General features: G+C 66.4%; 59 protein-coding genes and 1 tRNA gene (2 of these 60 only partly in view). 26 read left to right on the forward strand and 34 right to left on the reverse strand.

Going from position 1 to position 55,003, the window contains the following annotated elements; genetic code table 11:
• The 5 genes from gltB to F813_RS14445 all read left to right on the forward strand — a co-directional run.
• A protein-coding gene (gene gltB / locus F813_RS0108155; RefSeq protein WP_017926177.1) for a glutamate synthase large subunit crosses the window boundary here: on the forward strand, window positions 1–2,535 show its 3' portion. 1,929 nt of this gene lie to the left of the window's left edge; the window shows 2,535 of its 4,464 coding nt (coding positions 1,930–4,464); the start codon falls outside the window, past its left edge; it ends in the stop codon at window positions 2,533–2,535.
• A 261-nt stretch (window positions 2,536–2,796) separates the two neighbouring features.
• The gene (gene dnaG, locus F813_RS0108165; protein ID WP_017926178.1) at window positions 2,797–4,581 is read left to right on the forward strand and encodes a DNA primase; all 1,785 of its coding nucleotides are present in this window, start codon (window positions 2,797–2,799) and stop codon (window positions 4,579–4,581) included.
• Between the two features lie 200 nt (window positions 4,582–4,781).
• Window positions 4,782–6,671 (forward strand): RNA polymerase sigma factor RpoD, encoded by a 1,890-nt coding sequence (gene rpoD / locus F813_RS0108170; protein WP_012981677.1) that lies wholly within the window; start codon window positions 4,782–4,784, stop codon window positions 6,669–6,671.
• A gap of 104 nt (window positions 6,672–6,775) precedes the next feature.
• A tRNA-Ile gene (locus F813_RS0108175) sits at window positions 6,776–6,852 on the forward strand.
• A gap of 330 nt (window positions 6,853–7,182) precedes the next feature.
• Window positions 7,183–7,503 (forward strand): hypothetical protein, encoded by a 321-nt coding sequence (locus F813_RS14445; RefSeq protein ID WP_017926179.1) that lies wholly within the window; start codon window positions 7,183–7,185, stop codon window positions 7,501–7,503.
• A 5-nt stretch (window positions 7,504–7,508) separates the two neighbouring features.
• Here the strand turns inward: F813_RS14445 and F813_RS0108185 are convergent, their stop codons facing one another.
• The 17 genes from F813_RS0108185 to F813_RS0108270 all read right to left on the reverse strand — a co-directional run bounded on the left by F813_RS0108185 (window position 7,509) and on the right by F813_RS0108270 (window position 17,844).
• Window positions 7,509–7,925: a PIN domain-containing protein gene (locus F813_RS0108185; protein ID WP_017926180.1), complete on the reverse strand. Its 417-nt coding sequence runs from the start codon at window positions 7,923–7,925 to the stop codon at window positions 7,509–7,511.
• Between the two features lie 3 nt (window positions 7,926–7,928).
• Window positions 7,929–8,270, reverse strand: coding sequence for a hypothetical protein (locus F813_RS13605; protein ID WP_155995122.1), 342 nt, complete (start codon window positions 8,268–8,270; stop codon window positions 7,929–7,931).
• Window positions 8,271–8,285: 15 nt separating this feature from the next.
• Window positions 8,286–9,041: a TIGR04255 family protein gene (locus F813_RS0108195; RefSeq protein ID WP_017926182.1), complete on the reverse strand. Its 756-nt coding sequence runs from the start codon at window positions 9,039–9,041 to the stop codon at window positions 8,286–8,288.
• 409 nt (window positions 9,042–9,450) lie between these two features.
• Entirely contained in the window at window positions 9,451–9,753 is a 303-nt protein-coding gene (locus F813_RS0108200; RefSeq protein WP_017926183.1) for a hypothetical protein, read from the reverse strand.
• Window positions 9,731–10,294: a hypothetical protein gene (locus F813_RS13805; RefSeq protein WP_017926184.1), complete on the reverse strand. Its 564-nt coding sequence runs from the start codon at window positions 10,292–10,294 to the stop codon at window positions 9,731–9,733. Before F813_RS13805 ends, F813_RS0108200 begins: the two co-directional genes overlap by 23 nt.
• A gap of 74 nt (window positions 10,295–10,368) precedes the next feature.
• Window positions 10,369–10,743 carry a hypothetical protein gene (locus tag F813_RS0108210; protein WP_017926185.1) on the reverse strand — a complete coding sequence of 125 codons (375 nt, stop codon included), beginning with the start codon at window positions 10,741–10,743 and terminating at the stop codon, window positions 10,369–10,371.
• A 54-nt stretch (window positions 10,744–10,797) separates the two neighbouring features.
• Complete coding sequence (locus tag F813_RS0108215) at window positions 10,798–11,337, reverse strand: hypothetical protein (RefSeq protein WP_017926186.1); 540 nt, start codon at window positions 11,335–11,337, stop codon at window positions 10,798–10,800.
• An 11-nt stretch (window positions 11,338–11,348) separates the two neighbouring features.
• Window positions 11,349–11,816, reverse strand: a complete 468-nt coding sequence (locus tag F813_RS0108220) for a hypothetical protein (protein ID WP_038060093.1) — start codon at window positions 11,814–11,816, stop codon at window positions 11,349–11,351.
• Between the two features lie 26 nt (window positions 11,817–11,842).
• Entirely contained in the window at window positions 11,843–12,394 is a 552-nt protein-coding gene (locus F813_RS0108225) for a hypothetical protein (RefSeq protein WP_017926188.1), read from the reverse strand.
• Between the two features lie 3 nt (window positions 12,395–12,397).
• Window positions 12,398–12,619, reverse strand: a complete 222-nt coding sequence (locus tag F813_RS0108230; RefSeq protein ID WP_017926189.1) for a hypothetical protein — start codon at window positions 12,617–12,619, stop codon at window positions 12,398–12,400.
• Window positions 12,620–12,815: 196 nt separating this feature from the next.
• Window positions 12,816–13,166 carry a hypothetical protein gene (locus F813_RS0108235; protein WP_017926190.1) on the reverse strand — a complete coding sequence of 117 codons (351 nt, stop codon included), beginning with the start codon at window positions 13,164–13,166 and terminating at the stop codon, window positions 12,816–12,818.
• Window positions 13,159–14,151 (reverse strand): helix-turn-helix domain-containing protein, encoded by a 993-nt coding sequence (locus F813_RS13810; RefSeq protein ID WP_017926191.1) that lies wholly within the window; start codon window positions 14,149–14,151, stop codon window positions 13,159–13,161. Before F813_RS13810 ends, F813_RS0108235 begins: the two co-directional genes overlap by 8 nt.
• Window positions 14,152–14,395: 244 nt before the next feature.
• The gene (locus F813_RS14595; protein WP_017926193.1) at window positions 14,396–14,530 is read right to left on the reverse strand and encodes a hypothetical protein; all 135 of its coding nucleotides are present in this window, start codon (window positions 14,528–14,530) and stop codon (window positions 14,396–14,398) included.
• Window positions 14,531–14,533: 3 nt separating this feature from the next.
• Complete coding sequence (locus tag F813_RS14065; RefSeq protein WP_081601302.1) at window positions 14,534–14,767, reverse strand: hypothetical protein; 234 nt, start codon at window positions 14,765–14,767, stop codon at window positions 14,534–14,536.
• Window positions 14,768–14,870: 103 nt separating this feature from the next.
• Window positions 14,871–15,515, reverse strand: coding sequence for a hypothetical protein (locus F813_RS0108260; RefSeq protein WP_017926195.1), 645 nt, complete (start codon window positions 15,513–15,515; stop codon window positions 14,871–14,873).
• Entirely contained in the window at window positions 15,512–16,843 is a 1,332-nt protein-coding gene (locus tag F813_RS14610; RefSeq protein ID WP_017926196.1) for a site-specific integrase, read from the reverse strand. Before F813_RS14610 ends, F813_RS0108260 begins: the two co-directional genes overlap by 4 nt.
• Window positions 16,844–17,415: 572 nt before the next feature.
• Entirely contained in the window at window positions 17,416–17,844 is a 429-nt protein-coding gene (locus tag F813_RS0108270) for a hypothetical protein (protein WP_017926197.1), read from the reverse strand.
• Between the two features lie 283 nt (window positions 17,845–18,127).
• Between F813_RS0108270 and ddaH the strand changes: the two genes are divergently transcribed.
• The gene (ddaH, locus tag F813_RS0108280; RefSeq protein WP_369759334.1) at window positions 18,128–18,940 is read left to right on the forward strand and encodes a dimethylargininase; all 813 of its coding nucleotides are present in this window, start codon (window positions 18,128–18,130) and stop codon (window positions 18,938–18,940) included.
• A gap of 21 nt (window positions 18,941–18,961) precedes the next feature.
• Here the strand turns inward: ddaH and F813_RS0108285 are convergent, their stop codons facing one another.
• From F813_RS0108285 to F813_RS0108310, 6 genes are all read right to left on the reverse strand, one after another.
• Complete coding sequence (locus tag F813_RS0108285) at window positions 18,962–19,660, reverse strand: hypothetical protein (RefSeq protein ID WP_017926200.1); 699 nt, start codon at window positions 19,658–19,660, stop codon at window positions 18,962–18,964.
• A gap of 19 nt (window positions 19,661–19,679) precedes the next feature.
• Window positions 19,680–22,949, reverse strand: a complete 3,270-nt coding sequence (locus F813_RS0108290) for an LAGLIDADG family homing endonuclease (protein WP_017926201.1) — start codon at window positions 22,947–22,949, stop codon at window positions 19,680–19,682.
• A gap of 101 nt (window positions 22,950–23,050) precedes the next feature.
• Window positions 23,051–23,770 (reverse strand): 2OG-Fe(II) oxygenase, encoded by a 720-nt coding sequence (locus tag F813_RS0108295; RefSeq protein WP_026148211.1) that lies wholly within the window; start codon window positions 23,768–23,770, stop codon window positions 23,051–23,053.
• A gap of 118 nt (window positions 23,771–23,888) precedes the next feature.
• A complete protein-coding gene (locus F813_RS0108300; protein WP_012981668.1) occupies window positions 23,889–24,671 on the reverse strand; it encodes a molybdopterin-binding protein in 783 nt (260 codons plus the stop codon).
• Between the two features lie 6 nt (window positions 24,672–24,677).
• Complete coding sequence (gene hemH, locus F813_RS0108305) at window positions 24,678–25,772, reverse strand: ferrochelatase (RefSeq protein WP_012981667.1); 1,095 nt, start codon at window positions 25,770–25,772, stop codon at window positions 24,678–24,680.
• 109 nt (window positions 25,773–25,881) lie between these two features.
• Complete coding sequence (locus tag F813_RS0108310) at window positions 25,882–26,463, reverse strand: HNH endonuclease (RefSeq protein WP_012981666.1); 582 nt, start codon at window positions 26,461–26,463, stop codon at window positions 25,882–25,884.
• 391 nt (window positions 26,464–26,854) lie between these two features.
• On the opposite strand from F813_RS0108310, the gene F813_RS0108315 reads away from it, so the two are divergent.
• The 8 genes from F813_RS0108315 to F813_RS0108350 all read left to right on the forward strand — a co-directional run bounded on the left by F813_RS0108315 (window position 26,855) and on the right by F813_RS0108350 (window position 39,885).
• Window positions 26,855–27,988 carry an NAD(P) transhydrogenase subunit alpha gene (locus tag F813_RS0108315; protein WP_012981665.1) on the forward strand — a complete coding sequence of 378 codons (1,134 nt, stop codon included), beginning with the start codon at window positions 26,855–26,857 and terminating at the stop codon, window positions 27,986–27,988.
• Window positions 27,985–28,296 (forward strand): NAD(P) transhydrogenase subunit alpha, encoded by a 312-nt coding sequence (locus F813_RS0108320; protein ID WP_017926204.1) that lies wholly within the window; start codon window positions 27,985–27,987, stop codon window positions 28,294–28,296. The genes F813_RS0108315 and F813_RS0108320 overlap by 4 nt, the downstream gene beginning before the upstream one ends.
• Complete coding sequence (locus F813_RS0108325) at window positions 28,293–29,681, forward strand: NAD(P)(+) transhydrogenase (Re/Si-specific) subunit beta (RefSeq protein WP_017926205.1); 1,389 nt, start codon at window positions 28,293–28,295, stop codon at window positions 29,679–29,681. The genes F813_RS0108320 and F813_RS0108325 overlap by 4 nt, the downstream gene beginning before the upstream one ends.
• A 376-nt stretch (window positions 29,682–30,057) precedes the next feature.
• Window positions 30,058–32,253, forward strand: coding sequence for a primosomal protein N' (locus tag F813_RS0108330; protein WP_017926206.1), 2,196 nt, complete (start codon window positions 30,058–30,060; stop codon window positions 32,251–32,253).
• 75 nt (window positions 32,254–32,328) lie between these two features.
• Entirely contained in the window at window positions 32,329–34,092 is a 1,764-nt protein-coding gene (argS, locus tag F813_RS0108335) for an arginine--tRNA ligase (RefSeq protein WP_017926207.1), read from the forward strand.
• 3 nt (window positions 34,093–34,095) lie between these two features.
• Window positions 34,096–34,680, forward strand: coding sequence for an SPOR domain-containing protein (locus F813_RS0108340; RefSeq protein WP_017926208.1), 585 nt, complete (start codon window positions 34,096–34,098; stop codon window positions 34,678–34,680).
• Window positions 34,680–38,603, forward strand: coding sequence for an ATP-dependent RNA helicase HrpA (gene hrpA / locus F813_RS0108345; RefSeq protein WP_017926209.1), 3,924 nt, complete (start codon window positions 34,680–34,682; stop codon window positions 38,601–38,603). Before F813_RS0108340 ends, hrpA begins: the two co-directional genes overlap by 1 nt.
• A gap of 25 nt (window positions 38,604–38,628) precedes the next feature.
• The gene (locus F813_RS0108350; protein ID WP_017926210.1) at window positions 38,629–39,885 is read left to right on the forward strand and encodes an FAD-dependent oxidoreductase; all 1,257 of its coding nucleotides are present in this window, start codon (window positions 38,629–38,631) and stop codon (window positions 39,883–39,885) included.
• A 117-nt stretch (window positions 39,886–40,002) separates the two neighbouring features.
• Here F813_RS0108350 and F813_RS0108355 read toward each other — a convergent pair whose 3' ends face one another.
• Genes F813_RS0108355 through F813_RS0108365 form a run of 3 tightly spaced genes read right to left on the reverse strand, consistent with a single transcriptional unit; the run spans window position 40,003 to window position 42,405 of the window.
• Window positions 40,003–41,325: a HAMP domain-containing sensor histidine kinase gene (locus tag F813_RS0108355; RefSeq protein ID WP_017926211.1), complete on the reverse strand. Its 1,323-nt coding sequence runs from the start codon at window positions 41,323–41,325 to the stop codon at window positions 40,003–40,005.
• A gap of 40 nt (window positions 41,326–41,365) precedes the next feature.
• A complete protein-coding gene (locus F813_RS0108360; protein WP_017926212.1) occupies window positions 41,366–42,082 on the reverse strand; it encodes a response regulator transcription factor in 717 nt (238 codons plus the stop codon).
• Entirely contained in the window at window positions 42,079–42,405 is a 327-nt protein-coding gene (locus F813_RS0108365; protein WP_017926213.1) for a PepSY domain-containing protein, read from the reverse strand. Before F813_RS0108365 ends, F813_RS0108360 begins: the two co-directional genes overlap by 4 nt.
• A gap of 96 nt (window positions 42,406–42,501) precedes the next feature.
• Between F813_RS0108365 and F813_RS0108370 the strand changes: the two genes are divergently transcribed.
• Both F813_RS0108370 and F813_RS0108375 read left to right on the forward strand, forming a co-directional pair.
• On the forward strand, window positions 42,502–42,816 hold the full coding sequence (locus tag F813_RS0108370; protein ID WP_012981654.1) for a DUF2288 domain-containing protein: 315 nt from the start codon (window positions 42,502–42,504) through the stop codon (window positions 42,814–42,816).
• A gap of 7 nt (window positions 42,817–42,823) precedes the next feature.
• Window positions 42,824–43,219, forward strand: a complete 396-nt coding sequence (locus F813_RS0108375) for a DUF3775 domain-containing protein (protein WP_012981653.1) — start codon at window positions 42,824–42,826, stop codon at window positions 43,217–43,219.
• A 33-nt stretch (window positions 43,220–43,252) separates the two neighbouring features.
• Here F813_RS0108375 and F813_RS0108380 read toward each other — a convergent pair whose 3' ends face one another.
• Entirely contained in the window at window positions 43,253–43,564 is a 312-nt protein-coding gene (locus F813_RS0108380; protein ID WP_012981652.1) for a PilZ domain-containing protein, read from the reverse strand.
• 228 nt (window positions 43,565–43,792) lie between these two features.
• Here F813_RS0108380 and F813_RS0108385 point away from each other — a divergent pair, with 228 nt between their 5' ends.
• Together F813_RS0108385 and F813_RS0108390 are read left to right on the forward strand one after the other, a co-directional pair.
• Complete coding sequence (locus F813_RS0108385; protein WP_012981651.1) at window positions 43,793–44,107, forward strand: c-type cytochrome; 315 nt, start codon at window positions 43,793–43,795, stop codon at window positions 44,105–44,107.
• Window positions 44,108–44,125: 18 nt separating this feature from the next.
• Complete coding sequence (locus tag F813_RS0108390; protein WP_012981650.1) at window positions 44,126–45,421, forward strand: NAD(P)/FAD-dependent oxidoreductase; 1,296 nt, start codon at window positions 44,126–44,128, stop codon at window positions 45,419–45,421.
• Window positions 45,422–45,506: 85 nt separating this feature from the next.
• Here F813_RS0108390 and F813_RS0108395 read toward each other — a convergent pair whose 3' ends face one another.
• Window positions 45,507–45,707, reverse strand: coding sequence for a YdcH family protein (locus F813_RS0108395; RefSeq protein ID WP_017926214.1), 201 nt, complete (start codon window positions 45,705–45,707; stop codon window positions 45,507–45,509).
• A 373-nt stretch (window positions 45,708–46,080) separates the two neighbouring features.
• On the opposite strand from F813_RS0108395, the gene F813_RS0108400 reads away from it, so the two are divergent.
• Window positions 46,081–46,851: a carboxylesterase gene (locus tag F813_RS0108400; protein WP_017926215.1), complete on the forward strand. Its 771-nt coding sequence runs from the start codon at window positions 46,081–46,083 to the stop codon at window positions 46,849–46,851.
• A 48-nt stretch (window positions 46,852–46,899) separates the two neighbouring features.
• On the opposite strand, the gene F813_RS0108405 is transcribed toward F813_RS0108400, so the two are convergent.
• Together F813_RS0108405 and F813_RS0108410 are read right to left on the reverse strand one after the other, a co-directional pair.
• Window positions 46,900–47,883: an IS110 family transposase gene (locus F813_RS0108405; RefSeq protein WP_017926216.1), complete on the reverse strand. Its 984-nt coding sequence runs from the start codon at window positions 47,881–47,883 to the stop codon at window positions 46,900–46,902.
• A 269-nt stretch (window positions 47,884–48,152) separates the two neighbouring features.
• Window positions 48,153–48,893, reverse strand: a complete 741-nt coding sequence (locus F813_RS0108410) for a ferredoxin--NADP reductase (RefSeq protein WP_017926217.1) — start codon at window positions 48,891–48,893, stop codon at window positions 48,153–48,155.
• A 149-nt stretch (window positions 48,894–49,042) separates the two neighbouring features.
• Between F813_RS0108410 and F813_RS0108415 the strand changes: the two genes are divergently transcribed.
• Together F813_RS0108415 and F813_RS0108420 are read left to right on the forward strand one after the other, a co-directional pair.
• On the forward strand, window positions 49,043–49,624 hold the full coding sequence (locus tag F813_RS0108415) for a thioredoxin family protein (RefSeq protein WP_017926218.1): 582 nt from the start codon (window positions 49,043–49,045) through the stop codon (window positions 49,622–49,624).
• Between the two features lie 109 nt (window positions 49,625–49,733).
• Window positions 49,734–50,261 carry a hypothetical protein gene (locus tag F813_RS0108420; RefSeq protein ID WP_017926219.1) on the forward strand — a complete coding sequence of 176 codons (528 nt, stop codon included), beginning with the start codon at window positions 49,734–49,736 and terminating at the stop codon, window positions 50,259–50,261.
• A 117-nt stretch (window positions 50,262–50,378) separates the two neighbouring features.
• On the opposite strand, the gene F813_RS0108425 is transcribed toward F813_RS0108420, so the two are convergent.
• Window positions 50,379–50,735: a hypothetical protein gene (locus F813_RS0108425; protein WP_017926220.1), complete on the reverse strand. Its 357-nt coding sequence runs from the start codon at window positions 50,733–50,735 to the stop codon at window positions 50,379–50,381.
• Between the two features lie 371 nt (window positions 50,736–51,106).
• On the opposite strand from F813_RS0108425, the gene F813_RS0108430 reads away from it, so the two are divergent.
• Complete coding sequence (locus tag F813_RS0108430) at window positions 51,107–51,313, forward strand: hypothetical protein (protein ID WP_017926221.1); 207 nt, start codon at window positions 51,107–51,109, stop codon at window positions 51,311–51,313.
• A gap of 159 nt (window positions 51,314–51,472) precedes the next feature.
• Here F813_RS0108430 and nadA read toward each other — a convergent pair whose 3' ends face one another.
• Window positions 51,473–52,555, reverse strand: coding sequence for a quinolinate synthase NadA (gene nadA, locus F813_RS0108435; protein WP_017926222.1), 1,083 nt, complete (start codon window positions 52,553–52,555; stop codon window positions 51,473–51,475).
• A 134-nt stretch (window positions 52,556–52,689) separates the two neighbouring features.
• Between nadA and F813_RS0108440 the strand changes: the two genes are divergently transcribed.
• Entirely contained in the window at window positions 52,690–53,121 is a 432-nt protein-coding gene (locus tag F813_RS0108440) for a hypothetical protein (RefSeq protein ID WP_017926223.1), read from the forward strand.
• The gene (locus tag F813_RS0108445) at window positions 53,118–53,657 is read left to right on the forward strand and encodes a protein disulfide oxidoreductase (RefSeq protein WP_017926224.1); all 540 of its coding nucleotides are present in this window, start codon (window positions 53,118–53,120) and stop codon (window positions 53,655–53,657) included. Before F813_RS0108440 ends, F813_RS0108445 begins: the two co-directional genes overlap by 4 nt.
• 58 nt (window positions 53,658–53,715) lie before the next feature.
• Here the strand turns inward: F813_RS0108445 and F813_RS0108450 are convergent, their stop codons facing one another.
• Window positions 53,716–54,015: a HigA family addiction module antitoxin gene (locus tag F813_RS0108450; RefSeq protein WP_017926225.1), complete on the reverse strand. Its 300-nt coding sequence runs from the start codon at window positions 54,013–54,015 to the stop codon at window positions 53,716–53,718.
• 24 nt (window positions 54,016–54,039) lie between these two features.
• On the reverse strand, window positions 54,040–54,318 hold the full coding sequence (locus F813_RS0108455; protein ID WP_081601303.1) for a type II toxin-antitoxin system RelE/ParE family toxin: 279 nt from the start codon (window positions 54,316–54,318) through the stop codon (window positions 54,040–54,042).
• A gap of 203 nt (window positions 54,319–54,521) precedes the next feature.
• On the opposite strand from F813_RS0108455, the gene F813_RS0108460 reads away from it, so the two are divergent.
• Together F813_RS0108460 and F813_RS0108465 are read left to right on the forward strand one after the other, a co-directional pair.
• Window positions 54,522–54,764, forward strand: a complete 243-nt coding sequence (locus F813_RS0108460; RefSeq protein ID WP_017926227.1) for a type II toxin-antitoxin system Phd/YefM family antitoxin — start codon at window positions 54,522–54,524, stop codon at window positions 54,762–54,764.
• On the forward strand, window positions 54,764–55,003 hold the 5' portion of the coding sequence (locus F813_RS0108465; RefSeq protein WP_017926228.1) for a type II toxin-antitoxin system VapC family toxin. Its footprint extends 159 nt past the window's final position; 240 of the gene's 399 nt are visible here — the first part of the coding sequence; its start codon is at window positions 54,764–54,766; the stop codon falls past the right edge of the window. Before F813_RS0108460 ends, F813_RS0108465 begins: the two co-directional genes overlap by 1 nt.

The raw sequence follows: 55,003 nt of genomic DNA on the forward strand, positions 1-55,003 counted from the left end.
CTGATCCGCGCCAAGCTGCGCACCGACGCCAACATCGTCGCCGAGACCGCCACCGTGCGCGACCCGCACCACTTCGCGGTGCTGCTCGGCTACGGCGCCACCGCGATCTACCCCTACCTGGCCTACTCCGCGCTGCACGGCATGTGCGAGTCCGGCGAGATCCCGAACGCGGACCCGCTGACCCTGGCGCAGAACTACCGCCGCGGTATCAACAAGGGCCTGTTCAAGATCCTGTCGAAGATGGGGATTTCTACCATCGCCAGCTACCGCGGCGCCCAGCTGTTCGAGATCGTCGGCCTGGCCGACGAGGTCGTGGACACCTGCTTCACCGGCACCACCAGCCGCATCAAGGGCACCCGCTTCGCCGACATCGAGGCGGACCTGGAGACGCTGTCGAAGCGCGCCTGGAACCCGCGCAAGAGCGCCGGCCAGGGCGGCCTGCTGAAGTACGTCCACGGTGGCGAGTACCACGCCTACAACCCGGACGTGATCCAGACCCTGCATCGCGCCGTGCAGTCCGGCGACTACGGCGTGTACCAGGAATACGCGGACCTGGTGAACGAGCGCCCGGTGACCGTGCTGCGCGACCTGCTGAAGGTCCGCGACGACATCGAGCCGATCGATCTGGACGAGGTCGAGCCCGAGGCCGAGATCCTGCCGCGCTTCGACTCCGCCGGCATGAGCCTGGGCGCGTTGTCGCCGGAGGCCCACGAGGCCCTGGCCACCGGGATGAACCGCCTCGGCGGGCGCTCCAACTCCGGCGAGGGCGGCGAGGCCGTCTCCCGCTACGGCACCGAGCGCATGTCCAAGATCAAGCAGGTGGCCTCCGGCCGCTTCGGCGTGACTCCGCACTACCTGGTCAACGCCGAGGTCCTGCAGATCAAGGTCGCCCAGGGGGCGAAACCGGGCGAAGGTGGCCAGCTGCCGGGGCACAAGGTCAACAAGATGATCGCCGAGCTGCGCTACTCGAATCCGGGCGTGGCCCTGATCTCGCCACCGCCGCACCACGACATCTACTCCATCGAGGACCTGGCGCAGCTGATCTTCGACCTCAAGCAGGTCAACCCGGATGCGCTGGTCTCGGTGAAGCTGGTCTCCGAGGCCGGGGTCGGCACCATCGCCGCCGGCGTGGCCAAGGCCTACGCCGACCTGATCACCATCTCCGGCTACGACGGCGGCACCGGCGCCAGTCCTCTGACCTCGGTGAAGTACGCCGGCACCCCGTGGGAGCTGGGCCTGACCGAGACCCACGCGACCCTGCGCGGCAATGACCTGCGCGACAAGGTGCGGCTGCAGACCGACGGCGGCCTGAAGACCGGCCTGGATGTCATCAAGGCCGCGATCCTAGGCGCCGAGAGCTTCGGCTTCGGCACCGGCCCGATGGTCGCGCTGGGCTGCAAGTACCTGCGGATCTGTCACCTGAACAACTGCGCAACGGGTGTGGCCACGCAGGACAAGGTGCTGCGCATGAACCACTTCATCGGCCTGCCCGAGATGGTCATGCACTACTTCCAGTTCGTCGCCCGCGAGACCCGCGAGTGGATGGCGAAGCTGGGCGTGCGCAGCCTGACGGACCTGATCGGCCGTACCGATCTGCTGGAGATCCTGCCGGGCGAGACGCCGAAGCAGCAGCACCTGGACCTGAACGGCCTGCTGGCCAGCGGCGATCTCGACGACAAGCCGCGCTTCTGCAAGGAGCCGAAGAACGAGCCGTTCGACAAGGGCGAGCTGGCCGAGAAGATGGTCGCGACGATGCTCGAGGCGATCGAAAACAAGGCCGGTGGCGAGTACCACTTCGACGTCGCCAACACCGACCGCTCGATCGGCGCGCGCCTGTCCGGCGAAATCGCCAAGCGCCACGGCAACCAGGGCATGTCCGACGCCCCGATCACCGTGCGCATGAAGGGCACGGCCGGGCAGAGCTTCGGCGTCTGGAACGCCGGCGGCCTGCACCTGTACCTGGAAGGCGATGCCAACGACTACGTCGGCAAGGGCATGACCGGCGGCAAGCTGGTGATCCGTCCGCCGGAGGGCTCGAGCTTCGCCAGCCAGGACACCACCATCATGGGCAACACCTGCCTGTATGGCGCGACCGGCGGCAAGCTGTTCGCCGCCGGCCAGTGCGGCGAGCGCTTCGGCGTGCGCAACTCCGGCGCGATCGCCGTGGTGGAAGGCATCGGCGACCACGGCTGCGAGTACATGACCGGTGGCGTGATGGTGGTGCTGGGCAATACCGGCATCAACTTCGGCGCGGGCATGACCGGCGGCTTCGCGTTCGTGCTGGACCGGGAGAACGACTTCCCGGACCGCATCAACAACGAGCTGATCGACCTGCACCGCCTCGACACCGAGGACATGGAGGCGCACCGCAACTACCTGGAGGAACTCATCACCGAGTTCGTGCACGAGACCGACAGCGCCTGGGGTCGCGAAATCCTCGAGCAGTTCGACCACTACCAGGGCTCGTTCTGGCTGGTGAAGCCCAAGGCCTCCGAACTCCGGGGCCTGCTGGCCAACCTGCGCCAGGCCGCCTGACCCGCCCTTCGGCGGAACCTTGAAACGGGCCCCTCACGGGGCCCGTTTTATTTGCAGCCCCGAAAAACCCGTCATCGCGAGGAGCGACGCGACGTGGCGATCTCCACGGGCAACCCCGGCATCCGCCCCGGAGACCACCGGGACTCGCCCGTCGCTCGCCGCGGCGGGCGCAACACCCAGCCATGACGTGTTGCGGCCCAACGCTGGGCTATCATGCGAACCTGACGACGAGCACACCCCCGAGGAATAGCCGGCGACACCATGGCAGGTCTCATCCCCCAGGCATTCATCGACGAGCTGCTTGAGCGCAGCGACATCGTCGAGGTGATCCAGCGCCGCGTGAGCCTGAAGAAGGCCGGGCGCGAGTTCGCCGCCTGCTGTCCGTTCCACGGCGAGAAGACGCCGTCGTTCTATGTCTCCCCGCAAAAGCAGTTCTACCACTGCTTCGGCTGCGGGGCGCACGGCACCGCCATCAGCTTCCTGATGGAGTACGAGAACCTGAGCTTCCCCGAGGCAGTCGAGCAGCTGGCCGAGCAGGCCGGACTCGAGGTCCCGCGCGAGGCCGGAGGGGACGACAAACGCGAGGCTCACGCGCCGCTGTACGAGGCCCTGAACGCGGCGGCCGAATACTACGTGCAGCAGCTGCGCCAGACGCCGAAGGCCGTCGAGTACCTGAAGAACCGTGGTATTGACGGCAACACCGCCCGCGACTACCAGATCGGCTGGGCCCCGCCCTCGGGCCTGATCGAGGCACTCCAGCCACGCTTCAGCCCGCAGCAGCTGGTGGATGCCGGCCTGGCCGCACGGCGCGACGACGGCGGCATCCGCGAACGCTTTCGCGCGCGCATCATGTTCCCGATCCGCGACCGGCGCGGGCGCATCACCGGCTTCGGCGGGCGCCTGATCGACGACGGCGAGCCGAAGTACCTGAACAGCCCGGAGAGCGAGGTATTCCACAAGGGACAGACCATCTACGGCCTGTTCGAGGCGCGAAAGGCCGGCACCCGGCTGGATGACATCGTCGTGGTCGAGGGCTACATGGACGTGGTCGGGCTGGCGCGCGCCGGTTTTCGGCGCGCGGTGGCCTGCATGGGCACCGCCCTGACCCGCGCCCACCTGGACAGCCTGTTCCGCCAGGTCTCGCGCATCACCCTGTGTTTCGATGGCGACGCCGCCGGGCGCCGGGCGGCCTGGCGCTCGCTGGCCGAGGCCCTGCCCGCGATCCAGGGCCTGCGCGAGGTGCGCGTACTGTTCCTGCCCGAGGGCGACGACCCCGACAGCCTGGTCCTCCGCGATGGCCTCGCCGGCTGGGAGGAACGGCTAGCCGGTGCCCTGCCCCTGTCCGAGACGCTTGTCCGGCTACTGCGCGAGGAACACCCGACCGACACCGCCGAAGGCCGCACCCGCTTCGCGCATGCCGCGATGAAGCTGGTCGCCACCACCCGTGACCCGCTGTTCCGCGACCAGCTGGTCGAGCGTGTCGCCCAGGAGACCCACCTGAGCCCGGAGCGGCTGGGCGAGCAACTGCGCGAGGCCGAGGACGGGAACGTCCGTGCGACGGGCCCGGCCTCCGCACCCACGGACATTCCCGAGGCACCATCCGCCGAGCCGGCGGGCGCCGCGCGGGAGACACCCTCCGCCCTGTGGGGGGCGCTGCTTGCACGTATCCTGCAACACCCCGAGCTCGAGTGGTCCCAGTCCGAACTGGCCGACCTCACGGCCTTCCCCGGCACCGCCGCGCAAACGCTGGGCAAGCTGCTGGAGGCCCTGCAAGAGCGCCCCGGCTGCAGCAGCGCCCACCTGCTGGAACGCTTCCGTGATGATCGCCACTTCAACCGCCTGCAGGCCCTGGCCGCCCGGGAACTTGGCGATGGCGACCCGAAGGTGACCCAGCAGGTGGCCATGGACTGTGCCCGCCAGCTCCTGCTGCAGCAGGCACGCACGCGGATTCGTGAACTCACTCGCGCAGACGGCGGGCTCGCTACGGAACAACGCGAGGAACTCGCGCGTCTTACTGCATTACTGCAGAAGACAAACACCGGTTAGGCTCCCCCGAAGCGCGCCCATCGAAGGCCGTAACTCATTGAAATCGAAAAACCTGCCCCCAGATCTCTTGTCGGGATTTCCGCGACCCGGCAGAGGGTTTGGCGGTCGAATCCCGGCAATATAAGAATCTTCTGCTACAATGTAGGATTGATTTTTCTACGACCCATTCAGCGACCCAGGCACCTCGGAGTACGACGTCCATGAACCGTGAAGAGCAACAATCCCAGCTCAAGGAACTGATTGCCAAGGGCAAGGAGCAGGGATACCTCACGTATACCGAGGTCAACGACCACCTGCCCGACTCGATCATCGACTCCGACCAGGTCGAGGACATCATTGCGATGATCAACGACATGGGCATCGCGGTGCACGAGCAGGCCCCGGACGCCGACAGCCTGCTGTTGTCCGATGGCTCCGTCTCCGCCGACGAGGACGCCGAAGACGCCGTGGCCGCGCTCGCCTCGGCCGATTCCGATTTCGGTCGCACCACCGACCCCGTGCGCATGTACATGCGCGAGATGGGCACGGTCGAACTGCTGACCCGCGAAGGCGAGATCCGCATCGCCAAGCGTATCGAAGAGGGCCTGATGCAGGTCCTGTTCGCGCTCGCCCATCACCCGGGCGCGATCGAACACCTGATCCGCGAGTACGACCAGATCGTCGAGAACAACGGCCGTCTGACCGATCTCGTGGTCTCCTTCATCGACCCGAAGAACCCGCTGGATGGCGAAGCCGTCGCGCGCGGGCTGGTCTCCCCGGAAGACGCCCAGAAGGCCGAGGAAGCCCAGAAGGCCGCGGCCGCCGAGGCCTCGCCGGAGCTGGACGCGATCGTGGAAGAGGTCGAAGACGCCGAGGAAGAAGACGCCGAACCGGTGGACACCGGCCCCGACCCGGAAGAGGCGCGCGAGCGCTTCAACAAGCTGCGCAAGCTGCACGCCAAGGCGCACAAGGCCTTCGAAAAGGGCGACCGCAAGGCCTACGCCACCGCGCGCGAGGCCACCGCCAAGTACTTCATGGAGTTCAAGCTGGTGCCGCGCATGGTGGACCAGCTGACCACCAAGCTGCACGGCACCATCGACCGCATCCGCAGCCATGAGCGCCGCATCATGGAACTGGCCGTGAACCAGGCGCAGATGCCGCGCAAGTCGTTCATCGACAGCTTCCCGAAGAACGAGACCAACCTCGACTGGATCAAGCAGGCCTGCAAGGCCAAGGGCAAGTACACCACTGCCCTGGCCGAGCACGAGGACGAGATCGTGCGCCTGCAGAAGAAACTCGCCGAGATCGAACACGAGGCCAGCCTGAACATCTCCGAGATCAAGGAGATCAACCGCCGCATGTCCATCGGCGAGGCCAAGGCCCGCCGCGCGAAGAAGGAGATGGTCGAGGCCAACCTGCGCCTGGTGATCTCCATCGCCAAGAAGTACACCAACCGCGGCCTGCAGTTCCTCGACCTGATCCAGGAAGGCAACATCGGCCTGATGAAGGCCGTGGACAAGTTCGAATACCGTCGCGGCTACAAGTTCTCGACCTACGCCACCTGGTGGATTCGCCAGGCCATCACCCGCTCCATCGCGGACCAGGCCCGGACCATCCGCATCCCGGTGCACATGATCGAGACGATCAACAAGCTCAACCGCGTCTCCCGCCAGATGCTGCAGGAGATGGGCCGCGAGGCCACGCCGGAAGAGCTGGCCGAACGCATGGAGATGCCCGAGGACAAGATCCGCAAGGTGCTCAAGATCTCCAAGGAACCGATCTCCATGGAGACCCCGATCGGCGACGACGAAGACTCCCACCTGGGCGACTTCATCGAAGACGAGAAGGTCGCCTCGCCATCCGACTCCGCCGCGCGCGAGAGCCTGTCCGAGGCCACCCGCGAGATCCTGTCCACGCTGACCCCGCGCGAGGCCAAGGTCCTGCGCATGCGCTTCGGCATCGACATGAACACCGACCACACCCTCGAGGAAGTCGGCAAGCAGTTCGACGTCACCCGCGAGCGCATCCGCCAGATCGAGGCCAAGGCCCTGCGCAAGCTGCGTCACCCGACCCGCGCCGAACTGCTGCGCACCTACACCGACGCCGAATAACCGGCGTCCCGGCCGAACGGCCGGAACCTGCCCTGCCGATGCGGCGCCATCTCTCCCTTTCCGGGTAGAATGGCGCCGCAGTCGTTTGTACCCTCCCCGAATACGGGCCTGTAGCTCAGTTGGTTAGAGCAGGGGACTCATAATCCCTTGGTCCCAGGTTCGAGTCCTGGCGGGCCCACCATATAAAACAAAGACATATAGGGATTTAGTAAGCCGAGCAACAGCCGCCACGAAGTCCCGGGAAGCACATGGGAAGCGGCCTTCGACAAACGCAGCATCAAGACAAAAAGGGAGGGAGCCACCATGGCCGAACCGACCTGTCCGAAGTGTGCCGTCTCAGGCCTTCATCACATCGTTTCAGATTCCAGCCAGGAAATTTCAGAAGCCGGCGACCCGTGGTTTGAAGTTGCGTATTGCGATTCTTGCGGCCACGTGTATGGGGTCTTCACCAAGCACACCATTTCAAGCAGCCCGCGGCCTTCCACTCATAGCCCGGCCTCCAGGCAGGACGATGACTGAGGCCGAGGACCCAAAGACGCCCATCCGGGCCGATCATAAGCACTCCAAGTGGTGGCGGTTTCGGGTCGCCCTCCGCCGATGGTGGTACGGCGGGCAAGATAACGCGCAGTTGTTGCGCTGGAAGCTTGGCGTTTTTCGAGACGGCGAACGCTTCCTGCCGCCTGAGCACCCCGAATATCACTGGACAGTCGGAAGCACCAGGTGGATCGCCCGAAAAATTACTCGCTACGCTGGGGTGATTGCGATAGGGATGTTGATCGCGGTATTGAGCGGCCTTGTACTCGATTGGCTCCGCAACGGCGATGGACTGTAGGTCGATCAACCTTCATCATACAACGAGCGCACAGACACCTCTTTCACACGGCAAATCGGTTTAGTGGACTTCTCCGAGGTAACGACTTCTTCCACGCCAGCCGCCACCGCCGCACTCACATGCAAAGCATCCAATGCACCCAGTCCGTAGGCGCAAGCCAGGTTGAACGCCTCTTCCCGAATCGCGCTTGTAGACTCGACACGCTCTGAAGCGTCGAGAATTGCACGCATGAACTCCGTTTCCTCCGTCATTCTGTGGAAGACGGGCTTCGGGAGCACCTCCAAATCTACGTACTCAGACACAACCAAACAGACATTTGGGTCATCCAGAACCTCTAGTGCCCGGTTCGCCAGATCGCTCTCACCTCTGAATGCAGAAATAAGCACCCCGGTATCCAAGTAAAGCCGACGCGCCGAGGACATGCCTCAAATTTCCCCTCTCCGCTCCCGAACCTCATAGGCAATTCTGTCTGCGTCCCAGAGATCCATGCCTTCAGAAATCGCTTTCTGTCGCAGTTCCACCAATTTACGACCAAGCTCCGTACGTGGCCTGTAAAGTTCTACGTCCTCCGCCTGCTCGAACTCGACCAGACCGGAAAGGGTGCTGGATCCAGCGTGGGGGAAAACGTATCGGGATTCGGATTCAACTGGCTCAGCTTCGACAATTCCAGGCGCAGCAAGCATGGCCGCAAATACAGCCATCGAGGCAGCGCCACCATAGCCGCCAAACCATGTCCCGTTTCCACTGAAATAGGTATCCTGGCTCATGGTCGCTCCCTCCATTTAGTATTCAGGTCCAAGTCGTTCTCGCGTACTTGGAGAAAGTATTTCAAAAAAGAGCTTCTTTCCCTCATCATGGACGTGCTTAAGCCGACTTGGGAACTCAGTCCAGAAATCAGACGAACTTTTATCGTCGATCGTATCTATATCGACCAAAAGCCCGCTTTTGCTGACGCTCTTCTTTTCGCCCTTTTCCATCCGAACGTTAGCCGGATTGACAACTTGAACAATTTTGAGAAGATCCCGCTCGCGAATTTCGGTCCGAAGCTGAATTGGATTATTCGAAAGGGATCTGGCACCAAGCTTCAGGTCAAATCGAATCCAATCCAAGGAAGGACTTTCATCAAAGGAGATAAAGTCAACATACTTCAAGGAAAAGCGCTCGATCTTATCGAGTAACTGGGTTTCTTTTAGGGCATCGGCCAACTCTAAAATATGGAATTCAAACTGCTCCCATCCGCTATACGGAGCCGGGCAACTGAGTGAAACGACTTTATTGCCAACCTGGACAGAATATTTCGGCCCCACCAAGCGAACCTGAGGCGCGTAGCGCAACGAGGGGTCAGACTGAAGAACGGGGGCAGGCAACTGGGAGACTGGCAACTTCTCGATGCGAGAATACTGCCTCTTCAGATTCTGAAAAATCAGCCCGGGCAAGAGATCGGAGACAGACGGCGTCTCAGACGAAAAGCGAATCTCCCACAACGCTTCCACGATGGGGTCATGCTTGAGCCGCACTGGTACCCGATCAGGGTCCATTCTGTCCTCCCGCCTGCACATGCTGTGTTGACCCGAAGCCTAGCAAACTTTCAACCTCCCCCATAGCAGCTTAAGCGGAATTTCCGTTCACGTGGAGCTGTTGGCCGAAAAGGGCCATCCCGGCACAGGACCGGCCAGGGTGGCGACCGCCCGCCGCCAGCTGGAAGTCTGGCACGGCCGCCGGTGAAAGAATGGCCCGTCCGGGCGGTGCTGTCCACGCCACGGTGGCCAGGCAAAAAGAGACCCCCGGCCAGGTAGCAACCAGCCGGGGGCCAAAGGTCGGGGGCCGAAGCAACCAACTTTCCCCCGTGGTGTGGCTGGCAGTGAGAGGAAACCACCCCCGGAGAACGCCAGTTCAAAGGGGTGGTGCGGGGCACTGCCAGCCGTGAAACAACCCCCCGCCGCTGGGTTAGTTGGCCGCCGTCTTCCGGGCCGCTGTCTCAGTTTCCTGTATCGCGTCCAGCAGCCGCAGGCGGGCCGCCATTGGGTCCTCTTGAATCAGGGCCGCAAGTGCCGCCAGGTCTGCGTCGCTGGTTGCGCAGATGCTTGCCCGCAGGCTATCCAGGACGCGGTAGGCTTCCGGCGCCAGATCAGGCTGCGGGCTCAGCCCTCGGCGGAACGCGGCGGCAAGGTCGGCCATGTCCGTGTCCCATTCGTCCGCCGCCAGATTCAGACCCAGGCGGATCGGCTCACAGTTCAGGTTCGTCGTCATCGTCCAACACCTCGTCGTCTTCTCCGTTCCAGGGCGGTGACAGTTCCGCACCACCCTTCGCGGCGTGCATTGGTGCAGTTGCGACGGCCTCCAGCTGCCGGCGGACGTGTTCATCCAGAACCTGGTGCAGCTTCACCCCATCCACCCCCAACTCCGCGGCCATCTCGGCATAGACCCGGGCGGGCCACTGCGTCCAGGGTTTCGACTGCGCCATGGCAAGCTCCGCCGCCAGTCGCTTGGCCTTCGCCTTGTCCACCAGGCGCCCGGATTCTGCAGCCGTCTGTAACTCGATCCGCTCCCGCTGGGCTTTCGCCAGCAGGGCCCGTTCCCGGGCAAGCACCAGGTCGCCGTCGCTGTCATCGGCGCCGCCACCGTTGTAGATCAGGGGCAGCGCCTCCCGGCTGTCGTAGAAGATGCCGCCGCGTCCCCGGTCCTCCATGGGCTCCAGGTTCTCCAGGGCAGCACGGATGGTGCGAAAACCCTTGCCCGTCAATTCCGACAACTCCCGTAGATTCAGCGGGTTACCCGAGTTTTTCGCCATAAATCAACACCTTGTGTTGCCCATGTAATGTTCCAGAATTTTTAGCTAAATCGCGCCTCAACGCCCCGCAGGGCTTATCGGTCGCCCCAGGGTCCCCCGACACCATCGGGGCCGCGCTCCGTGGCCAGTCGGAACGCTTCGTCCTCGGCACGTTCACGGAATGCGGCCCGGTCCGCCGCGCGCCGTTGGTAGGTTCGGGTGGCCAGCGTTGCCAGGGCCTGTCCCTGGTCGGCTCCCGTGGCAATGGGTGCGCTTGGCTCTGTCGCTTCCACAGAAGCTCCGTGTGCCGCGTCACGGCGGGCCCGGTACGTCCGGGCGGCCAGCCCTTCAAAGCCGCCACCGGCATTGCTGGTGGAAGCCGTGGACGGGGTGCCGGTGGTGGTCTCCGGCTGGCGGGCCTTCAACGGCCGGCTGGGTATCATCCCGGCCCAATCGGTAGGTTTGTGCATGGTGGTTTCCTCCATCGGTGAAGGCGGGGCAGCCGGGGCCACCCCAACCGTGGGTCAGGCTTCCGTCGCCTCGGGCCACTCGGGCCGCAGGATCGCGTCCGGGGAAACATCGGGCCGGCGCTCGATATGCACCCCGGCGGCCTCGGCTTCCTCGATGGCGTCTTCCTCGGCCATCTCCAGCTTCAGGACCTGCCGGTCCAGTTCGGCCAGGCGTGCCGGGCGCTCGCGCATCGGCAGGGTGTCCGCGTCCACGTCCACCCCGGCCAGCAGTGCCTCACGCACTCGCTCCGGGAACAAAGCGCACAGCAGCGGCCCAACGTCCGTAGCCTTGGCTTCGCCCCGGGCGTAAACGGACAGCGGGTCCACCTCGGCCTCAACCCGACCGCCCGGACGCGCCAGCGCCTGGCCGGCTATGCTGAACCGGCGCCGTGCCTGTTCCGCTTTTCGCTCGATCCAAGCATCGGCCCGGGCCTGGACCTCGGCAGCCGGAAGGGGTGCAGTGGCCAGTCGGTCGCGTTCGCGTCGGGTGGCTTCAATCTGGCCCCGCAGTTCGTCAACCCGGGCGCGGTGGTCGGTCTTCTTGGTTGTCGCCATGGTGGCCTCCGTCAGTTCGTGTGATGGGCGTCAGCGGCACCAGGGGCGCGCCATCCCAGTTCGGTTTCGGCGTACTTGCGCAGCCGCTCCGCCAGTTGGCGCTCTGCTTTCAGTCGGCGGCCGCTGGTTTCCCATTGCTGGTCCAGATGATCCAGGCGGCGCTGGGCGTCCTCCAGGCGCTGGTGCAGCCTCTCAAGCTGGGCCTGGTCATCGTCGGCCGCCTCACCGGTCAGCGCACCGGCCCGGCCTTCCAGCCAGCCGACATGCCGTTCCAGGTCGCGCACGCTGTCCATCGCTTCGGCGCGTTGTTTATCGACAGCAGCATGGGCGCCTGCCAGCGCTTCCGCGCGGTCCAGGATGTCCAGCAGCCGCGATTCGTCGAACTCAACGCGGGCCGGCTCGGGCCGGGGTTCGCGCTGTACCGCCTTGCGCATTGCGTCCGGCGTTACGCGCCAGCCGTCAGGGATTCGCAATTTCATGGGGTCGCCTCCGTTGGGTGGTGTGCTCAGGTGCCAGTAAATCGCCCAGGCATGGACACGAAAACATGGGGTTCATGTCCACGGGCAGCAGCGGCCAGGCGGCTGAACTGTTTTGCGTTTCCGGGCAGCTCAAGGCCCGCCACTTCAGCGGCTCGGGCTGCCTGATACAGGGCCCGCTGTTGCGCGGTCGCGTTGCCGGGCGGCTCCGCTCTGGTGCGCCACCGAGGCCAGCGCCGGGCCATGAAGTCCCGTGCAGCCACCGCCACCGCTTCGGCGCGTTCCCACCGGGTCCGGCCCTCCGTCGCCTCCAGGGCGGCAACCAGCCAGGCGTTGCGGCGTTCGCGGGCCAGTATCCGGTGCGGTGATTCGCTTCCAGGCTCCAGTGCAAGCCCCAGCGCCTCCGCTGCATCCGTCCCGGTCTCGATTTTTCCCAGGGCCTGCACCAGCCAGCCCACCAGATCCGGCGGGATTGCCTCCCCGGACTCCAGCTTCTGCCGCACGGCCACCACCCGCCGCAGGGCCGCGACGGCGCCCTGGTCGGTCTCGTGGTGGTTCGCGTGCGCGGCCCGGGCGTCCATCGGTCAGCCTTCGCCGTCCCGGGTAGTGCCCTGGCTGTCCAGGAAGCGCAGATCCTCGGCTACCGCGTCCAGGTCGGCCCGGGCGTCGTAGGTCCCTACCAGGTCGGCCCGACCGGGCAGGGCGTGCAGGCGTCCCAGCCCATCCTGGACAACCACCACGCGCCCGGCAGTCACGGCCGTGGCGCGGATGGCGCGTGCGCGGCGTTTGGCGTCCGAAGGGGTCATGCGGCGCCCCCCGTGTCCTGGTCGCCCGGGTCCGCCAGCATGGCGCGTAGTTCTGCAAGGTGGCGGCGTGCCGTTTCCGGGTCAGCGGCCCCGGTCGGTGTGGACCGACGCCACGATTTGCGCGGGTCACGCGCTGGCCGTGGTTCGTCAGGCCGGTGACGGACGCCGGGCCCGCATTGCTCGGTCAGGTGGTCGGTCATTGGTTGGCCTCCGTGGTTGGTGAATCGGTGCCAGCGGCGTCGGCTTCGGCCATCCATAGATCGGCAACGGCCATGACGGCCTGGCCCTGGAACGCAGCGGTGTTCGCGGCTTCGGCGGCTTCGCGTAGGGCTGCCAGGCGCGCGGGCTTGCGTGCCCTTTCGGCCCCGGCCATAAACGCGGCCAGCAGCAATCGGCGGGTGGCGGCGTGTTCCATCTCGGCCAAGGCGGCGGCCCGGTCCACCGGGTCGCGTTCGTCCCAGGCGGCGTCGTACATCGTCGCCATCCACTGCTCGAAGGTCTCCACCGGAACGGGAAGGGTCTGGTGGTCTCGGTGGTGCTCAGCCATGGCCCGGGCCCTCCTGGTCGATCCCCTCCAACTCGTCATCGTCCTCAACGAACTGCGCCAAGATGCCGGCGCGCGTTTCCCCGTAGCTCTTCGCGCTGAGGCCGTGGTAGCTGCTGCTCTGCCCATGCGGCCCAGCCGGCCGTGGTGGCGTCCAGTCGTTCAGCCAGGCCTCGTTCTTGGGCCCGAAGAACGAAGCGCACTGCATGACGGTTTCCGTCCCCACCTTGGCCGTGGCCTCGCAGAACTTCCGGTACCGCAGGACCGCCGCGTGGGCTTCGTCCTCGGTCAGGCGGCCTTCCCGGATGCGGGCTTGCCATGCTTGGTAGGCCTTTGGCTTTGGATCATTGCCAGCACGGCGTGGCCGTTCCTCCCACAGCCGCTCGAAGGCGTCCGGGTATTGCTTACCCTTCGACGGCTTCGGGCGTGAGCCCGAAGGGGCCCCCGTCAGGGGTGCGCCCAGCAGGTCCTGGTCCTGGCCGCTGGCGGTCGGTTGCTCTGGTGGGGGGGAAGGGGGGTCCTGTTCTTTTCCCTGTTTACTTCCCTGTTCTATTCCCTGTTTGGGTGACAGCAGTGTCACCCCTGGCGTGTCATGGCTGTCACCCCTGGGGTGACTCTGGTGACATCCCTGGGGTGACCCCCCTGTCACGGGTGACACTGGTGTCACGGGTGCCGCCGCCGTCACCCGTTCGGCTGGAACGGTCAGCCGGTACTGGCTGGTGTTTCGGTGGTTGCCGCCGTCTGTGCGGTCCACGCTCACAAAGCCGGCCCGCTCAAGCCACGCCACTGCCCGGCGGGTGGATCGGACCGACAGCGCGGCGTCCTTGGCAAGCGTCCCGGCGGAAGGGTTCAGGCGGCCTGTGTCTCGGTTTTGACGCTTCGCCAGTGCTACGGCGATTCGCACAGCGGAATCAGGTGCGGCAGGCATAGCCACCAGGGCGGCCAACCAGTCCAGCCGTTCAACGGCGCCCATGCCTTTGTTGCTCATGGCGCGGCCCTCCCTCGGCAAAGCGGGAAGGACACGGCCCAGGCGTCCGCGTCCGCCACGGTCACCAGGACGGTGCCCTGGACAACGCGGTGCCGTGGTCCTCGGCCGGCCAGCAGCGCGTGGCCCAGGACTGCCCGGGGCACGCCATGGCGGCGGGCCACCTGGTCCAGGGTCAGCGGGCCGGCGGTGTGTTTGGTGTCTCCCTGCCCGGCGCTGGCCCCTCTGCCAGCGTTCCGGGCCGCCATCAGACTGCCCCCACCAGCTTGGCGACGGGGGCCAATACGTTGGTGCTGGCCCCGACATAGACCACGCTGCCGGCTTTCAGCAGGTGATACACGCCAGCCGTGCCCGGCAGCGCGGGGAAGGTAATCGGGTCCATGGCTCACCCCCGGCTAAGCATTTGTGCGGCGTGGGGCGGCCAAATCAGTCTGCCGTTCGGCAACTTGAGCGGCTTCACCCCGAAGTACGATCCGGTGCGGCACAAGCGAACCCGGATGGTGGACGGCTTCATGTTGATGGCGGCCGCGAACTGTTCCGTGGTCCAGCCGGGGGCGGCCGGGCTGGGGGTCCAGTCGTCGGCAGCAGCGTGGGTGGTGTGTGGTGCGGTTACGTTCATTGCCTGATCTCCGTGTTTGCGTTTGTTACACGGGTCAGGCTATGCCTGGGGTGCGGAAAGGTCAGGGACGAAAAAGCCGGCTTTTTTGTCCTTGAAGGGGGCGCTATCTGTGTAGCCGCTCCATTGATTTTTTCAGGTTATCGGCCGGTGACTGGCCCCAGTTATTGGGAACGTGCTCGGGGTGTTCGGTGACCGCTTCAAGGCAGGCAGCCTCCAGCGTCATGCCTGCTCGCTGGTATCGCTCAACCCACTGGACCAGTTCGTAAAGTCCAGGCGAAAGCGCGGTGCTACCCTTCGGCCGCCCCCGCTTCCTGGGCTGGTCCAATCGTCCTTCAAACAGGGCGGCGGTCACGGCTTGTTGTATGGCCGGGTGCCTGGCCAGCTCCGGGGCCCGTTCCGCCAGGTCCTGGAACGCAAGCTGGCCCGCCTCGATGGCTTGCAGGGCCTCGCGTGCAACCTTGTCCAGGTGCCAGCGGTGGAAGTCGGCCAGCAATTTGGCGGCGTCCGCCCCTTCCGCCTCGGTCATATTGTCCGACCACCAGTCGCACCAGCCTTCCGGCTCGAACCGCAAGCGGCCACGGCCCGGAATATTCACCAGGAATCCCGAGGGCCCAGCGGTCACGCTGTCGGCGGCCATGCCGTCACGCAGCCCGGCTTCCTCGCGTTGGGCTTCCGCCATGCAGACCTGGAACTTCACGGGCCCGAACCGAAGGCAAAGGGGCCGCGCCACAGCACGCCAGCGGTTCATGCTGGCGCCCTGCCATCCACCACCCGCAGGCTGGCGGGCTGCTCGTCTTCCGCCGGCTGGTCGATCCCGGCCTGGTCCAGTATCCAGGCTTCGATCTTCGTATGCCAAAGGCGCAGCAGGTCCAGCGGCCGGCGGCGGTAGTGCTTTTCAGCCAGGGCGGTGGGCTTGTGGCCCTGAATCTGCGCCACCACGCCCACCGGGCACTCCACCCACTCGGAGAGAGTGCCGAAGCTCCGGCGCAGGTCGTGCAGTGTCAGGTGGGGCAGACCGGCAGCGGCCAGAACTCGCGTGTGGGAGTGGTTGCCGTCCATAAGTCGGCCGGCCTTGGCGGTGGGGCTGGAAAAGATCCATTCATTCCGGCGCGGCAGGGCGGCCAGCAGGTGCGCCATGTACGGCGTTAGCGGAATGACGCGCTCGCCTTCCACCTTGTCCCGAATGGTCAGCGACCGCCACTGGAAGTCCACGTCCTCCCAACGCAGGCGCCCCATTTCCTCACGGCGGGCGCCGGTCAGTAGCAGGGCCTGCAGGTACGCGGACACCACCGAGTTGCCCATCATCCGCACCGCATCGAACCAGGGTGCCAACTGTTCCCGTTGGAGTACGTCGCCACGGGCGCGGGGCTTCGGAACGGCCCGGCGCACTTCCGTATTCGTCACAGCGTCAGCGGCCACCAGGCCCCGGTACTCGGGCCGGCCTTCTGCCCAGGTCAGGCAGGCCCGCAACAGCCGGTAGGCCCTGGCGGCCACGGTGGGCCGCTTGGCCTTTTCAAGATTTAGCCACTCGGCCAGGCGGTCCGCTGTCAGATCGGCCAGGCGTTCGTCCCGAAGGGGCCACAACGCGCCGGCGCCGGTTACCTTGTGTGACCGCTTGCGCGGCTGGCCGGGCGCCTGCATGGCCTTGTCGTGGTCGGCGGCGTGGTGCTCGGACCAGTCCGCCCGGCGCACCTTCACGTAGGCGTCCCAGGCATCCCCCAGCGTGACCACCCCGCGCTCCTTCTCCTGGCGGGCGGCCTCGGCGGCCTGTTCACGTTCGGCCTTTTCGTCTCGGGGGTCCACCCCGTTGTCCACCAAAACGCGAAGGCGGCGGGCTTCGGTGCGGGCTTCGTCAATGTCCCAGGCGGCGGGCTTCCCGATGGTCAGGCGCAGGGTGCGGCCGTGCAACCGGCCCTGGAAGACGTATTGCTTGCTTCCGCCTGCCCGCACCCGCAGGCCCAGGCCGGCGGATTCCGTGTCCCACAGGAACGCCTCGGACTGGCGGGCGGGGCACTCGAACCCCTCCACCCGGCCTTTGGTGAATCGCACCCGGTTGGTATTCTGTCGCGTAGCCATGGCAGCCCCCCTTCGGCTGTTGATGGTCAGGGCCCCGGCTGGTGTTGGCGCACCTTCGGGGCCTGTTTGTTTTCCATCTGCTTCCCAGTTTCCAGCGTCCCCAGGTTCCAGGGGACACCGATTCCCAGGTAGTCCCTTGGTCCCACGTTGGGGAATCGGGTCACGTCTGCCCCAGTCCCCAGGTGGTCCCTTGGTCGGCTGGGAAGCATATGGGAAGCAGATTCGGGAAATATACGCTAATTTATGGACGTTAGCCAATACGCACTGATTGCGATAAGTGTCTGCCTAGAAGGGGTTTTTGTAGCTTTGGCTAATGCGGGCAAACCCCGTTGGTGGAGGTCTCATAATCCCTTGGTCGTCGGTTCGAGTCCGACCGGGCCCACCATTCGCTCACGCTCCTGCTGGGCGGCTCGGACTATTCCAGGCGCGCGCCTGTCGGCGCACGCCGTTCCGGCCTCGCGAATACAGGCTTCGTGAATCCCGGGGTCAAACCTTGCCTTTTGTCCCTGAATCCCGGGGTCAAACCTTGCCTTTTGTCCCCGAAACAGTCTTTCAACGCCGGGCCGTGCCGCTCAGGCCGTCTCGGCGGTGATGAGGCCTCGCTGGAGGTCGACGGTGATCCGCTGGCCTTCGATGACCGTGGCGCAGGCCAGCAGGAAGATCTCCACGAACTCGTTGCGCTCCTCCTCCGGCATCTCCGAGGAGGTATTGGCGCCATTGAAAGTGCCGAACATGGTGTCGTGGGCGCCGGCCGAGTACAGGATCAGCCGCTGCATGGCGGCCTGGTCGTCCGGCGATGGCGCAGCGGTATCCAGGACCGGCTCGTCCAACTTCTGCTTGATCGTGGAATAGAGATGGAACAGGTATTCCGCCGCGCTCTGGCGGCCCCGCCGATCCTGCAGGGTGAAGTTGGCCGAAACCGCCTCGCCACTGCGAGCACGCAGGACGATGTGCTTCGGCTCGGGCTGATCGTCGGCGTACGGATTCAGTATATGGGCCACGAGGTCTCCCGCAGGGTGTGGACGAATGGCGGGCCAGAGTACGAGACGGCCTGCGAGATTTCCATGACGCCCCCGCCAGCCGTGCAGCTATCCACTGTAATGGATGCAGAGATTTGGGCAGACCTCTACGCCGCCGGCACCATTGCAACGCGGCCCGGAGCACCAGCTGTCGCCCACCCGCTCACGCACCTCGACGAAGGGACTTGAAGGGACGCATCCTTGCTGGCACGTTTCAAGTCAAAAGCGTGTTCGTACCGATCCCGGTCACTAGTGGAGCACCACGATGGCGAAATCCGTTTTGATGTGCCGACCGGAACACTTCGCCATCCACTATGAGATCAACCCCTGGATGGACCTTGAGCGCCCCGTGTGCCCGGACGCAGCGGCCCGGCAGTGGGAGGCGCTTTATCAGCTCTATACGCAGACCCTTGGCTGGGAGGTCCATCTGATTCCGCCCGTCGAGGGGTTTCCGGATATGGTCTTCACGGCTAACGGCGCGCTTGTCGTGGGTGACAAGGTGGCGCTGCCAACATTTAGGCATCCAGAGCGCCAGGGCGAGACCTGGTGGTTCGAAAGCTGGCTGCGCGAGCAGGGGTTCACGGTGCTCTACCAGCCCCGCCACGATTTCGAGGGCGAAGGGGATGCGCTGATCTGGAACGACACGCTCTTCGCCGGCTACCCCTGGCGCAGCGATCAGGCGGCGCACGCCGAGCTAGCGTCGTTTTTCGATCTGGAAGTGGTCAGCCTTCAGCTAACCGATGCCCGCTTCTACCACCTCGATACGGCTTTCACGGTGGTCGATCGCCAAACCGTTGCGCTCTATCCACCCGCCTTTACCCAAGAGAGTCTGGATGCAGTACGGCATCGTGTACCCAATGTGATCGAGGCGAACGAGGCCGATGCGCTGGCCTACGGCCTTAACGCGGTCAGTGATGGCGAGCGAATCGTCCTCAGCGACCGGGCCACGGGCCTCGCCGAACGCTATCGGCAGCACGGCATGGAGGTGCATCGGGTCGCGATCGACGAATTTCAGAAATCCGGTGGCGGCATGAAGTGCCTGACCCTCGACCTGAAAGGAAGGCTGCAGGGCCGATAATCAAGACTCCCGTTCCTCGCCCTAGCACTTCGAGTAGCCGCAGTCGCGACAGGTGGGGCAGCCGTCAATGAGCTCAAGCTGGCCATCGCACTGGGGGCAGGGGGTGGCGGCGGCCACCAGTTGCGGGGCCTCCAGGGTCGCGGAGGCTTTCGGGGTTCGGTCTCTGTCATGGTACGCGGCGACCAATTCGCGGAGCGGGCGGGGATGTCCGTCAAGGTCTAGGAAGCCGCGCCGCTGTAGGATCTGTTGCAGGGCGTGGGCGATGGCGGCGACCTCGGAGGGATGGTAGAGAGGCTTGCCATAGTCGTTGGTGCCGCTGCGGACCGGGCCGCGGTCCCAGGTGACCTTGCGCAAGTCGCGCAGGGCGCGGGCGGCGTAGCCCCCGCGGGCCGCCAGCGACAGGCTGCGCATGGTGGCGGAGATCCACTGGTAGGACTCGGAGTGCTGCCCGGTGGGCAGGAAGAACTCGATCGGGCGCTCGATGGTGACGCGCTCGCCGCTGACCGTGCCGGAGACGGCTACGAAGCTGACCACCAGATAGACCGTCTGCGGCCCGCCCTGGGTCCAGTAGCGCACCTTCTCGGTGACCGACTCGAGCTCGCCCTCGGGGCGCGACGGGATGCGCTTGCCCAGCGGGTGGTCGTCACCGCCGGACGCGCCCTCGCCCTGCGGGGCATCCGAGCGGCGAAAGGCGATGATGGGCTGGTCGATCCGGTGCATCGTGTCCTCCCCGACGGCCTCAGACGTCGTCGTAGTAGCCCTCGTCCAGCGCGGCGAAGAGATTCGCGGCGGTGTGGATCTGTCCTTCGTATTCCACCTCTTCGTCGCCGCGCAGGGTCAGCTCCCGGCCGTCCGCCAGGGTAAAGGTGTACCAGGTGCTGCGCAGGCGTTCCGGGTCCACCAGCACGCCCATCTGCGCCTGCGGATTCGGCCGGTAGGTGGTGCAACCCTTGAGCCCCGCGCGCCAGGCCTGCAGGTAGACCTCTTTAAACCCCTCGAACGGGATATCGCTCGGGACGTTGAGCGTCTTGGAGATGGCCGAGTCCACCCACGGTTGCGCGGCCGCCTGCATGCGGATATGGGCGTCCACGCCGACGCGTTCCGCGGTGATCGCGTTAGCGGGCAGATCCTCCGGGCCCGCCTCGGGATCCACCAGCGCCCGGTAGGCCAGCAGCTCGTACGAGTAGCAATCCACCGCCTCGCGGGTGCGCCGCCCCGGGCGACGGATGTTGCGCGTGGTGTGGTGGAGAAAGGTCGGCTCGATGCCGTTGCTCGCATTATTGGCGACCGAAAAGCTGATGGTGCCGGTGGGTGCGATGGAGGTGGCGTGGGTAAAGCGCGCGCCCTCCTCGGCCAGCGCCGCGACCAGCGCCGGGTCCTGCACGGCGACGTGCTGCATGTAGGGGCTGAAGCGGGCGTGCAGTTCGCGCCCCTTCAGCACGTCGCCCACCTGGTAGCCGGCCTCGGCGAGAGCCGGCTGCCGCCGCAGCATGTCCGCGGTCAGCGTGAAACCCTCGTCCATGATCGGCGCCGGGCCCTTCTCGCGCGCCAGCTCCAGGCCGGCCCGCCAGCTCGCCAGCGCCAGGCGGCGACAGACCTCCGCGGTGAAGCCAGCAGCCGACTCCGAACCGTAGGTCTCCCCCAGCATCGCCAGCGCCGAACCGAGCCCGAGGATGCCCATGCCGTGGCGGCGCTTGCGCAGCATCTCGGCGCGCTGCTCTGGCAGCGGCAACCCGGAGATGTCCGCAACATTGTCCAGCATGCGCGTGAACACGCGCACCACCCGCTCGAAGCGTTCCCAGTCGAAGGCGGTGTCGGCGCTGAACGGCGCGGACACGAATCGGGTCAGGTTCACCGAGCCCAGCAGGCAGGCCCCGTCCGGCGGCAGCGGCTGCTCGCCGCAGTTGTGCGCACACAAACCGTTAGCATCAAATGCGTGCACATCTGGAACAGACACATCAAAAACTTCTTCAATCCCGCCGGGTTCGATCTTCGTAACCCGTGCGACGAAACGCTCACGGTTCAGGCCGCGCTTGTATCGGGCCAGGGCTTGTTCCAGACGTCGTTTCTTGTCCGTGTCCGCGAAGCCGACTTGCTGGAGAAAGCGTTGGAGGTTCTCACCTCTGACGATCAGCTCGTGCTGCGCTTTGATCGCATACTCCTTAGCGCCGCCGTTACCGTCTGGCAGGTGGCGCATCCCGGCCGAACGGCGGTTCCTGTAGATTGATGACGCAATCCCCAGCCTCAGAAGCATCCGTTGTACGGCTTCCAAACGCGACATATCAGACTGTGAGAGGCGAACGCTGACACCCTTCTGCTGACCGCCCTGAACGGAACCATCAGCGTCGAACATCCCCCGGAGAAATCCTCGACAAAACTCGCTTGAAGCTTGCTCCATAGCCGGAGTAACCGACTTCGCGCCCGGCCCCATGCCAACTTCTTCTGCCAGAGACTTTAGGGCAGCCAGGCTAAGCCTGAATTCGTTCCGGCCAGCCACTTCCTGCCATCCTGAAAAATCACTGCGATGTGGCAAGGTCCGGGCAGACCTCATTACCTCTTCCATAATCCCTTCCACCCCCGCCGGGGAAACCGCATCGGGACTGGTGCCAACAACAGCGGCCAGCTTCCAAACCGATAGCACCGCCTTGTCGTTCTTGAGGGTGCCGTCACCGACCAACATACCCAGCAAGTAACCTTGCTCATGGGTGTATTCACCAGGCCACTCGGCGTGGGCGCGATGGTCGTTGAGCAACACCCGATCGCCTTCGCGCAGCCGCGCCGCCGCACACCATTCTGTTTCCGTGACATAACGTGTGTAGCGGGTAACGCGACGCAACCGGTGATCGGCCGTCAGTTTCAACTGATAACCCTCAGCAGTAGCCAATCGAACGACCTGCTTTGCCCCAGTCGGGACGAAACCTTGTTCGCCCGTTGTGTAGTCTCGGCCATCAACCCTCACGCGGAATTGCTGTCCCAACAGATCTCGCACCTGACGCGGCCCGATAGACGTGTGGATCCATGTGTCTGCCGTAATGCAGGGGTTAGTGGCGCGGATCACCTCGTCGAACCAGGCGTTGTTCTGGCGGTTGACCTGGTCGATCAGGATGACGCCGGGTTCGCCGACGTCATAGGTGCTTCGCATCAGCGTGTCCCACAGCTCGCGGGCGCGCACGCGGCGACAGACACGGCAGGCGACCCGGCCCTGGTCGTCGACGCGGTAGCCGTCCTCGACCACCGGCCAGTCGCGATAGACGAGATCGGATGCGGGCACCCCGTCCTGTTCCACGGGCAGCAGCGGGAAGGCCAGCGCCCATTCGTCGTCGCGCTCCACGGCCTCCAAAAAGGCATCGCGCACCAGCACGGACAGGTTGAACTGGGTCAGCCGCCCCTTGCGGCGCTTGGCAAGGATGAAGCGCTCGATATCCGGGTGGCCGATGTCCAGTGTCGCCATCTGCGCCCCGCGGCGGCCGCCGGCCGCGCCGATGGTGCGGCAGGTCTGGTCGAAGATCTGCATGAACGCGACCGGGCCGTTGGTCGGGGCCCCGGCGCCCGCGACCAGCGCACCCTTCGGGCGCAGGGTGCTGAAGTCGTAGCCGATCCCGGCCCCGGCCTTGAGCGTCAGCCCGGCGACGGTATTGGCATCCAGGATGGCCTGCAGCGAATCGCGAATCGTGCGCGAGACGGTGCAGTTGATCAGCGTGGTCTGCGGCTTGTGCGCCTCGGCCCCGGCATTGGCCAGGATCCGCCCGGCCGGGATGGCACCGTTGTCCAGCGCCCAGCGGAACTCGCGCTCGATCGGCGCGCGCTGGTCCGGCGCCTCGACGGCCGCCAGCGCACGCGCAACGCGGTCGAACATCGCCTCCATCGAGGCGTCCACCGGCTCGCCGTGCGCATCGCGCAATTGATAGCGCTCGGCCCAGATGGAATACGACGAGGGTTGCAGCGGCACGTCCGGAGAGGCGCCCTGAATAGATATCACATTGTCATGCGATTGCCAGCTGTCGCCCATGGTGGCCCGCCGCTCCGCGTTCGGTCCCGGGCTTCCGATAGCCCATTATCCGATCATGGGCGCCGGTGGCGAGTGCTGCAACACAGCCCCACCAGCCTCCGTCAAAAACGGTCGAGACTGGCGAGCGGACCTGACAGGTCGCGCACACGCATCCAGGAGGCGATGCTGGCGCGCCAGCGGCGGGTGGGCAGCACCGCGTGCGGCACGCTCTGGCTGAGAAACATCACCAGCGTGCCGGCCGTCGGCTGGATACGCTGGCATTCGCGGCCCGCATCGTCATAGATCGCGAGCTGGCCACCGTCCTGCTCTTGCCAGTCGCGGTTCAGGTAGAACACCAGCGACAGCCGGCGGCAGTTGCCGGCCTGAAAGGCATCCACATGCCGGGCGTAATGGGTGCCGGGCGGGTACAGGGCAAAGTGCGATTCGGTTTCGAACAGTCCCGGGATCAGGGTGCGGCCCACCTGCAGCCGGATCGCGTCCAGGCGCTCCATGAACGCCTGCTGCGCCGGGCTGGCACCGTCCAGCCAGTGGATCCAGTCGCCGCGGGTGGCCCGGTCATGGTGGCGCTCGCCCCCTCGGCCGATGCGCGCCTGCGCCAGCTGCGCGGCATCGCGCAGGGCGTAGACCTCGTCGCGCAGCGCATCGACGCTCTCCGCAGGCAGGAAGTCGGGCCAGACGCACCGCTGATCGTGCACCAATGCATCCAGCCAGCCCTCCGGCTCGCAGGCTTCGGGAACCCGGGATTCGACGCCGACTGGCGCGCGGGCCGGGGGCCTCTCGGCAGGGTCCGACCACTCGGGGCCGGGAACGGGCAGATTCACGTGCGGGGTCTTCCATTCGGACCGCCCAAGCGGCACACAGGCGGATGCCTGCAAGCCAGCAATATACCCCGCCCGGCTCGCCGCGCAAGCACTTTCGGCGGGGTCTGCCCAAACCGCGTCAGTGGCCCAGGAAACCGCCGGCGATCAGGTGCTGACGCAGCGCGGCCTGTCCCTCGGTGACACGGGCGCGGGGGCCGCGCAGGCCCAGTTCGACCTGCGGGGCCTGGCGGTCCATCCGCGGCAGGCAGGAGATGCGCAGATCGGGGAATGCCGCCTCCATGGCCTCAAGCACCGGGACCAGGCGGCTCTCGGTCACGTTCTCGAGCACCAGGACCTCCTCGACCGAGCCGGCGGCGGCATCGCGCCCGGGGAAACGCTGGTCCAGCACCCAGCGCACCATCGGTTCGGCCATGACCGGGAATCCGGGCACGCAGTGATGCCGCCCGCAGCTAAGCCCCGGGATGCCGTTGACCGGATTCGGGATCAGGCTGGCCCCTTCCGGCAGTTCGGCCATGCGCACGCGGTGCGGCCAGGCCTCTGCGCCAAAGCGTTCCTCGAGGATGGCCATGAAATCCGGGTGCGGCCGCAGGGGAAGACCAAGCGCCTTGGCCAGGCAGGCGCGGGTGCGATCGTCCGGTGTGGCGCCGATCCCGCCAAAGCTGAACACCTCCGCCCCGGTCGCCAGGGTCTCGCGAAAGGTCTGCGTCAGGCGGCCGGCGTGGTCCCCGACGATACGGATCCAGGCCAGCTCCAGCCCCTTCTCCGCCAGGGCCGCGGTGAGGTGTTCCTGGTGCCGATCCCGGCGCTTCCCGCTGAGCAGCTCGTCGCCGATGATCACGGCACCGATCTCGGTATCGCCGGGTGCCTCCTCGACTCGCCCAGGCGCGGTGGTCTCGTCCATCGCGGCCTACTGCTGCGCACCCAGGGCCAGCGCCCGCTCACGGGCGGAGGCGCGCGCCTCGAAGGCGTTGTCCGGGTCGTCCAGCCACGGGGCGATGTGCTGGCGGGCCAGTCCGGCCAGGAAGTCGAGGTGGTCGGCGCGGTCGTTCAGCGCCGGGATGTAATGGAAACGCTCGCCACCGGCCTTGAGGAAGATTTCGCGGTTCTCGTCGCCGATCTCCTCGATGGTCTCCAGGCAGTCGGCCGAGAAGCCGGGGCAGATCACGTCCACTGAACGCACGCCCTCCTTGGGCAGCGCCTTCATGGTCTTGTCGGTATAGGGCTTCAGCCATTCCTCGCGGCCGAAACGCGACTGGAAGGTGACCTGCCACTGATCGTCGTTCAGGCCCAGCCTGGCCGCCAGTTTCTGGCCGGTGGCATGGCACAGGCAGTGGTACGGGTCGCCCTTCAGCAGGTAGCGTTTCGGGATACCGTGGAACGACATCACCAGGCGGTCCGCCCGGCCGTGCGCATTCCAGTGCTCGCGCACGCTGCTGGCCAGAGCCTCGATGTAACCGGGCTCGGCGTCGTAGGAGGCGACGAACTGGAGATCCGGAACCCAGCGCCAGCCCTTCAGAACATCCGCCACCGCATCGAAGGTGGAGCCGCTGGTGCTCCCCGAGTACTGCGGATAAAGGGGCAGCACGATCACGCGGCGAACACCCTGGCGGCGCAGCTCGTCCAGACCCGCCTCGATGGAGGGATTGCCGTAGCGCATACCCAGCGCGACCGGGACCTCGTCGCCGACCTGTTCGGCCAGACGGTTGCGCACGCCCTCGACCTGACGCCGCGAGATGGCCAGCAGCGGCGAGCCGTCGTCGGTCCAGACGGTGGCGTACTTGGCGGCCGAGCGGCGCGGGCGGATGTTCAGGATGATGCCGTTGAGGATCAGCCACCACAGCGGGCGCGGGAACTCGACTACGCGCGGGTCCCAGAGGAATTCCTTCAGATAACGCTTGAGTGCCGGGGCGGTGGGCTCGTCCGGCGTCCCGAGGTTGGTCAGCAGTACACCCGCCTTGCGCGGCTGGCCATGGCGGTAGTCCGCTTCTCCGAAGTACTTCATGGTGCTCCCTGCGGCAATAGAGGATGGATGACTCCTGTCGGAGTCACGCCCGTTGCGTTGGTTCCCTGCCAAGGATAGCGCGAGCCGCGCACGGGGCGCGCGGGTGCGATCAGCCGAGGCGGCCGCGCAGGGGGCTGGTCCGGGGGAAGTGCGCCAGCAGGAACTCCATCTGGTCGGCCAGCACCCGCTTGCCTTTCAGGTAGATGTATTCCGCGTGGGTGGGCGTGAACGGGATCGCCAGAAGCTGCATGCCGGCCTGCTCGGGGGTGCGGCCGGCCTTGTGGTTATTGCAGCGCTTGCAGGCGGTCACCACGTTGTTCCAGGTATCGGCCCCGTTCTGGCTGATCGGGGTGACGTGGTCGCGCGAGAGATCGCGCTCGTAAAAGTGCTGGCCGCAGTACAGGCACAGATGCGCGTCGCGGCGAAACAGCGTGGTGTTGTTGAGCGGCGGGATATAGTGATTGAAGCGGGACTGGCGGGTGCCGAAGGTGGCGATGATCGAGTTGACCTCGACCCGGGACTGCAGCCCGGTGCGGGCGTTGATGCCGCCGCGCACGCGATACAGCAGACTCCCGCAGGCGTAGGCGACCTGCTCGGTGTAATAGAGGCGCACGGCCTGTTCCAGGCCGATCCATTCCAGTGGCATGCCCGCGGCGTCCGTACGCAGGACCTGATGCTCGGTCGGCAACATGACCTCGTCCCGTCTCCAAGGAAACACGGATTTGCTCACGCGGAACTTGAGCAGGCCCGACGCCGCCGGGCGTGAGCAAATCCATGTCCCCTTCGCCGAGTCGACCGCTGGCGCGGTGCGGGATCGCACGAAACTTGCTTGACAATAAACAGGCCGAGCCCGCAACGCAATTACAGCCGCATGAACACCGGTTGGGCGCGTGGATGCGGGCCCGGAGAACGCGCCCCATTAACGGGCTGTTTAAGCGCGAAGGCGATTCCGCTACACTTGCTGGCCGTTTTTTCCGCCGAATGGGCCACAAAAGCCTTGTTCGGCGTCCTTAATACCACCCGCGAGCGCGGCCGAACGTCCCGGAGGGATTGCGGGGACGCTTGGCCCGGGGAGAGAGCGCATGGCAATCAAATTATCCGTTCCCAAGGAGTCCGCCAGCGGCGAACGTCGCGTGGCCCTGGATCCGACGGTGGCGGCCAAGTTCAGCGATCTGGGCGTCACCGTGCAGCTGGAGAAGGGTGCCGGCTCCAATGCCCATTTCCCGGACACGGCCTACGAGAAGGCCACCGTGGTCGATACCGAGACGGCCTACGGTCAGTCGGACCTGATGGTCCGCGTGGCCCCACCGACGGTGGAAGAGGTCAACCAGCTGCCGGAGGGCTCCACCGTCGTCAGCCTGTTCCACGCCCACCGCAACCCGGACGTGGTCAAGGCGATGCAGGAACGCAAGATCCTGAGCTTCGCGATGGAGCTGATCCCGCGCATCTCGCGCGCCCAGAGCATGGACGTGTTGTCGTCGCAGGCGGCCGTGGTCGGCTACAAGGGCGCGATCATGGGGTCGGATCTCTCCTGCCGCTTCTTCCCGATGCTGACCACCGCGGCCGGCACCATCCGCCCGGCCAAGGTCATCGTGATCGGTGCCGGCGTGGCCGGGCTGCAGGCGATTGCCACGGCCAAGCGCCTGGGCGCGATGGTCGAGGCCTACGACGTGCGCTCCGCGACCAAGGAGCAGGTCGAGTCGCTGGGTGCGAAGTTCCTCGATCTGGGCGTCTCCGCCGAGGGCGAAGGCGGCTATGCCCGCGAACTGACCGCGGAAGAGAAGCAACAGCAGCAGGACGCGCTGAGCGAGTTCATCGCCAAGGCCGACGTGCTGATCACCACCGCCGCGATCCCGGGCCGCGAGTCCCCGAAGCTGATCCCGAAGGACATGGTCGAGGGCATGAAGCCGGGCGCGGTGATCGTGGATCTCGCGGCCGAGGGTGGTGGCAACTGCGAGCTGTCCAAGCCAGGCAAGACCAGCCGGCACAAGGGCGTGATCATCCACGCCCCGCTGAACGTGCCCTCGCAGGTCCCGCTGCATGCCTCCGAGATGTACGCCAAGAACCTGCTCAATTTCCTCACGCCGATGATCGCCGAGGGCGGCGAGTTCAAGCCGGACTGGGACGACGAGGTCATCGCCAAGAGCGTGCTGACCCGCGACGGCGAGATCGTGCACGAGGCCACCCGTGAGGCCCTGAAGGGAGCGCAATCATGATCATCGAAGGCTTTATCGCGCTGTACATCTTGATGCTCGCGGCCTTCACCGGCTACGAGATCATCTCCAAGGTGCCGGTCATCCTGCACACCCCGCTGATGTCCGGTTCCAACTTTGTCCACGGCATCGTGCTGGTCGGGACCATGGTCGCGCTGGGCCATGCCCAGACGCCGCTGGAACAGGCGATCGGCTTTGTCGCCGTAATCCTGGCCGCGGGCAACGCCGTGGGTGGCTATGTCGTCACCGAACGCATGCTGGAGATGTTCACGACCAGCAAGAAGGACGACAAGAAGGGAGATAAGGCATGAGTCTGATCATCAACCTCGCCTACTTCGCGGCGGCGGTGCTGTTCATCGTCGGCCTCAAGCAGATGTCCTCCCCGACCACCGCACGTCCGGGGATCATCTGGGCCGGCGTGGGCATGGTGATCGCCACGCTCGTGACCTTCGTGCACCCGGAGATCTCCGGCGGCGTGAACTACACCCTGATCATTCTGGGTATCGCCATCGGTGGCGCGCTGGCCTGGTGGAGCGGCAAGAAGGTCGCGATGACCGACATGCCGCAGATGATCGCGCTTTACAACGGCATGGGCGGCGGCGCCGCGGCCGGTATCGGTGCAATCTACCTGCTGCAGGCCACCCCGGAGACGGTCACCAACACCGGCCTGGCGATCGCGGTGACCGGCTCGCTGATCGGCTCGGTGGCCTTCTCCGGCTCGCTGGTGGCCTACGCCAAGCTTGAAGGCCTGATGAAGAAGACCTTTACCTTCGGCGGCCAGCAGATCGTGAACATCGCGATCTTCGCGATCACCGTGCTGCTGGGCTTCATGATGGCCACCAGTGGCGGCGAGATCGGGTCGTTCAGCCTGCTGCTGTTCTTCGTGCTGGCGCTGGCCTTCGGCATCCTGATGACCCTGCCGATCGGCGGCGCCGACATGCCGGTGGTTATCTCGCTGTACAACGCCCTGACCGGTCTCGCGGTCGGCCTGAAGGGGATCGTCCTCGACAACCCGGCCCTGATGATCGCCGGTATCGTGGTCGGTGCGGCCGGTACGCTGCTCACGCAGTTGATGGCCAAGGCGATGAACCGCCCGATCAAGAACATCCTGTTCAGCCAGTTCGGGGGTTCCAGCGGCGGCGCCGAAGAAGCGATCGAAGGCACCATGAAGGAGATCCAGGCCAACGACGCCGGGATCATGATGGCCTACGCCGAGAAGGTGATCATCGTGCCGGGCTACGGCATGGCCGTGGCGCAGGCGCAGCACAAGATCTGGGAATTCACCCAGTTGCTGCAAAAGCGCGGCGTGGACGTGAAGTTCGCGATCCACCCCGTGGCAGGCCGCATGCCCGGGCACATGAACGTGCTGCTGGCCGAGGCCGGCGTGCCCTACGACATCATCTTCGATCTCGACGAGATCAACGAGGAGTTCAAGACCGCGGATGTCGCGATGGTGATCGGCGCGAACGACGTCGTGAACCCGGTGGCCCGGACCAATCCGGAATCGCCGATCTACGGCATGCCGATCCTGAACGCCGACCAGGCGAAGAACGTCATCTGCGTGAAGCGCGGCAAGGGCGCGGGGTTCTCGGGCATCGAGAACCACCTGTTCTATGCCGAAAACAACCAGATGCTGTACGGCGACGGCCAGAAGGTAGCCGCCGAACTGGTGGCATCGGTCAAGGCCCTCGGCTAGACCGATGCCGGGCCTCGCGCCCGGTTTCCGCTTGCAAGCCCGGCCCCATTTTCGGTGGCCGGGCTTTTTTGTGCGCAGCCCTCCGAGAGGCCAATACCGGACCAATCCCTGTACACGACCTGTACAGGATACCCACAGGTGGATACAAACGATGGCAGTTAGGTGACACAACAGCCAACCGATATCATCAATGACACACAACTACTTGATAAAACGAAACAAAAACACTTTGGTCGCTTTTTAGCCATTCTGATACGAATCAAGCAGCAACAGGCGTTTAGCGGCTTTCACCCCATTTCCTCCACAGAGTTGTCCACAGGTTTTGTGGATAACGGTCACACTCTTGTGCGTATGCGGACTGGCGTAGACTAGCCACATGCCCGAGACCGGAATTGCCCAGGTCGCACTCGACCGACCGCTGGACCGCCTGTTCGACTACCGGATCCCCGAAGACACCGATCTGAGGCCCGGGCAACGAGTCCGTGTACCCTTCGGTCGTGGCGAGGCGATCGGCATCGTGGTCGCACTCGCGAATCAAAGCGACGTGCCCGAGAACAAGCTGCGCGAGGCACTGGGTTCACCCGATGCGCAGCCCATCCTGACGCCGATGGTGCTGGAACTCCTGCGTTTCGGGGCCCGCTACTACCACCACCCACTGGGCGAGGCCCTCCTGAGCGCGCTGCCCCCCGCCCTGCGGCGTGGCCACCCCTTGCCCATCCTGGCCCCCGAACCCCTCTGGCGGCTCACGGCGGCGGGCCACAGGGCACTCGCGGAAGGGCAGGTACGGGGCCGCCGCCAGCTCGCCATCCTGCGTGCCCTGCCCGCGCTCGGCGCCGCGCTGGACCGCACGACACTGTCCACCGCGGCCGCCCTGCAGATCACCGCGAAGGATCTGCGACAGCTGGAGGCACGCGGCTGGCTGGAACAGACGCGTGCCGATCCGCTTGCTCCAGCGCCCCCTACCGGCACCGGCTACACCCTGACCCCCGAGCAGGAGGCCGCCATCGCGGCGGTGTCGCCAGACGACCCCCGCCCGATGCTGCTGGAGGGCGTCACCGGAAGCGGCAAGACCGAGGTCTATCTGCGCATGGCCGCCGATGCGGTCGCGCGTGGCCGTCAGGTCCTGTTCCTGATCCCGGAAATCGCACTGACGCCCCAGCTTGCCGGGCGCATCCAGCAGCGCTTTCCGGGACAGGTTGCGCTGCTGCACTCCGGCCTGGCCGAGGGTGAGCGCCTGCGTGCCTGGGAGGCAGCCCGGCAGGGCGAACGCCGCATCGTGGTCGGGACCCGTTCCGCCCTGTTCGTCCCGCTGCCCGAGCCGGGCCTGATCATCGTCGACGAGGAACACGACAGCGCCTTCAAGCAGCAGGACGGCTTTCGCTACAGCGCGCGGGATCTGGCGATCAAGCGTGGCCAGCTCGAGCACACCCCGGTCGTTCTGGGCTCGGCGACACCCACCCTGGAGACCCTGCACGCCGCACGCCAGGGGCGCTACACCCATGTGCATCTGCGTACCCGGCCGGACGGCACGCAACCACCCGGTGTGGAGACCATCGACACCCGCGTGTACAGCCCGGACGAGGGCCTGACCGCACCGCTGCTGGATGCCATGCAACAGACCCTGGCCGCCGGAGCGCAGTGCTTTGTCCTGCTCAACCGGCGCGGCTTTGCGCGCGTGCTCGCCTGCGAGAGTTGTGGCTGGGTCGCCGACTGCCCGGATTGCGATTCTCACCTCACCGTGCATACCCAGGATCGTCGCGCGATCTGCCATTTGTGCGGACACCAGGAGCGCCGGGCGGAACGCTGCCCGGAATGCGGCGAGGCCCTGATCAATCGCGGGCTCGGTACCCAACGCCTGGAACAGGCCCTGGCCCGGCACTTCCCCCAGACGCCGATCATTCGCCTCGACCGCGACAGCGTGCGCCACAAAGGGGCCCTGGAGACCGCACTGGACCGCATCCGTCAGCTGGATGCCGCGATCGTGGTCGGCACCCAGATGCTGGCCAAGGGCCATGATTTCCCGCGTGTTGGACTGGTCGGCGTGATTGACGTCGACCAGGGGCTGTTCAGCGTGGACCTGCGCGCTACCGAACACACCCTGCAACTGATCGTGCAGGCCGCCGGTCGTGCGGGCCGGGGTGACGGTGGCGGGCGCGTCCTCCTGCAGACCGGCCACCCCGATCACCCCCTGATGCGGGGGCTGGATGCCGGTAACTATCCGGCGATGCTCGAGCCCCTGCTGGCCGAACGCGAGGCGGCCGGGCTGCCGCCGTACGGGCACCTGGCCCTGGTCCGCGTCGAGGCCGCCGAAGCCGCGGCGGCGCATCGCCACGCGGAGACCATCGCCGGACACCTGCTCGCGGCACGGCACGGAGACCTGCGCGTGCTGGGTCCGGCCCCCGCCCCGCGCCATCGCGTGAACCGGCGTTTCCGCGAGCAGATCCTGCTGCGCGCGGCCGAGCGTCAGGCCCTGCACCGGACGCTCACGCAGGCCCGACATGCGTGGCAGACGGAAGATCTGCCGCGTGGGGTTCGCATCGCGATTGACGTGGACCCGGTCTCCCTCGCCTGAACCCCGCATCCAGCGGGCACCCGGCCCGGATTCTGGTTAGAATGCGGGCCTTTTGAGACAACGGACCCGGTTCCTTTGAAAGACGCCCTTACCCAGGCCCTCGCGGCCGCCCTGGAGACCCTGGTGGCCGATGGCCGCATACCCCCCGATCATGGTGTCGAGGTACAAGTGACGCGTGCCCGCGACCGCGAACACGGCGACTTTGCCAGCAATCTGGCGATGCAACTCGCGCGCCCGGCGAAGACCAAGCCCCGCGACCTGGCCGAGGCCCTGTGCGCCGCGATGCCGGCCGTGCCCGGCCTGGCCGGCACCGAGATCGCTGGCCCCGGCTTCATCAACTTCCGCCTGGCCGCGGATGCCCGCACCCAGGTGCTGGGCCGCATCGCCGCCCAGGGCGCCGACTTTGGTCGCTCCAGCGTGGGCAACGGCCGCCCGGTGCAGGTGGAGTTCGTCTCCGCCAACCCCACCGGCCCGCTGCATGTCGGCCACGGCCGCGGCGCGGCCTTCGGCGCCACCGTCGCCGACCTGCTGGACTTCTGCGGTTTCGACGTCACCCGCGAGTACTACGTGAACGACGCCGGGCGGCAGATGAACATCCTCGCCGCCAGCGTCTGGCTGCGTTACCTGGAACAGCACGGCGTACAGGTCCCGTTCCCCGCCAACGGCTACCAGGGCGACTACATCTACCCGGTCGCCGAATCCCTGACCGCGCAGATCGGCGAACAGGCCGTGCACCCGGCCGCGGCCGTCACCCGCGACCTCCCGCCGGACGAGCCGGCCGGCGGCGACAAGGAGGTCTACATCGACGCGGTGATCGCCCGTGCCCGCGAACTGCTGGGCCCGGAGCTGTACCGCACGGTGTTCGACTGCGGCCTGAACGCGATCCTTGAAGACATCCGCGACGACCTGCGCGAGTTCGGGGTCGAATACCAGTGCTGGTTCTCCGAACGCAGCCTGGCCGACTCCGGTGCGATCGACGCCGCGGTGCAGGATCTCCAGGCACACGGCGCGCTGTACGAGAAGGACGGAGCCCTGTGGTTCCGCTCCACCGACTACGGCGACGACAAGGATCGCGTAGTGCGCCGCGAGAACGGCGACTACACCTACTTCGCCTCCGACATCGCCTACCACCGCGAAAAGTTCCAGCGCGGCTTCGAGCGCGTGATCAACATCTGGGGCGCCGACCACCACGGCTACGTCCCGCGCGTGCGCGCCGCCCTGCAGGCCCTGGGCCTGGAGGCCGACCGCCTGGACGTGCTGCTGGTGCAGTTCGCGATCCTCTATCGCGGGGGCGAACGCCTGCCGATGTCCACCCGTGCCGGGCAGTTCGTCACCCTGCGCGAGCTGCGCGACGAAGTCGGGTCGGATGCCGCACGCTTCTTCTATGTGCAGCGCCGCTGTGACCAGCACCTGGACTTCGACCTGGACCTGGCCAAGTCGCAGTCCAACGACAACCCGATGTACTACATCCAGTACGCTCACGCGCGTATCGCCAGCGTGCTGCGCACCGCCGCGGAGCGCGGCCATACCGCCAGCGCGCTGGACGACGCCAGGCTCTCCGAACGCCTGACCGAGCCGCAGGAAGACGACCTGCTGGACCGCCTCGACCGCTTCCCCGAGGTGATCGCGGCCGCCGCCGAGGCCTGCGAACCGCACCAAATCGCCCAGTACCTGCGCGAGCTGGCCGCCGGCTTCCATACCTACTACAACGCCGTGCCGTTCCTGAATGCAGAGGACGCCACCGTGATCGGTGCGCGCCTGGCGCTGCTGACCGGCATCAAGCAGGTGCTGCACAATGGGCTGCGCCTGCTCGGCGTCACCGCCCCCGAACGGATGTAGCCCATGGCCCAGGCCCGCCGCAAGCGCCGCAAGACGACCCCCGCCCGCTCTTCGCGACCGATCCCGGGCTGGGTCTGGATGTTCGCCGGCCTGCTGATCGGGCTCGGGATCGCCGCCGTGCTCTATCTCCAGGGGGCCGATCGTTCACCCGATATCGGCGCGCTGTTCGGCGAACCGGAGCCCCCGGCCGAGCGGGCGCCCGCGGCGGAGCCGGAGCGTTTGCCCACTGATGACGAGCCGCGGTTTCGCTACTACGAGCTGCTGCCCGAAGACGAGGTCCGCGTCCCTCGGGGCGAACGTGAAGTCCCGCAAGACCAGGTGATCCCGCCCCCGGCTTCCCCGGCCGAGGGCGATCCGGTGATCCTGCAAATCGGGTCGTTCCGGCGGTTCGAACAGGCCGACGAGATGAAGGCCCGCATCTCCCTGCTGGGCCTGAGCCCGCAGGTACACGAGGTCCAGGTCGAGGGCGAGACCTGGCACCGGGTCTTTGTCGGCCCCTTCACCCAGGAGGACGACGTCAACCGCGCCCTGGACCGCCTGCGCTCGGAGAACATCGAGGCCCTGCGCCTGCGTCACCGGGACGGTTGATGGCCGCGGCGGGCCCGGACCTGGACGCCCTGGCGAGGACCGTGGAGGCCCTGCCGCAGGGCAGCGAACGCCGCGAACTGGGCGAACTGCTGCGCCGGGCCCGCCAGCGGCACAAGCGCGGCCAGCCCTGTGACCGGCTCGTCTCCACCCTGACCCAACGCCTTGCACGCGCCGAGCAGGGCGGCGCCGAACGCCAACACCTGCGCCCGCAGCCCACTTACGCCGGCGACCTGCCGATCCACGCCGAGCGCGAGCGCATCGTCGCCGCCATCCGCGAGCATCCGGTGTTGGTGCTGTGCGGCGAGACCGGCTCCGGCAAAACCACCCAGCTACCCAAGCTGTGCCTGGAGGCCGGGCGCGGCGAGACGGGGCTGATCGGCCACACCCAGCCGCGCCGCATCGCCGCGCGTTCGGTGGCCAGCCGCATCGCCGAGGAGCTCGGCACCACGCTGGGGGGTGACAAGACCTCCACCGTCGGCTTCAAGGTGCGCTTCTCCGACCAGACCGGGCCGAACAACTGGGTCAAGCTGATGACCGACGGCATGCTGCTGGCGGAGCTGGCACATGACCCGGAGCTGCGCGCCTACGACACCCTCATCGTCGACGAGGCCCACGAGCGCAGCCTGAATATCGACTTCCTGATGGGCGTGCTCAAGCGCCTGTCAAAGAAGCGCCCGGAGCTGCGCATCATCATCACCTCCGCCACGCTGGACCCGGAGCGGCTGTCGGCATTCTTCGACGACGCCCCGATCCTGACCGTAGCCGGACGCACCTACCCGGTGGAGCTGCGCTACCGCCCGATCGAGCCCGAAGACGCCGACGAGGACGATTCCACAGAACGCGGCGAACGCGACCTGTTCGACGGCATCCGCGACGCGGTGGCGGAATGCGAACGCGCCGGGCCCGGCGACATCCTGGTGTTCCTGCCCGGCGAGCGCGAGATCCGCGACGCCCACAAGGCCCTGCGCGGCCAGGTGCGCGCCGACACCGAGATCCTCGCGCTGTACGCCCGCCTGTCCGCGCGCGAGCAGGCGCGGGTGTTCCAGTCGCACAGCGGGCGGCGCATCGTGCTGGCCACCAACGTCGCCGAGACCGCGCTGACCGTCCCCGGCATCCGCTTCGTGATCGACTCCGGGCTGGCCCGTATCTCGCGCTACTCCTGGCGCTCGCGCGTGCAGCGCCTGAGCCTGGAGCCGATCTCGCAGGCCGCCTGCGACCAGCGCGCCGGGCGCTGCGGCCGCCTGGGCCCCGGCATCTGCATCCGGCTTTTTTCCGAGGACGACTTCAACCTGCGCCCGCCGTTCACCGACCCGGAGATCCAGCGCTCCAACCTCGCCTCCGTCATCCTGCAGATGGCCGCGCTGAAGCTGGGCCAGCCACGCCAGTTCCCGTTCGTGGATCCACCCGATCCGCGCCTGGTCAAGGACGGCTACCGCCTGCTGGAGGAGCTGGGTGCAGTGGACACGCACGGGCGCATCACCCCGCGCGGCCGCCAGCTGGCGCGCATGCCCATCGACCCGCGCCACGGCGCGATGCTGCTGGCCGGGGCCGATCATGGCTGCGTCAGCGAGACCGCGACCATCGCCGCCTTCCTGTCGCTGCAGGACCCGCGCGAGCGCCCGGCCGAGGCGACCCAAGCGGCGGACCAGGCCCATCGCGAGTTTCAGGTCGAGGGCTCCGACTTCATGGGCATGTTGCGGCTATGGGAGGCCTGGCACAGCGCGCGCGAGGACCTCGGCTCGAATGCCCTCAAGCGCTGGTGCCGCGAGCACTTCCTCAACTTCCTGCGCATGCGCGAGTGGCAGGAGCTGCGCGTGCAGCTGCTGCGCCTGGCCCGCGAGATGGACCTGAAGCCAAACCACCAGCCCGCCGACGCCGAGCCCGTGCACCGCGCCCTGTTGACCGGGCTGGTCAGTCAGATCGGCCAGAAGACCGAGCGCGGCGACTACCTCGGCGCACGCAACCGCCGCTTCCAGATCCATCCCGGATCGGTCCTGGCGAAGAAGAAGCCCGCCTGGGTGATGAGCGCGGAGATCGCCGAGACCACCCGTGTCTACGCCCGCGACAACGCCCGCATCGAGCCCGACTGGATCCTGGCCGCGGCGCCGCACCTGCTCAAGCACCACATCTTCGAGCCGCACTTCCAGCGCCGTAGCGGGCGCGTCGGGGCCTTCGACCGTATCACCCTGTACGGCCTGGTCGTGGCCCCGAAAAAGCCGGTGGACTTCGCGAAACACGACCCGTCCGAGGCGCGGCGCATCCTGATCCGCGAGGGCCTGGTCGGCGGCGAGCTGCGCACCCGCTCGAAGGGGGTACAGGCCAACCGCGAGGCCGTGGCCGAGATCGCCGAGCAGGAGGCGCGCGGGCGCCGACGCGACCTGCTGGTGGAAGAGGATCGCCTGTTCGACTTCTATGATGCCCGCCTGCCGGCGGACATCACCGACGGCACAAGCTTCGAAACCTGGGCGCGCAAGGCCGAGAAGCAGGCCCCCGACGCCCTGCGGATCGACCGCGCGGAGCTTCTGAACGAGCCGGACGCCACGCTCCCGCAGGGGGCCTACCCGGATCATCTGGAGCTCGAGGGCCTGCGCCTGCCACTGGCCTATCGCTTCGAGCCGGGTCAGCCGGATGATGGCGTGACCGTCACCATCCCCATCGCCGCGCTTAACGCGGTGCCCGACTGGCTGGGCGACTGGCTGGTACCGGGGTTGCTGGAGGAACGCGTGACCGGCCTGTTGCGCAGCCTGCCCAAGGGCCTGCGCCGGCAGTTCGTACCCGCGCCGGATTTTGCAGCCGCCGCCCTGGCGCGGATCGAACACCGCCAGGGCCCGCTGATCCCGGCGCTGGCCGAGGCCCTGCGCGCGATGACCGGCACCGAGATCCCGCTGGATGCCTGGCGCCCGGAGACCCTGGAACCGCACTTGGTGATGCGCTTTCGCATCCTCGACCCGGAGGGCCAGGAGCAGGCCAGCGGCCGCAACCTGGCCGCGCTGAAGCGCCGGCTGGGCGGCAGCGCCGAGGCCCACTTCGACGCCAGCCGCCCGGACGAGATCACCCGCGAGGGCATCACCGAATGGGACTTCGGCGCGCTGCCGGAGAGTGTCGAGTTCGACCACCAGGGCGCACAGCTGCGCGCCTTCCCGATCCTGGTCGACCGCGGCGACGCCGTCTCGCTGGAGCTGGAGCCGGACCCCGCGAAGGCCGAACGCGCTCACCGGGGGGGGCTGCGCCGGCTGTTTCTGCTCGGCGCGCGCAAGACCGCCCGCGACCTGCGCCGCCAGCTCCCGGAGATCGAACGCGCCTGCCTGAACTACACGACACTTGGTAGCTGCGAGGCCCTGCGCGACCAGATCCTGGAGGCCGCGGCCGACCGCGTATTCCTGGCCGAGCCATGGCCGCGCGATGCCGAGGCCTTTCGAGAGCGCCTGGAGGCCCGCCTGCCCGAGTTCTCGCCCACGGTGATGGAGCTCTCGCGCCTGGCCGCCGAGATCCTGCGCCACTGGCACGACCTGCGCACCCGGCTGCAGGGGGATCTGCCGCTGTCCTGGATCGAGGCCGCACGCGACATGCGCGGGCAGCTCGAGGCGCTGGTCCCGGCCGATTGCCTGCTGCGCACCCCGCATGATGTGCTGCCCGAGCTGCCGCGCTACCTGCAGGCGATCGACAAGCGCCTGGAACGCCTGACCCAGGCCCCGGACAAGGACCGCGCCCGGCGCGTGGCGGTCGAGCCGCTGTGGCAGCAGGCACAGGAGCTGATCGCGCGGGCGCCGGACCACCCGGACGTGCTCGCCTTTCGCTACCGCATCGAGGAGTTTCGCGTCTCGCAGTTCGCCCAGGAACTGGGCACCCGCGAGAAGGTGTCGCCCAAGCGACTGGAACGCGAATACGCAGATGTGATCCAACGCCTGGCCAGTGGCACATGAGCGTTCTTGAAAGGGGAAGCAGCGGATGCGCGTAGTCGTGATCGGGGCCGGAGTCATCGGCGTGACCACCGCCTGGTACCTGCAGGAGGCCGGGGCCGAGGTCGTGCTGGTGGATGCCGCCCCCGCCCCCGCCACCGGCTCCAGCCAGGCCAACGGCGGCATGCTGCATGCCAGCCACGCCGAACCCTGGAACACCCCCGGCGTCGGGCTGGACCTGCTGCGCTTTCTCGGCCGCACCGAGTCACCGCTCCTGCTGCGCCCGCGCGCCCTGCCGGGGCTGGCCGGGTGGGGCCTGCGCTTCCTGTGGAACAGCCGCCGCTCACTGTTCGAGCAGCACACCCGCCTGAATGCCCAACTGGCCGCGTTCTCGCTCCGGGAGATCGACCGCCTGCAGCGAGAACTGGCGAGCGAGGGGCTGGACTTCGACTTTCGCCGCTGCGGCATCCTGAAGCTGTTTCAGGACCCGGCCAGCCAGGCGCACAACCGCAGCGCCAGCGAGGCGATGCGTGACGAGGACGTGCGCTTCGAGGACTGGGACGTAGAGCGGATCATCGCGGAGGAGCCGGCACTGGCCCCGGTGCGCGACCGCCTGTGCGGCGGGCTGTTCTTCCCCGGGGACGCGATCGGCGACGCGGCACGTTTTACCGAACAACTGCTCGCGATCGGCCAGCGCCGGGGCATCCGCTACTACCCGAACGTCACCGTCCGGCGCCTGCGCACCCACCGCGGCCGCATCGACGCGGTGGAGACCTCCGAAGGGCCGATCGCGGCGGATGCCTGCGTGGTCGCCAACGGCTACCACGCCCCGGACCTCCTGCGCCCGCTGGGGCTGCATCTGCCCGTCGCCCCGGTAAAGGGCTATTCGCTGACCCTGCCGATGAACGCCGACTGCCGGCTGAACCTGCCGCTGATCGATGACGCCAACAAGGTGGTGATGACCCCGCTGGGCAACCGCCTGCGCCTGGCCGGCACGGCCGAGTTCGCCGGCCGCGACCGTCACCTGAACATCGAGCGCGCAGCCAATGTCCTCGATCAATGCCGGCGCACCCTGACCGGCCTGCCCGCAACCTTCGACCCGCAGACGATGGCGCCCTGGACCGGGCTGCGCCCGATGAGTGCCCGTGGCACGCCCATCCTCGGCCCCACCACCATCGAGGGCCTGCACCTGAATACCGGGTCCGGACACCTGGGCTGGACCTTTGCCTGCGGGGCGGCGGCACTGGTGCGCGCGGGGGTGCTGGGCGAATCGCCGTCCTTCCCGATGGACGACCTGAGGCTCTGATCTCGGCCCGGGGCGATGCGTTTCGCGTTGTTCAACGCATCCCACGATAGGCAGGACGGGCTGCAGGATGTGTTGAGCGCAGCGAAACGCATCATGAGGCAATGCAGGCCATCCCGCTTACGACGTGGGGAACACCATCCGGATACGGGCCCCATGCAGCTCCGGTGCCTGCTCGATATGCAGCTCGCCACCGTGGTCCTGCACCAGGGCCTGGATGATGCTGAGCCCCAGGCCCTGACCGGCCTCGGCAGCGCCGCGTACGTCCGCGCGCTCTCCCCGCTCCAGTACCCGGGCACGATCCGCCGGCGCGATGCCGGGTCCGTCGTCGTCGATGGTCAGAGTGACGGCCTGCGGAGTGCACTGCGTCGAGATCCGCACCCGGCTGGTCGCGTGGCGGATCGCGTTGTCCAGGGTGTTACCCAACAGTTCGAAGATCGCACCCGGCTCCATGCGCAGGGCACAGCCCGGATCGAGCTCGCTGCCCAGGTCCACGCCCTGCTGGCTGGCCAGACGCCCGAGCGCCTGGCAGGTACGTTCGATAATGGGGGCTAGCGGCTCGGGCGCCTGGAACGGCGCCGGACCGAGGCGCTGTGCCTGGCTGAGCTGGTGCTGCACCATCGCCTGCAGCCGATCGACCTGGCGCCGCATGTCCTCGGGGTCGGGGTTCTGGCTCTCGAGGTTGAGACGCAGCGCGGAGATCGGGGTTTTCAGACTGTGCGCCAGGTCGGCCAGGGCATTCTGCTGGCGTTTCAGCCGCGCGCGCTCGAACTCGATCAGGTCGTTAATGCTCCCGGTCAGGGCCTGCACCTCGGTCGGGTACGGGCCCTCCAGCCGGCCGTGGTCCCCGTGCCGTAACGCCTCCAGGTCGCCCTGCACGCGCCGCAGCGGCCACAACCCCCAGAACCATAGCGCCAACCCCAGGGCGACGATCAGCGAGAACGTCATCGTCATCAGCCCCTGCCAGAGGCTGGTGCGATACTGCTCGACCTGTTCCTCGAAGGCCTCGCGGTCCTCCAGCATCTGGAAGGTCAGCCCGACCTGGCCACCGTCCAGCTCCCACTGCACGGGGAGGCTGAAGGCAAAGAAGTCGTCCTCCGACCAGCCACGCAGGGAGACCCCTACCGCGGAAGGAGAGCGCCAGAGCGTGCGACCGTCCGGCCCGAGAATACGGGCATAAAGACCGCTGGCGGGCAATTGCAGACGGCTCTCCGGCAGCATCTCGGGGACACGGACCTCGTTGCGCCCGACGACTTCAACCAGCCCCATCAACAGCAGGACCTGGGCCTCCAGACGGGTCTCGACGGCATCCGCCGCGTTGTCGCGAAACGCCGCCTCCAGCACCCAGGCCGTGAGCAGGGAAAACACCAGTACAGTAGCCCCCGCGACCAGCGCCAGGCGCAGGGTCAGGCTGCTGCGGATCTGGCGCAGGGGGTGTCTCATGAGATGGCGGACAAAGGGGCGATGCAGCCTGTATGCGGCGTCATGAGCCCGAGGTGGAATCCGACGGGGTCGCGGTATCCGCCTCGCGCACGAAGCGGTAGCCCCGACCGCGCAGGGTCTCGATCAGCCCCAGGCTGCCGTCCGGGTCCAGCTTGCGGCGCAGGCGGCCAATCAGCACCTCGATCACGTTGCTCTCGCGATCCTCGTCGTGCTCGTAGAGGTAGTCCGCCAGCACTTCCTTGCTCAGCACGCGCCCCGGCTGGCGCACCAGCGTCAGCAGCAGGCGGTACTCGAAGGTGGTCAGCGAGACCGGCTCGTCGTTCAGGCGGACATCGTCGGTGGCGGTGTCGATCACCAGCGGCCCGAACTGCAGTTGTTCGCGGCCGGCCTGCAGGCTGCGGCGCGCCAGGGCACGCAGGCGCGCCACCAGCTCCTGGATGTGAAACGGCTTGGTCAGGTAGTCGTCGGCCCCGGCCTCAAGCCCTTCGACCTTGTCCTGCCAGCGGTCACGGGCGGTGAGGATCAGGATGGGCAGCTGCGGTTTCACCTCGCGGGCCTTGCGAATGACGTCGAGCCCGTCCATGCCCGGCAGCCCCAGGTCCACCACCGCGATGTCGCAGTGGTATTCGGTCAGCAGGTACAGGCCGGTGTCGCCATCCGAGGCGGTATCCACGCGGCAGCCGTTGTTCTCCATCTCCTCGGCGATCTGGCTGCGCAGAGCCAGGTCGTCCTCGATCACTACCACGCGCAGATTCATGGGTCGAGCTCCGTCCCTTCCTCGATCTTGATCGTTCGTACCTGCTGGTTGTCGGTCAGGATACGCACGATGAACACGCGATTCCCGTACTCGGTCAAATCTTCGCGTGCGGAGAGGACCCGCCCCGGGTAGTGAGCCTCGACGCGCGAGACGGCCTCGTCCAGGGTCCAGACGGCCGCGCGCGGGTCTTCGGTGATGAACTGGGCCTGCGCCGCGAAGGGCGCCACGAGGATCGCCAGCAGAAGCCCGAGCACACCCGCCCCGCCGATGACTCGGCGTCTCCGGCCATCGCCTTTGGCAACGGTCTCCGGTCCGGGGCGCATAGCGGTAGTCTCCGTGACGGTGTGGGCGAACAAACTCTTGCAGCTACAAGGCTATAGGCCTAGCCTGAACGTTATCTGAAACCGGATGTTCCCGTCATGACCCAAGCCCCCGCCCCCTCCGAACCCGAGGTACCTCTGGAGGAAGAAGCCGGCCCCCTGCGCTGGGACGAACTGATGCCGCATTTTGCCCGTGGCGTGGTGATTCGTGTGGCGCCCGAACTGGACTTGATCGAAGTGGCCCGCGCGTTTCGCGACGACGCCACCCATCAGGTCAGCGAATGGCTGGCCAATAACCAGGTCGCCCGCGCCTCGGATGACGATGCACGCCGCTGGGCCGCGAACGACCCCGTGTTCACCGCGATCGTCGCCGCCCCCTGGGTGCTTGCCCAGGAACGCAGCACGGCCCACTGATACCGCCATGACCTTGCCACTGGGCATCGAGGACGACACGCTGGCCCGCCTGATCCAGGCGGCGCGGGAGTTCCACGCCAAGGAGGAGGTCGTGTTTCCGGACTCGAGCCCCGACACCTCGGACGATGACTGGGCCATGCAGGTCCTGGCGGATCACGCGGGCGATCTGACGCTGCGCGAGCTGGAGGACACCCTGAGCGGGCTCGGGCCGGAGTACCAGGCGGAGCTGCAGGCGCTCAGTGCGGTCGGCCGGGGCGACTACGCGGTGGAGGAATGGGAGGGCGCGCTGGAGGATGCCCGCGACGACTGGAGCCCGGACACGGCCCATCGCCTGATTGCCAACCCGATGATCGCGGACGAATGGGAGGCCGGGCTGGAGCAGATGCAGGCGGCCGACCGTTAAGGAAACGCTGCCCCAGGCCCGACCAGGGCCGAATCACGCCCCCAGCGCGGCAGAATCGAACTGTACGGCAACCCCGTCTTCCATCACCCGCACCACCTGCGCCTGCACCCGCGGCGGTTCGCCGCCGTCCCCGAGCAGGCCGAACACCTGCAGCATGAACTGATCGCCCGGACCCAAGCCCTTCAGGACATCAATTCCGGACTGGTCGCGATCCTCCCAGGCCAGGAAGGCCCCACCACCGGAGATATCGTTCGTGGTAAGCCGTACCTGGCTCCCGTCACTGCATTCCGCCACCACCTCGACGGTCATCGGGATGCGCGGATGGCGCCGACGTTCCCCTGTCATGGCCTTTCTCCTGCTGCAGATGCCTTCTCAATGCATCGAAAAGATGGATACGTTGTGCTATATCCCAGTTCAATGATCGTTCCATCACACGATCAGGCGCAACTCCGGGCGAACACACCCGGAAGTGCATACCGGCCCGGCAACCGCACCGGGCAGCAGAAGCAAGGCAGTACCGAGATAGCTGTCGCCATATAAAAAAGCCACTTCTAGACGGAGGAGTCCGTTCACATGAAGCAATCACGTTTGTTCGTGGCGGGGCTGGTGGCCTCGCTGGCGATGGCCGGTACTGCATCCCAGGCAATCGCCGACAATGACGAAATCACCCGTGGCCAGCTGATGGCCGCTTCCTGCAAGGCCTGCCACAACGCGGCGGGCGCCGAGAAGGGCGTCCCGGATCTGGGCCGCATCTCTGCGGATGTCATCCGCAGCCAGATGCGCGCATTCCGCGATGGGGACCGTGACGCGACCATCATGGATCGTCACGCCAAGGGCTACACGGACGAAGAGATCGAAGCGATGTCGGTCTACTTCTCGCGCTTCTGATCACGGGGGATAACCACAATGCACAATTTTACTCGACGCCACTTCCTGAAGGCCTTCGGGATCACCAGCGCGGCTGCGCTGACCGGTATTGGCTGCGCCCCGCGTGCCGCCCGTAACGGCGCCAAGGCCCATGTGGTCGTGGTCGGGGGCGGCTCCGGCGGTGCCACCGCGGCGCGCTACCTCAAGCAGTTCTCGCCGGACATGATGGTCACACTGATCGAACCCAACGCCACCTACGTCACCTGCTACGGCAGTAACTGGGTGATCGGCGGTTTCGAAAGCATGGATGCCATCACTCACGGTTACCAGAACCTGCGCGACCGCGACGGTATCGACGTGATCGAAGACAAGGTCGTTGGTGTGGATGCCGACAGCCGTACCGTGCGCCTCGAAAGCGGCGGCAGCCTGCAGTACGACAAGCTGGTCATGTCTCCGGGCATCGACTTCCGCTACGACGACATGCCCGGCATCGAAGAGGCCGACGCGGAGACGATCCCGCACGCGTGGAAGGCCGGCTCGCAAACCGAACTGCTGCGCTCGCAGCTGCTGGAGATGCCGAACGGCGGCGTGTTCGTCATGGTCGCCCCGCCGAACCCGTTCCGCTGCCCGCCGGGGCCGTACGAGCGCGTCTCGCTGATCGCGCATTACCTGAAGGAGCACAAGCCACGCTCCAAGATCATCGTGCTCGACTCCAAGGACAACTTCTCCAAGCAGGGCCTGTTCGAGGAAGGCTGGGCGATGCACTACGGCGACATGATCGAGTGGCGCGGCGCCTCCGACGGTGGCCTGGTCGAGGAGATCGACGTCGGCGGAATGACCGCCCGCTCCGACAGCGGCTTCGAGCGCGTCCGCGCAGATGTGATGAACTTCATCCCGGCGCAGCGGGCCGGCCAGATCGCCCACGATGTCGGCCTGACCAACGACGAAGGATGGGTCCCGGTCGACCAGCGCACCTTCAAGTCGGAGATGGACGACAACATCTACGTACTGGGGGATGCCAGCGTGGCGGGCGCCATGCCGAAGTCCGGTCACTCGGCCAACAATCAGGGCAAGATCGTCGCCGCGGCGATTGTGCGCGAGTTGATGGACCAGGAGCCGCTCGATCCCTCCTCGGCCAACACCTGCTACAGCCTGATCACCCCGGAGCACGGGATCAGCGTGGCGGCCGTGTACAAGTACCAGGATGGTGCCCAGGCGGGCGTCGAAGGCTCTGGCGGTGTGAGCCCCTCGGGCGAGACCTCAAGCTTCCGTCGTCGCGAGGCCGAATACACCCGCGCCTGGTACGCCGGGATCACCCACGATATTTGGGGCTAGACTCGTTCACAGCCGTTACAGCTGTGAACGATGGACAGAGACGGCGCCTGCGGGCGCCGTTTTCTTTTGGGTGCTTCGGTTCGTCTCAGGCATTCAGGTCGGGGATCAGGCGACTGCGCAGCCGCTGGATGGCGTCTTTCAGCTGCAGCTTGCGCTTTTTCAGCCGCTGAATCGCGAAGGCATCCGGTGCAGGCTGCTCGTGCATCACCGCGATCGCGGAATCCAGCGCCCGATGCTCGGACTCAAGCTCCGCCAGTCGTGCACGAATCTGACTCTCCGTCTCCAACAGCCCCTCCTTAAGGAAACACTGATTAATGTACGCGCTCGCGCTCGAGTCGCTTTTGCGTGCGAACAAGGCGCGGCGACTGCCGTGCAGTCATTCTGCACAAAGGAGCCGCAACGCCGTTCCCGCGCAAAAGCGGCCGAGCCCCTGCTTTCAATGGCTTGTGGGGTTGGCACCCCAGGTTCCCCGATCCGGCGTTGCGGCCCTTGCCGGTAGAACCACTACCGACTGCGCACCGCGCCTTGTCTCGGAAAACCTGGGGTACCAACGCGAGCGTGTAGATTAGTCAGTGTTTCCTTAATTGTCTGTGCGATCACGAGATACTTCCAGCTCGCGTATCATCGCAGACCCACCCCGCCCGAACCATCCCGAACCCATGGCCATCCGCAACACCAGCCTGCCTATCGACACCCCACGCGGCATCCGACTGAACGGCGTCCTGGTCGAACCGCATGACGGCCCACTGCTGGGCCAGGCCTGCATTGCACACTGCTTCGCCTGCTCCAAGGACTTCCCCGCGACCGTACGCCTGGCGCGTGCCCTGGCGGAGGAAGGCATCGCCACGCTGCGCTTCGACTTCGCCGGCCTGGGCGACTCCGAGGGCCGCTTTCGCGACAGCACGCTGGACACCTATTGCGAGGACCTGAACGCGGCCCTGGACGCATTGAAACAGGCGACCGGCGAGCCCACCGACCTGCTGATCGGCCACAGCTTCGGCGGGGCCATGGCCATCCATGTCGGCAGCCAGCGCGAGGAGCTGACCGGTATTGTCACCATCGCCGCGCCGAGCCGGCCCGGGCATGTCGCGCACCTGTTCGGCGACATCGCCGATACCATCCAGCGCGAAGGCTTCGCGCGCGTGAATATCGGCGGCCGCCCGGTCGAGATCGGACGGGCATTCCTGGATTCGATCGAAGCACCGACACTGGACAGCGCGCTGGAACGCATGTCGCAGCCGCTGCTGCTCCTGCACGCACCCGGCGATACGGTGGTCAGCGTCGATCACGCCCGCAAGATTTTCCAGCAGGCCCACCACCCCAAGAGCTTCGTCGCACTGCACCAGACCGACCACCTGCTCTCGCGCCCGGAACACACCCGCTATGTCGCCGGACTGATCCACGCCTGGGCCGCCAACCTGCTCGATTAGCCCCAGCGCACGCCACGATTTGTAGATACCGTGTCTCCGTCACTGGGTTCAACCGGTGCTGCAGCGAGGCTGGTACGGCTGCTGCGACTTCAGCACACCGAAGGCGATATGGAGCAACTTGCGCATTGCGGCGCCGATCGCGGCCATCTTCGCCTTGCCGCGCCGCAACAGCCGCTGGTACTGCGCCCGAACGTCGGCATTGTGGTGCGCGGCCGTGACCGCCGCCATGTAGAGTTTGCGCCGTAGCCGACTGGAGCCCGCCTTGGCCAGCCGCGGGCGCCGCTGGATGGAGGTACCCGACTCCTGCTGGACCGGCACCAGTCCGTGGAACGCCGCCGCCTGGCGGGCACTGCGGAACGCCCGGCTGCGCAACGTCGCGGTCATCGAGGCTGATAACACCCGGCCGATGCCGGGGATGCTCTCCAGCAGGGCCCGGTCCCGCTTCAGGTGGTCATGGGCGTCGAAGTGGTCGTCGATCTGCCGCTGCAGCCTCCGGTGTTCCTCGCGCAGGGCCTCCAGCACGTTGCCGATCGACTCCTGGGCCAGCGCATCCTCACTGAACTGCGCCTTCTCCAGCCGGTTCTCCTCGCGCCGGATGTCCTGCTCCAGCGCCTCTAGCCGTCCCAGAAGACGCTTGAGTTCCCGCACCTCCGGGGGTTCCGGCTGCCACGGCGCGGGCGCGCGTTCGATGCCGTAGCGCGCCAGCATCATGCTGTCTTTGCGGTCCGTCTTGTTGCGCACCCCCATGCCCTGGGCGTGGAAGCGCACCTGGGCCGGGTTCAGCACATGGACCCGTACGCCTTGCTCATGCAGCCAGTACGCCAGGGGTTCGTGGTAGATGCTGGTGGCCTCCAGATACACATGGAGTGCCTCGGGCGACTCACCCGTGTTGCGCTCGAGCCAGTGGAGCAGCTCCGGGTACTGGTCCCGGCGGTTCGGGAACACCTTGGGCTTGACCTTGCCCGCCTCCAGGTCCCGGACCCACATGCAATCGAGCTTGTTCTTGCTGACATCAATGCCAATATGAGCCATCTCGTCCTCTCGCCTTGTCCGTACAGCCTCACCCGTCCCTCACGGGGGGCTTGGATACCGTTCAAACTTCGAGATGAAAAAGGACTCGGGGACCGATCTACCAATCAGGCTCAAAGCCTCAGGAGGCCAACGGGTTGCCCCGAGCCCAGTGCCACAGATGGTAGCGAACCGTCTGCGACGACACACAAGGAGGCCAGCCCTCTGGCCGATGGGGTTTTCTCGGCGTCCGATCGGCCAGAGGGCTGGCCTCCTACACCATGACCCAGGGCCTACCAGTAATTCTCGGTGGTGATGTGTCCCGGCTTGCGGCGGCGGTTCTTCTCCAGGCCTCGCTCGCGGAGGATGGCGGACGTGTCCTTCACCATGGCCGGGTTGCCGCACAGCATCACCTGCGAGTGCTCCGGCGCGATCTTGAGCCCGGCGTGATGCTCCAGGCGCCCCTCGGCAATCGCTGCGGGGACACGACCCTCGAGCCCGCCCGGGCAGGGTTCGCGGCTGACGAACGGGATGTATTGAAACTGTTTCGGGGCGCGTTCCTGGAACTGCCGGATCGTATCCTGGTAGGTCAGTTCGTCCGCCTTGCGCACGGCGTGGATCAGCCGGATGTTCTCGAAGCGTTCCCAGGGGGTGTCGGTCTTCAGCATCGACAGGAAGGGTCCCAGCGCGGTGCCGGTAGACAACAGCCACAGGTCGCGACTGTCGGGCAGCTCGTCCAGCGTGAAGAACCCCGTGGCGCGCGGCATTAGTTCTACCGTGTCCCCGGGCTCCAGCTGCACCAGCCGGTTCGACAAGGGGCCCTCGGGGACCGTGATCAGGTAGAAATCCAGCGGGGTCTCGTCCGGTGCGTTCACATAGGAATAGGGGCGCGCGACCGGCTCGCCGTCAATCTCCAGGCGCAGCCGGTTGAACTGCCCGGCCTTGAACGGCTCCACATCCGCCTCTACCCGCAGCGAGAAGAGGCGGTCCGTCCACTGTTTGCACTCCTGCACGGTCCCCGTGACCCAGCCCATATTTCCGACTCCATGACTCAAGTATTATCCAGACTGGTGCCGCGCCCGGATGGTTTCAAGCTGTCCTTCAGACGATGCGGATTAATCCGCCCCGCCCCAATCCGTATAATCGGCGCCCGAATCCCCAATCAAAGCTTAACGGAGCAACCATGGCCCGCACCCCCTCGCAGATGATCGAACTGGGCACCGAGGCCCCGAACTTCTCCCTGCCGGACGTCGTCTCCGGCGACACCATCAGCCTCGACAGCTTTCCCGACGCAAAAGGCTACATGATCGCCTTCATCTGCAATCACTGCCCGTTCGTGCAACTGATCCGCCACGAGTTCGCGCGCTACGGCCGCGAGTACTCCAACAAGGGCATCGCGGTGATCGCGATCAACTCCAACGACATCCAGGCCGTGCCAGATGATGCCCCGGACAAGATGAAGGATGACGCCCGCCGCTTCGGCTACAACTTCCCCTATTGCCTGGACGAGGACCAGTCCGTGGCCAAGGCCTACCACGCGGCCTGCACCCCGGACCTTTACCTGTTCGATGCCGACCGCAAGCTGTTCTATCGCGGCCAGTTCGACGAGACCCGCCCCGGCTCTGACAGCCCGGTGACGGGGCGTGACCTGCGCGCCGCCAGCGATGCCCTGCTGGCCGGGCAGCCCGCCCCCGAACCGCAGCACCCGAGCCTTGGCTGCAACATCAAGTGGCGCCCGGGCAACGAACCGGGCTACTACGGCTGACGCACCTGCCGCAGCGGGTCAACCGAATCGACCAAGCGGGAGCGGGCTGGCCCGCGCGCCCGCCGCGCCCGCCGTATACTGGACGCACACCCTGAACCATGGCCACCGCATGCCGCCCAGCAACGTGATCGACGGCCCGCGGGTCGCCACCTGGCGCTGCCCCTCCTGCCAGGAGGCCGTCCCGCGCCTGCTGCCCAATGGCGAGAGCAACCGCATCCCGATCTCGCCCGCGCGCATGGCACTGCCGGACAATACCGTGCGCCAGGCCTGCGAACGTGTGCAGGGGCTGCGGGCGCCGGAGATCTGCTTTGCCTGCGGCCAGGCCTACCAGGAGTTGCTGGGCACGCTGGTACGCCCACCGGCCGAGATGGGCGATGCCCGTGGCGAGCCCGGGCTCAATGACACCGGCATCATCGGGGCCCTGCTGCCGATCGCCGACCAGGGCACACAGATCCTGATCTTCAACGTGGTCGACCAGGAGCTGCGCTGCACCGAGATCGAGCGCCTGGCCACCTTCAACCCCGACCGCCTGACTTACCCCGGTTCGCGCGGCGCCATCGCCCCGCGCATCTGGACCCTCTACGAAGACCACCTGGCCCAGCTGCACGCCCGGCCGCCCGTCCCGTACCACCCCTAATAGCACCCGTCATCGCGAGGCGCGCAGCGCCGCGGCGATCTCTTGGGACAACACCAACCGCAGGAGATCCCGGCTCTACGCTACGCTCCGGCCGGGATGGCGGGGTCAGGGCACCCGTCAGGCGTCGTCGTCAGCATCCACGCGCGCCAACATGCGCATACCGCCGACCATGCAGCGCAGCGCCTCCAGGGTCTGCAGATCGAAATCTGCCCCGGTCTCGCCGGGCAACTGCCAGTACTTTGGCCGGCAGGTCGCGGGGCGCTGTGACGGCATGGCGCGGGCCGCGGCCGTATCCAGCGCCACCAGCAGATCGGCCCAGGCCAGATCGGCGTCCGTCACCTCGGCCATCGCCTGCGCCGGGCGCACCTCTATCCAGTCCTCGAACTCGGCCGCCGCGGCCAGCTCCGCCACGCGCGCGGCGCGCCCGTCCGGGCGTTCCGCGGCCGCCAGCAGCCGCGCACGACGCTTATACATATCCGCCTCCAAGGGAAACACTGATTAATGTACACACTCGCGTTGGCACCCCAGGTTTTCCGAGACAAGGCGCGGTGCGCAGCCGGTAGTGGTTCTACCGGCCCGTTTTTGACTGATGCGGGCAGCAACGCAGGATCGGGGAACCTGGGGTACCAACCCCGAAGGGGCTCGGCCTCCTTTGCGTGGGAACGGCGTTACGGTTCCCTTGTGCAGAATGACTGCACGGCAGTCACCGCGCCTTGTTCGCACGCAAAAGCGACTCGAGCACGAGCGTGTACATTAATCAGTGTTTCCCTGGTAGGTGCTTTTGAATGACACCACCGACCGGCGGCAGGCTATAGCGCAATGGATGACAACGGAGAACGGACGGCATGGCCCACCTCGACTGGTCGCATTATCCGGTGAATGAACTCAAGCTCGTCTACAGCACGCTGCACGCGCAGCTTACGCTGGCGCCGGAGTTGATGGATTCGCAACTGATGGATGACCTGCAGACTCACCTGCAAAAGGCCGCGAAGGCCGACGGCGTGGACGTCTCCACCCACTCCCAGTGGGCCGCCTGGCTGAACGACCGCTAGCCCCAAGGGCATCACTGCGCACAAGTGCCCGATCGGCCAGAGGGCTGGCCTCCTACAGGGGGTGCCACCAACGGCGGCCACCTCCATCCGGAAACCCGCAGCTTGCGCCGCCCCCGAAGATCGCCTCGGCGCTGCGCGCCTCGCGATAGCGGGCAGCCCCTAGGCGTCGCCGGCGGTGGCCTTGCGGTGTTCGGCGGCGAAGTCGAGCATGCGCTGCGTGGCCACCAGGGCCTTCTGGCGCGCAGCCTCGTCGACGAAGATCTCGTTCTTCGCAGGTTCGGCGGTGTCTTCCAGCGTTTCGGCCAGCGAGACCAGGTCGTTCATCGCCATCCACGGGCAGTGGGCGCAGCTGGTACAGGTGGCGCTGTGGCCGCCGGTGGGGGCCTCGATCAACGTCTTGTCCGGAGCCGCCTGCTGCATCTTGTAAAAGATGCCCTTGTCCGTCGCAATGATGAATTCCTGCTCCGGTCGATCCTTCACCGCTGCGATCAACTGGCTAGTGGAACCCACCACATCGGCCAGATGGATCACCTCGCGTGGCGATTCCGGATGCACCAGCACGGCTGCGCCCGGATGGCGATCGCGCAGTTCCTCCAGCGCCCAGGATCGAAATTCGTCGTGCACCACACAGGAGCCATCCCACAGCACCATGCCGGCGCCCGTGGTACGGCGGATGTAGTCACCCAGGTGCTTGTCCGGCGCCCACAGCACCTTCTTGCCCTGGTCGCGCAAATGCTCGACCAACGGCACGGCGATGCTGGACGTGACGACATAGTCGGCCTGCGCCTTCACGTCCACCGAGGTGTTGGAGTACACGACCACCGTGTGATCCGGATACTGGGCGCGGAACTTCGCGAACTCGTCAGCCGGACAGCCCAGATCCAGCGAACACTCGGCCTCCAGCGTCGGCATCAGCACGCGCTTCTCCGGGCTCAGGATCTTGGCTGTCTCGCCCATGAAGCGCACTCCGGCGACCACCAGCGTCTCGGCCGGGTGTTCCTTGCCGAAGCGCGCCATCTCCAGCGAGTCGGCCACGCAGCCCCCGGTCTCGTCCGCCAGGCGCTGCAGGGATTCGTCCACGTAGTAATGGGCCACCAGCACTGCGTTGCGCTCGATCAATAGCCGCTTGATACGGCGCACCAACTCATCGCGCTGAGCATCGGTCAACGCGTGCAGCGACGCCGTTACGTGAGCCGTACGAGGCACTTGGAAGATCGGTTTTTCGGCCACCGGTGTGGTCATGGGTCCTCATTACCCCGGCATAGGGGCAAATTATCGTTAGCTAATAGTACGACAGGGCTCAGGGCGCTGTCGTTCCTACACATTTTGGGGTCGCCGCAACGAATCCCAACCGCCCCGCCTATAATGCATGCGCCATGACCGACCTGAAGCAACAATACAAGGCGATGACGTTCGAAGAGCGCATGGACCTGGCCCTGTCCGCGGACCTCGAGGACGGCTGGCGCCCCCTGCTGGTGCGGGACCAGCATGCGCAGGTAAAGGCCTACTTCTCCCGGCGTATGGACCTGACCCCGGAGGAAGTCGCGCTGCTCCTGGCCGACCCCAACCAGACCGTGCGCCTGAACTGCGCCAAGCGCCCGGACCTGAACCCGGACCAGGTCGAGGCCTGCGTGAACGATCGCGACCCCAACCTGCGCTACTTCGTCGCGCGTAACCCGCTGCTGACCGAGGCCCAGCGGGAACGCCTGATGGACGACGAGGACGAACTGGTGCGCATCGCCGTACGCAAGGGCCCGAAAAAACGCGGCACCCGCGCCCGCCCCGGACAAGCCGAGATGATCCGTTGACCGAGACCAAGCCCGAGAAGCCGAAACGCCCGAAGCCCTCCGGACGCCGCCGCGCGCTGTCCTGGGGTATTCAGATCGGCCTGGCGCTGGTGATCTTCCTGGCCGTACGCGCCTGGATGGCGCGCGACATGGTCGAGGGCCCGGCACCCGAGTTCGAGGCCCAGTTACTGGATGGTACGCCGGTAACGCTCGCCGACTACGCGGACGAACCCATGCTGCTGCACTTCTGGGCCACCTGGTGCCCGATCTGCCGCCTGGAAGAAGGCGAGATCGTGCGCCTGTCGCAAAGCCACCCGGTGCTGACGGTCGCCATGCAATCCGGCGTGGAAGAAGAAGTGCTGGAGCATTTGAACGAGCGCGAGCGGGAACTGGCCGTGATCAACGACCCGGACGGCGCCCTGGCCGCGCGCTACAACGTGCGCGGCGTCCCGGCCACCTTCATCATCAACCCCGACGGCGAGATCGTCTTCCGCAAGCAAGGCTACGCCCCGCCTCTGGAACTGCGCCTGCGCCTGTGGCTCGCCCGCTGGCTGTAAGCCACCCCAGCGCCCAACAGCGCGGCTCGCTGCGCTCAGCGACCCAACACAATCGTGGTCACGCAGCGCGAGGTTCGATCTCGCTGCGCACGCGGTCAGCGAGTTCGATCTGGGCGCGCCTCAGTTCGTATTCAACCTGCAGGTTCAGCCAGAAACGCTCGGAAGTACCGAAATAACGCGCCAGCCTCATGGCCGTGTCGGCAGAGACGCCCCGGCGCTCGCGCACAATGTCATTCATGCGCGTCGTCGGCACGTGCAACGCCCCGGCAAGCGCGTTCACACTGAGCCCTAGCGGAGCAAGAAACTCCTCGCGCAAGATTTCGCCTGGATGGATGGGCCGCATACCGTTTGTAGTCATGCTCTAACCTCCTTCGGGAACCCTTCAGTGGTAATCGACGATCTCCACGTCCTCAGCACCCTCGTCCGTCCACCGGAAACAGATACGCCATTGGGCGTTGATGCGAATGCTGTGCTGTCCCTCGCGATCTCCAGACAGGACCTCCAGCCGATTACCCGGCGGCGAACGCAAATCCTGCAGCGTCTCCGCCGCTTGAAGCTGGACCAACTTGCGCTCCGCAATCGCTCTGATACCGGACCAACGCCGACTCCTTCCGGTTTCGAACAGCGCCCGGGTTTCCCTACACCGAAAGCTTCTGATCATGGGTACAGGATATAACGCTTAACGGTAAGCAGCAAACCAATGGCGCAGCTCGCTTCGCTCAGTGCACCCTACACCCAGGAAGCCCCCCGTAGGATGCGGTTGAGCGCAGCGAAACGCATCAAAATGACCGTGGCCAGCAACCCAGCTTGTTGACTCCCAACGCGCACAAGTTACACTTTAAAGTGTAACTACGGGAGGCCGTCATGGAAGCCACCACCAAGGACATGCGCCTGCACAGCCGCGAACTGCTCGCCGCCGTGGACCGGGGCGAGGAGATCGAGATCACGTATCGAGGCCACTTGCGCGCCAGATTAGTCCCATACCGAAGCACCTCGGCCCCGCAAACGCGCGCCGACCATAACCCGCTGTTCGGGCTCTGGCGGGACCAGCAAGGCTCGGTTGACGAACACATCCGCCGGATCCGGCAGCCCAGGGAGTTTGATTGATGCTACTGGACACGGATGTCCTGATCTGGAATCTGCGCGGGAATCAGCGAGCCAGCGAATGGCTCGACAGCTCGCCGGGATTCACAGTGTCCGCAGTAACCTACATGGAACTCGTCCAGGGGCTGCGCGACCAGTCCGAATTCCGCGCGCTGCGCCAAGCCATGCAGTACTGGGACGCCCGTATCCAGCCGGTAAGCGAAGCCATCTCGAACAGGGCGACCTTTCTTGTCGAGACCTAC

Source organism: Thioalkalivibrio sp. HL-Eb18 (assembly GCF_000364985.1).
Taxonomy (GTDB): domain Bacteria; phylum Pseudomonadota; class Gammaproteobacteria; order Ectothiorhodospirales; family Ectothiorhodospiraceae; genus Thioalkalivibrio.

Coding starts and splice junctions, on each gene's coding strand:
- F813_RS13605 (WP_155995122.1), bottom strand. CDS start 8,270: ATGAGCCAGGATACCTATTTCAGTGGAAACGGGACATGGTTTGGCGGC.
- F813_RS0108195 (WP_017926182.1), bottom strand. CDS start 9,041: ATGGACCCTGATCGGGTACCAGTGCGGCTCAAGCATGACCCCATCGTG.
- F813_RS0108460 (WP_017926227.1), top strand. CDS start 54,522: ATGGAAGCCACCACCAAGGACATGCGCCTGCACAGCCGCGAACTGCTC.
- F813_RS0108370 (WP_012981654.1), top strand. CDS start 42,502: ATGACCCAAGCCCCCGCCCCCTCCGAACCCGAGGTACCTCTGGAGGAA.
- F813_RS0108390 (WP_012981650.1), top strand. CDS start 44,126: ATGCACAATTTTACTCGACGCCACTTCCTGAAGGCCTTCGGGATCACC.
- F813_RS0108405 (WP_017926216.1), bottom strand. CDS start 47,883: ATGGCTCATATTGGCATTGATGTCAGCAAGAACAAGCTCGATTGCATG.
- F813_RS0108365 (WP_017926213.1), bottom strand. CDS start 42,405: ATGCGCCCCGGACCGGAGACCGTTGCCAAAGGCGATGGCCGGAGACGC.
- F813_RS0108260 (WP_017926195.1), bottom strand. CDS start 15,515: ATGAACCGCTGGCGTGCTGTGGCGCGGCCCCTTTGCCTTCGGTTCGGG.
- F813_RS13810 (WP_017926191.1), bottom strand. CDS start 14,151: ATGAGCAACAAAGGCATGGGCGCCGTTGAACGGCTGGACTGGTTGGCC.
- F813_RS0108400 (WP_017926215.1), top strand. CDS start 46,081: ATGGCCATCCGCAACACCAGCCTGCCTATCGACACCCCACGCGGCATC.
- F813_RS0108310 (WP_012981666.1), bottom strand. CDS start 26,463: ATGTTGCCGACCGAGCATCAGGTCCTGCGTACGGACGCCGCGGGCATG.
- F813_RS0108290 (WP_017926201.1), bottom strand. CDS start 22,949: ATGGGCGACAGCTGGCAATCGCATGACAATGTGATATCTATTCAGGGC.
- F813_RS0108440 (WP_017926223.1), top strand. CDS start 52,690: ATGACCGACCTGAAGCAACAATACAAGGCGATGACGTTCGAAGAGCGC.
- F813_RS0108375 (WP_012981653.1), top strand. CDS start 42,824: ATGACCTTGCCACTGGGCATCGAGGACGACACGCTGGCCCGCCTGATC.
- F813_RS14065 (WP_081601302.1), bottom strand. CDS start 14,767: ATGAACGTAACCGCACCACACACCACCCACGCTGCTGCCGACGACTGG.
- F813_RS0108235 (WP_017926190.1), bottom strand. CDS start 13,166: ATGGCTGAGCACCACCGAGACCACCAGACCCTTCCCGTTCCGGTGGAG.
- dnaG (WP_017926178.1), top strand. CDS start 2,797: ATGGCAGGTCTCATCCCCCAGGCATTCATCGACGAGCTGCTTGAGCGC.
- F813_RS0108425 (WP_017926220.1), bottom strand. CDS start 50,735: ATGTATAAGCGTCGTGCGCGGCTGCTGGCGGCCGCGGAACGCCCGGAC.
- F813_RS0108220 (WP_038060093.1), bottom strand. CDS start 11,816: ATGAAATTGCGAATCCCTGACGGCTGGCGCGTAACGCCGGACGCAATG.
- F813_RS0108430 (WP_017926221.1), top strand. CDS start 51,107: ATGGCCCACCTCGACTGGTCGCATTATCCGGTGAATGAACTCAAGCTC.
- F813_RS0108410 (WP_017926217.1), bottom strand. CDS start 48,893: ATGGGCTGGGTCACGGGGACCGTGCAGGAGTGCAAACAGTGGACGGAC.
- F813_RS0108330 (WP_017926206.1), top strand. CDS start 30,058: ATGCCCGAGACCGGAATTGCCCAGGTCGCACTCGACCGACCGCTGGAC.
- F813_RS0108210 (WP_017926185.1), bottom strand. CDS start 10,743: ATGCACAAACCTACCGATTGGGCCGGGATGATACCCAGCCGGCCGTTG.
- F813_RS0108285 (WP_017926200.1), bottom strand. CDS start 19,660: ATGCACCGGATCGACCAGCCCATCATCGCCTTTCGCCGCTCGGATGCC.
- F813_RS14445 (WP_017926179.1), top strand. CDS start 7,183: ATGACTGAGGCCGAGGACCCAAAGACGCCCATCCGGGCCGATCATAAG.
- F813_RS0108340 (WP_017926208.1), top strand. CDS start 34,096: ATGGCCCAGGCCCGCCGCAAGCGCCGCAAGACGACCCCCGCCCGCTCT.
- F813_RS0108300 (WP_012981668.1), bottom strand. CDS start 24,671: ATGGACGAGACCACCGCGCCTGGGCGAGTCGAGGAGGCACCCGGCGAT.
- F813_RS0108185 (WP_017926180.1), bottom strand. CDS start 7,925: ATGTCCTCGGCGCGTCGGCTTTACTTGGATACCGGGGTGCTTATTTCT.
- F813_RS0108355 (WP_017926211.1), bottom strand. CDS start 41,325: ATGAGACACCCCCTGCGCCAGATCCGCAGCAGCCTGACCCTGCGCCTG.
- F813_RS0108225 (WP_017926188.1), bottom strand. CDS start 12,394: ATGGACGCCCGGGCCGCGCACGCGAACCACCACGAGACCGACCAGGGC.
- rpoD (WP_012981677.1), top strand. CDS start 4,782: ATGAACCGTGAAGAGCAACAATCCCAGCTCAAGGAACTGATTGCCAAG.
- F813_RS0108380 (WP_012981652.1), bottom strand. CDS start 43,564: ATGACAGGGGAACGTCGGCGCCATCCGCGCATCCCGATGACCGTCGAG.
- hemH (WP_012981667.1), bottom strand. CDS start 25,772: ATGAAGTACTTCGGAGAAGCGGACTACCGCCATGGCCAGCCGCGCAAG.
- F813_RS0108385 (WP_012981651.1), top strand. CDS start 43,793: ATGAAGCAATCACGTTTGTTCGTGGCGGGGCTGGTGGCCTCGCTGGCG.
- F813_RS14595 (WP_017926193.1), bottom strand. CDS start 14,530: ATGGACCCGATTACCTTCCCCGCGCTGCCGGGCACGGCTGGCGTGTAT.
- F813_RS0108350 (WP_017926210.1), top strand. CDS start 38,629: ATGCGCGTAGTCGTGATCGGGGCCGGAGTCATCGGCGTGACCACCGCC.
- ddaH (WP_369759334.1), top strand. CDS start 18,128: ATGGCGAAATCCGTTTTGATGTGCCGACCGGAACACTTCGCCATCCAC.
- F813_RS0108320 (WP_017926204.1), top strand. CDS start 27,985: ATGATCATCGAAGGCTTTATCGCGCTGTACATCTTGATGCTCGCGGCC.
- F813_RS0108450 (WP_017926225.1), bottom strand. CDS start 54,015: ATGACTACAAACGGTATGCGGCCCATCCATCCAGGCGAAATCTTGCGC.
- F813_RS0108215 (WP_017926186.1), bottom strand. CDS start 11,337: ATGGCGACAACCAAGAAGACCGACCACCGCGCCCGGGTTGACGAACTG.
- F813_RS0108455 (WP_081601303.1), bottom strand. CDS start 54,318: ATGATCAGAAGCTTTCGGTGTAGGGAAACCCGGGCGCTGTTCGAAACC.
- F813_RS13805 (WP_017926184.1), bottom strand. CDS start 10,294: ATGGCGAAAAACTCGGGTAACCCGCTGAATCTACGGGAGTTGTCGGAA.
- F813_RS0108230 (WP_017926189.1), bottom strand. CDS start 12,619: ATGACCCCTTCGGACGCCAAACGCCGCGCACGCGCCATCCGCGCCACG.
- hrpA (WP_017926209.1), top strand. CDS start 34,680: ATGGCCGCGGCGGGCCCGGACCTGGACGCCCTGGCGAGGACCGTGGAG.
- F813_RS0108360 (WP_017926212.1), bottom strand. CDS start 42,082: ATGAATCTGCGCGTGGTAGTGATCGAGGACGACCTGGCTCTGCGCAGC.
- F813_RS0108315 (WP_012981665.1), top strand. CDS start 26,855: ATGGCAATCAAATTATCCGTTCCCAAGGAGTCCGCCAGCGGCGAACGT.
- nadA (WP_017926222.1), bottom strand. CDS start 52,555: ATGACCACACCGGTGGCCGAAAAACCGATCTTCCAAGTGCCTCGTACG.
- F813_RS0108200 (WP_017926183.1), bottom strand. CDS start 9,753: ATGACGACGAACCTGAACTGTGAGCCGATCCGCCTGGGTCTGAATCTG.
- F813_RS14610 (WP_017926196.1), bottom strand. CDS start 16,843: ATGGCTACGCGACAGAATACCAACCGGGTGCGATTCACCAAAGGCCGG.
- F813_RS0108325 (WP_017926205.1), top strand. CDS start 28,293: ATGAGTCTGATCATCAACCTCGCCTACTTCGCGGCGGCGGTGCTGTTC.
- F813_RS0108420 (WP_017926219.1), top strand. CDS start 49,734: ATGCCGCCCAGCAACGTGATCGACGGCCCGCGGGTCGCCACCTGGCGC.
- F813_RS0108415 (WP_017926218.1), top strand. CDS start 49,043: ATGGCCCGCACCCCCTCGCAGATGATCGAACTGGGCACCGAGGCCCCG.